This window comes from Microcystis sp. 0824 (assembly GCF_003112475.1).
Lineage (GTDB): Bacteria > Cyanobacteriota > Cyanobacteriia > Cyanobacteriales > Microcystaceae > Microcystis > Microcystis aeruginosa_C.
In genome coordinates this window covers 1-53,877 of sequence record NZ_BDSM01000042.1, presented here as the reverse complement: position 1 = coordinate 53,877, position 53,877 = coordinate 1, and the positions used below count along the sequence as shown (strand labels likewise).

General features: G+C 43.6%; 46 protein-coding genes and 1 pseudogene. 18 read left to right on the top strand and 29 right to left on the bottom strand.

The window, feature by feature from the left end:
• Positions 1-185 precede the first annotated feature (185 nt).
• Positions 186-587, top strand: coding sequence for a fasciclin domain-containing protein (locus tag N0824_RS13685; RefSeq protein WP_108937149.1), 402 nt, complete (start codon positions 186-188; stop codon positions 585-587).
• 557 nt (positions 588-1,144) lie between these two features.
• Here N0824_RS13685 and glgB read toward each other — a convergent pair.
• From glgB to psbH, 3 genes are all read right to left on the bottom strand, one after another.
• Positions 1,145-3,424 carry a 1,4-alpha-glucan branching enzyme gene (gene glgB / locus N0824_RS13680; protein WP_108937148.1) on the bottom strand — a complete coding sequence of 760 codons (2,280 nt, stop codon included), beginning with the start codon at positions 3,422-3,424 and terminating at the stop codon, positions 1,145-1,147.
• Between the two features lie 357 nt (positions 3,425-3,781).
• Positions 3,782-4,030, bottom strand: a complete 249-nt coding sequence (locus tag N0824_RS13675; RefSeq protein WP_002743526.1) for a TatA/E family twin arginine-targeting protein translocase — start codon at positions 4,028-4,030, stop codon at positions 3,782-3,784.
• A 104-nt stretch (positions 4,031-4,134) separates the two neighbouring features.
• Positions 4,135-4,329: a photosystem II reaction center phosphoprotein PsbH gene (gene psbH, locus N0824_RS13670; protein ID WP_002736544.1), complete on the bottom strand. Its 195-nt coding sequence runs from the start codon at positions 4,327-4,329 to the stop codon at positions 4,135-4,137.
• A 426-nt stretch (positions 4,330-4,755) separates the two neighbouring features.
• On the opposite strand from psbH, the gene N0824_RS13665 reads away from it, so the two are divergent.
• The 3 genes from N0824_RS13665 to N0824_RS13655 all read left to right on the top strand — a co-directional run bounded on the left by N0824_RS13665 (position 4,756) and on the right by N0824_RS13655 (position 7,204).
• Entirely contained in the window at positions 4,756-5,355 is a 600-nt protein-coding gene (locus tag N0824_RS13665; RefSeq protein ID WP_002762409.1) for a superoxide dismutase, read from the top strand.
• Positions 5,356-5,553: 198 nt separating this feature from the next.
• On the top strand, positions 5,554-6,348 hold the full coding sequence (locus N0824_RS13660; protein WP_108937147.1) for an alpha/beta fold hydrolase: 795 nt from the start codon (positions 5,554-5,556) through the stop codon (positions 6,346-6,348).
• Positions 6,308-7,204, top strand: coding sequence for a tRNA (5-methylaminomethyl-2-thiouridine)(34)-methyltransferase MnmD (locus N0824_RS13655; protein WP_108937146.1), 897 nt, complete (start codon positions 6,308-6,310; stop codon positions 7,202-7,204). The genes N0824_RS13660 and N0824_RS13655 overlap by 41 nt, the downstream gene beginning before the upstream one ends.
• A gap of 130 nt (positions 7,205-7,334) precedes the next feature.
• Here N0824_RS13655 and N0824_RS13650 read toward each other — a convergent pair whose 3' ends face one another.
• Positions 7,335-9,557, bottom strand: coding sequence for a molybdopterin oxidoreductase family protein (locus tag N0824_RS13650; protein WP_108937145.1), 2,223 nt, complete (start codon positions 9,555-9,557; stop codon positions 7,335-7,337).
• A 242-nt stretch (positions 9,558-9,799) separates the two neighbouring features.
• Between N0824_RS13650 and dnaX the strand changes: the two genes are divergently transcribed.
• The 4 genes from dnaX to N0824_RS13630 all read left to right on the top strand — a co-directional run bounded on the left by dnaX (position 9,800) and on the right by N0824_RS13630 (position 15,359).
• Complete coding sequence (gene dnaX / locus N0824_RS13645; RefSeq protein WP_108937144.1) at positions 9,800-12,208, top strand: DNA polymerase III subunit gamma/tau; 2,409 nt, start codon at positions 9,800-9,802, stop codon at positions 12,206-12,208.
• Positions 12,209-12,295: 87 nt separating this feature from the next.
• Entirely contained in the window at positions 12,296-12,619 is a 324-nt protein-coding gene (gene grxD / locus N0824_RS13640) for a Grx4 family monothiol glutaredoxin (protein ID WP_002780647.1), read from the top strand.
• A gap of 279 nt (positions 12,620-12,898) precedes the next feature.
• Positions 12,899-13,783 (top strand): lipoyl synthase, encoded by an 885-nt coding sequence (gene lipA / locus N0824_RS13635; protein WP_108937143.1) that lies wholly within the window; start codon positions 12,899-12,901, stop codon positions 13,781-13,783.
• Positions 13,784-14,231: 448 nt separating this feature from the next.
• Positions 14,232-15,359 (top strand): class I SAM-dependent methyltransferase, encoded by a 1,128-nt coding sequence (locus tag N0824_RS13630; protein WP_108937142.1) that lies wholly within the window; start codon positions 14,232-14,234, stop codon positions 15,357-15,359.
• Between the two features lie 47 nt (positions 15,360-15,406).
• Here N0824_RS13630 and bchB read toward each other — a convergent pair whose 3' ends face one another.
• Positions 15,407-16,933, bottom strand: coding sequence for a ferredoxin:protochlorophyllide reductase (ATP-dependent) subunit B (bchB, locus tag N0824_RS13625; RefSeq protein WP_108937141.1), 1,527 nt, complete (start codon positions 16,931-16,933; stop codon positions 15,407-15,409).
• A 155-nt stretch (positions 16,934-17,088) separates the two neighbouring features.
• The gene (locus tag N0824_RS13620) at positions 17,089-17,685 is read right to left on the bottom strand and encodes a ParA family protein (RefSeq protein ID WP_108937140.1); all 597 of its coding nucleotides are present in this window, start codon (positions 17,683-17,685) and stop codon (positions 17,089-17,091) included.
• A 234-nt stretch (positions 17,686-17,919) separates the two neighbouring features.
• Between N0824_RS13620 and N0824_RS13615 the strand changes: the two genes are divergently transcribed.
• Entirely contained in the window at positions 17,920-18,276 is a 357-nt protein-coding gene (locus N0824_RS13615; RefSeq protein WP_016517052.1) for a 4a-hydroxytetrahydrobiopterin dehydratase, read from the top strand.
• A gap of 13 nt (positions 18,277-18,289) precedes the next feature.
• Here N0824_RS13615 and N0824_RS13610 read toward each other — a convergent pair whose 3' ends face one another.
• From N0824_RS13610 to N0824_RS13565, 8 genes are all read right to left on the bottom strand, one after another.
• Positions 18,290-18,877: a Tfp pilus assembly protein FimT/FimU gene (locus N0824_RS13610; protein WP_108937139.1), complete on the bottom strand. Its 588-nt coding sequence runs from the start codon at positions 18,875-18,877 to the stop codon at positions 18,290-18,292.
• 247 nt (positions 18,878-19,124) lie between these two features.
• Positions 19,125-19,598, bottom strand: coding sequence for a tRNA (cytidine(34)-2'-O)-methyltransferase (locus N0824_RS13605; RefSeq protein ID WP_108937138.1), 474 nt, complete (start codon positions 19,596-19,598; stop codon positions 19,125-19,127).
• 147 nt (positions 19,599-19,745) lie between these two features.
• Positions 19,746-20,087, bottom strand: a complete 342-nt coding sequence (locus N0824_RS13600; protein ID WP_108937137.1) for a hypothetical protein — start codon at positions 20,085-20,087, stop codon at positions 19,746-19,748.
• Positions 20,088-20,465: 378 nt separating this feature from the next.
• Complete coding sequence (locus N0824_RS13595; RefSeq protein ID WP_108937136.1) at positions 20,466-21,509, bottom strand: DNA cytosine methyltransferase; 1,044 nt, start codon at positions 21,507-21,509, stop codon at positions 20,466-20,468.
• A gap of 154 nt (positions 21,510-21,663) precedes the next feature.
• The gene (locus N0824_RS13590; RefSeq protein WP_066029950.1) at positions 21,664-23,325 is read right to left on the bottom strand and encodes an NAD(P)H-quinone oxidoreductase subunit 4; all 1,662 of its coding nucleotides are present in this window, start codon (positions 23,323-23,325) and stop codon (positions 21,664-21,666) included.
• Between the two features lie 124 nt (positions 23,326-23,449).
• On the bottom strand, positions 23,450-24,151 hold the full coding sequence (locus tag N0824_RS13585; RefSeq protein ID WP_108937135.1) for an ABC transporter ATP-binding protein: 702 nt from the start codon (positions 24,149-24,151) through the stop codon (positions 23,450-23,452).
• 378 nt (positions 24,152-24,529) lie between these two features.
• Positions 24,530-25,279 (bottom strand): septal ring lytic transglycosylase RlpA family protein, encoded by a 750-nt coding sequence (locus N0824_RS13580; RefSeq protein ID WP_108937134.1) that lies wholly within the window; start codon positions 25,277-25,279, stop codon positions 24,530-24,532.
• 741 nt (positions 25,280-26,020) lie between these two features.
• Positions 26,021-26,728 carry a phosphate ABC transporter permease gene (locus N0824_RS13565; RefSeq protein WP_108937132.1) on the bottom strand — a complete coding sequence of 236 codons (708 nt, stop codon included), beginning with the start codon at positions 26,726-26,728 and terminating at the stop codon, positions 26,021-26,023.
• Between the two features lie 371 nt (positions 26,729-27,099).
• Here N0824_RS13565 and N0824_RS13560 point away from each other — a divergent pair, with 371 nt between their 5' ends.
• The 3 genes from N0824_RS13560 (at position 27,100) to N0824_RS13550 (ending at position 30,881) form a co-directional block, all read left to right on the top strand.
• On the top strand, positions 27,100-27,852 hold the full coding sequence (locus N0824_RS13560; RefSeq protein ID WP_233256442.1) for a Uma2 family endonuclease: 753 nt from the start codon (positions 27,100-27,102) through the stop codon (positions 27,850-27,852).
• Complete coding sequence (gene cobJ / locus N0824_RS13555; RefSeq protein ID WP_108937130.1) at positions 27,849-29,294, top strand: precorrin-3B C(17)-methyltransferase; 1,446 nt, start codon at positions 27,849-27,851, stop codon at positions 29,292-29,294. Before N0824_RS13560 ends, cobJ begins: the two co-directional genes overlap by 4 nt.
• Before the next feature lie 243 nt (positions 29,295-29,537).
• Complete coding sequence (locus N0824_RS13550; RefSeq protein ID WP_108937129.1) at positions 29,538-30,881, top strand: chloride channel protein; 1,344 nt, start codon at positions 29,538-29,540, stop codon at positions 30,879-30,881.
• A 149-nt stretch (positions 30,882-31,030) separates the two neighbouring features.
• Here the strand turns inward: N0824_RS13550 and N0824_RS13545 are convergent, their stop codons facing one another.
• From N0824_RS13545 to N0824_RS13530, 3 genes and pseudogenes are all read right to left on the bottom strand, one after another.
• Complete coding sequence (locus N0824_RS13545; RefSeq protein ID WP_108937128.1) at positions 31,031-31,459, bottom strand: DUF29 domain-containing protein; 429 nt, start codon at positions 31,457-31,459, stop codon at positions 31,031-31,033.
• 78 nt (positions 31,460-31,537) lie between these two features.
• A complete protein-coding gene (locus N0824_RS13540) occupies positions 31,538-33,289 on the bottom strand; it encodes a mechanosensitive ion channel family protein (RefSeq protein ID WP_199224917.1) in 1,752 nt (583 codons plus the stop codon).
• Between the two features lie 278 nt (positions 33,290-33,567).
• A pseudogene (locus N0824_RS13530) lies at positions 33,568-33,744 on the bottom strand (hypothetical protein); the annotation flags it as partial.
• 451 nt (positions 33,745-34,195) lie between these two features.
• Between N0824_RS13530 and N0824_RS13525 the strand changes: the two are divergent.
• A complete protein-coding gene (locus N0824_RS13525; RefSeq protein WP_108937124.1) occupies positions 34,196-34,750 on the top strand; it encodes a hypothetical protein in 555 nt (184 codons plus the stop codon).
• 142 nt (positions 34,751-34,892) lie between these two features.
• Here the strand turns inward: N0824_RS13525 and N0824_RS13520 are convergent, their stop codons facing one another.
• On the bottom strand, positions 34,893-36,005 hold the full coding sequence (locus N0824_RS13520; RefSeq protein WP_108937150.1) for a cell wall metabolism sensor histidine kinase WalK: 1,113 nt from the start codon (positions 36,003-36,005) through the stop codon (positions 34,893-34,895).
• Between the two features lie 423 nt (positions 36,006-36,428).
• Here N0824_RS13520 and N0824_RS13510 point away from each other — a divergent pair, with 423 nt between their 5' ends.
• Positions 36,429-36,845: a DUF1816 domain-containing protein gene (locus N0824_RS13510; protein WP_108937123.1), complete on the top strand. Its 417-nt coding sequence runs from the start codon at positions 36,429-36,431 to the stop codon at positions 36,843-36,845.
• A 26-nt stretch (positions 36,846-36,871) separates the two neighbouring features.
• On the opposite strand, the gene N0824_RS13505 is transcribed toward N0824_RS13510, so the two are convergent.
• Positions 36,872-37,066 (bottom strand): transposase, encoded by a 195-nt coding sequence (locus N0824_RS13505; RefSeq protein ID WP_108937122.1) that lies wholly within the window; start codon positions 37,064-37,066, stop codon positions 36,872-36,874.
• 323 nt (positions 37,067-37,389) lie between these two features.
• Between N0824_RS13505 and N0824_RS13500 the strand changes: the two genes are divergently transcribed.
• Both N0824_RS13500 and N0824_RS13495 read left to right on the top strand, forming a co-directional pair.
• Positions 37,390-39,657: a GspE/PulE family protein gene (locus N0824_RS13500; RefSeq protein ID WP_108937121.1), complete on the top strand. Its 2,268-nt coding sequence runs from the start codon at positions 37,390-37,392 to the stop codon at positions 39,655-39,657.
• Positions 39,658-39,745: 88 nt separating this feature from the next.
• The gene (locus N0824_RS13495) at positions 39,746-40,036 is read left to right on the top strand and encodes a DUF3082 domain-containing protein (protein WP_108937120.1); all 291 of its coding nucleotides are present in this window, start codon (positions 39,746-39,748) and stop codon (positions 40,034-40,036) included.
• Positions 40,037-40,158: 122 nt separating this feature from the next.
• Here N0824_RS13495 and N0824_RS13490 read toward each other — a convergent pair whose 3' ends face one another.
• The 7 genes from N0824_RS13490 to hslO all read right to left on the bottom strand — a co-directional run bounded on the left by N0824_RS13490 (position 40,159) and on the right by hslO (position 50,258).
• Positions 40,159-41,808, bottom strand: coding sequence for an alpha/beta hydrolase (locus N0824_RS13490; RefSeq protein ID WP_108937119.1), 1,650 nt, complete (start codon positions 41,806-41,808; stop codon positions 40,159-40,161).
• Positions 41,809-42,031: 223 nt separating this feature from the next.
• Positions 42,032-43,675 (bottom strand): Ppx/GppA phosphatase family protein, encoded by a 1,644-nt coding sequence (locus tag N0824_RS13485; RefSeq protein WP_108937118.1) that lies wholly within the window; start codon positions 43,673-43,675, stop codon positions 42,032-42,034.
• A 110-nt stretch (positions 43,676-43,785) separates the two neighbouring features.
• Positions 43,786-44,997, bottom strand: a complete 1,212-nt coding sequence (locus N0824_RS13480; protein ID WP_108937117.1) for a pentapeptide repeat-containing protein — start codon at positions 44,995-44,997, stop codon at positions 43,786-43,788.
• 360 nt (positions 44,998-45,357) lie between these two features.
• Positions 45,358-46,596 carry an RNA-guided endonuclease TnpB family protein gene (locus N0824_RS13475; protein WP_108937116.1) on the bottom strand — a complete coding sequence of 413 codons (1,239 nt, stop codon included), beginning with the start codon at positions 46,594-46,596 and terminating at the stop codon, positions 45,358-45,360.
• Entirely contained in the window at positions 46,568-47,161 is a 594-nt protein-coding gene (locus N0824_RS13470) for an IS607 family transposase (protein WP_108937115.1), read from the bottom strand. Before N0824_RS13470 ends, N0824_RS13475 begins: the two co-directional genes overlap by 29 nt.
• A 163-nt stretch (positions 47,162-47,324) precedes the next feature.
• Positions 47,325-49,280, bottom strand: coding sequence for a chromosome segregation ATPase (locus tag N0824_RS13465; protein ID WP_108937114.1), 1,956 nt, complete (start codon positions 49,278-49,280; stop codon positions 47,325-47,327).
• Between the two features lie 63 nt (positions 49,281-49,343).
• Positions 49,344-50,258 carry an Hsp33 family molecular chaperone HslO gene (gene hslO / locus N0824_RS13460; RefSeq protein WP_108937113.1) on the bottom strand — a complete coding sequence of 305 codons (915 nt, stop codon included), beginning with the start codon at positions 50,256-50,258 and terminating at the stop codon, positions 49,344-49,346.
• Between the two features lie 84 nt (positions 50,259-50,342).
• Here hslO and N0824_RS13455 point away from each other — a divergent pair, with 84 nt between their 5' ends.
• The gene (locus tag N0824_RS13455) at positions 50,343-50,726 is read left to right on the top strand and encodes a hypothetical protein (RefSeq protein WP_002804032.1); all 384 of its coding nucleotides are present in this window, start codon (positions 50,343-50,345) and stop codon (positions 50,724-50,726) included.
• A gap of 131 nt (positions 50,727-50,857) precedes the next feature.
• Here the strand turns inward: N0824_RS13455 and N0824_RS13450 are convergent, their stop codons facing one another.
• From N0824_RS13450 to N0824_RS13440, 3 genes are all read right to left on the bottom strand, one after another.
• A complete protein-coding gene (locus N0824_RS13450; protein WP_108937112.1) occupies positions 50,858-51,502 on the bottom strand; it encodes a Tfp pilus assembly protein FimT/FimU in 645 nt (214 codons plus the stop codon).
• On the bottom strand, positions 51,480-52,193 hold the full coding sequence (locus N0824_RS13445; protein WP_108937111.1) for a type 4 pilin: 714 nt from the start codon (positions 52,191-52,193) through the stop codon (positions 51,480-51,482). Before N0824_RS13445 ends, N0824_RS13450 begins: the two co-directional genes overlap by 23 nt.
• A gap of 450 nt (positions 52,194-52,643) precedes the next feature.
• Positions 52,644-53,537: a DMT family transporter gene (locus tag N0824_RS13440; protein ID WP_108937110.1), complete on the bottom strand. Its 894-nt coding sequence runs from the start codon at positions 53,535-53,537 to the stop codon at positions 52,644-52,646.
• Between the two features lie 196 nt (positions 53,538-53,733).
• Here N0824_RS13440 and N0824_RS13435 point away from each other — a divergent pair.
• On the top strand, positions 53,734-53,877 hold a 144-nt coding region (locus N0824_RS13435; protein WP_146184287.1), incomplete at its 3' end, for a DUF1823 family protein.

The following is a 53,877-nucleotide window of genomic DNA, read 5'->3' as shown; positions in this document are numbered from 1 at the left end:
CACACCCCACACCCCACACCCCACACCCCACACCCCACACCCCACACCCCACTTCCCCAATTCATAATTCATAATTCATAATTCATAATTCATAATTCCCACACCCCATCCCTAGAACGATCTTTGGGACAAGATTAAGTTTAAAATCTGAAATAGATGATTTTTTTGAGGATCGAGTCAAGTTTATGGCAGATATTGTCGATATTGCGGTCAGTGCCGATAATTTTAAAACTCTAGTGACGGCGGTACAAGCCGCTAATCTTGTGGATGCCCTAAAAAGTCCCGGCCCGTTCACGGTTTTTGCCCCCACCGATGACGCTTTTGCCAAATTGCCCCCCGGGACGATTACAACCCTAGTGCAGAATATCCCCCAATTAACCCGAATTCTCACCTATCACGTCGTTGCGGGCAAATATATGCAGGAAGATTTGGCAAAATTGGCCGTAGTGACTTCTCTAGAGGGTTCACCGATTCCCGTCGATTGTAGCGAAGGTTTTGAGGTGAAAAATGCCACGGTGGTGGCGGGTAATATCGAGGCAGATAATGGTGTGATCCACGTCATCGATACGGTGATCCTGATGGGTTAGTTTTTGACCGTCTTTTGCCCGGTCTGCATCTAGGGCAAATCTGTCTTATTTAGTAACTAAATATACAGATACTTTTGCTTGTTTATGGTTTTGATGCTCGACGGAGGAAAATGCCCACTTTCTGCACTTTCTTGTCTGTACCTGTTCAGACTAAATCCTGTTATTAAAGACTGATTATCTATTGATCCTTTTGCCTATTGCAAGAGTGCCTATTGCCTCTCCTGATATTTAGCCTATACTCAACGGATTTAGTATCAGACCATCAAATGGCTTTGCTACCATAAATATTAACGAAAAAGTAAGGAAATATTAAGGGAGATGAAAAATGGTTAACCAGTTTCTCCCCCTGATTAATTTTCGCCTTAATAGTTTCTGGAAAATTCACCCTAAAAAGAGGCCACTTTCCGGAAGATGGCCTCTAAATTTTTTCTTAGGGGTTGGGGGTTAGTCAGTGATCAGTTATCAGTGATCAGTTATCAGATGTTAGTTTTCAGTTCACTGATTACTGTTTACTGGACGGCTACGCCGTGCCTTTGGCAACACTGAAAAAACCCTACCTATTCCCCAGAAGCATTAGGACTGATTTTGAGAACTAAAACCCCTAAAGGTGGTAAACAGAGATCAATCGAGTAGGGACGGCTATGATAGGACCATTCCTCCGACCATTTACCGCCAAGGTTGCCCATATTACTACCGCCATATTTACCCGCATCGCTGTTAAAGATTTCCTGATAAAAACCGGGATGGGGTACACCAACGCGATAATGGCTGTGGGGTTGGGGAGTAAAATTACAGACCACCACCAGAAACTCCTGCCAATTTTTGCTCCAGCGCAGGAAAGAAACGACACTATGACTATTATCACTACAGTCGATCCACTCAAAGCCATCCTGACCAAAATCCTGGGTATATAAAGCAGGTTCACTCTTATAGGTGGCGTTCAAATCCGAGAAAAAGCGTTTTAGCTGTTGATGGGGTTCATGCTGCAAAAGACCCCACTCCAAATCACCCCAAACATTCCACTCACTCCACTGGCCAAATTCCATGCTCATAAACATGGTTTTCTTACCGGGGTGGGTAAACATATAACTAAATAATGCCCGGACATTGGCAAATTTTTGCCACTCATCCCCCGGCATTTTGCCAATCATATTACTTTTGCCGTGAACCACTTCATCGTGGGACAAAGCCAGCATATAATTCTCGCTGTGGTTATACCACATACTAAAAGTGACATTATTTTGATGGAATTGACGGAACCAGGGATCCATGCCGAAATAATCGAGCATATCGTGCATCCAGCCCATATTCCACTTTAAATTAAAGCCTAAACCGCCCATATAGGTGGGCCAGGACACCATCGGCCAAGCGGTGGATTCTTCGGCAATAGAGAGAATTCCGGGGAAATAGCTAAAAATTACATGATTTACTTGACGCAGGAATTCCGCTGCCTCTAAATTTTCCCGGCCACCGTACTCGTTAGCCACCCATTCCCCATCTTTACGACAATAATCGAGATAGAGCATAGAAGCCACCGCGTCCACGCGAATACCGTCAATATGGTACTTATCGAACCAAAATAGGGCATTAGCCACCAGGAAATTTCTGACTTCGTTGCGACCATAGTTAAAAATTAAGGTTCCCCATTCCTTGTGTTCCCCTTTGCGCGGGTCGCCGTGTTCATAAAGATGAGTACCATCAAAGAAGGCTAACCCGTGGCCATCTTTGGGGAAGTGACCGGGGACCCAATCCACTAGCACACCAAGGCCATTTTGGTGACATTGATCGATAAAATACATAAAATCTTCAGGATTGCCGTAGCGACTGGTGGGGGCAAAATAACCCGTCACTTGATAACCCCAAGAACCATCAAAAGGATGCTCGGCGATCGGTAATAATTCGATATGGGTGTAACCTAATTCTTTAACGTAGGGAATCAGTTTTTGGGCTAACTCGTAGTAACTCAAAAAGCGCGCCCCAGTGTTCCATTCCGACACGGGAACCGCTTCCCCTTCTCCGGAAAGTAAACGGGGGGGTTCGGCACTGGAAGTGTGCAGCCAAGAACCGAGGTGTAATTCGTAAACGGAAACCGGTTGAGTTAAAGGATCGCTATGGCGGCGTTTTTCCATCCAATCGCTATCATCCCAAGTATAGCTATCTAAATTGGCCACGATCGAGGCGGTTTTCGGGCGTACTTCTTGAGCAAAACCGTAGGGATCAGATTTTTCGTAAATATGACCTTCCCAATTTTTGATCTCGTATTTATATTTAGTGCCAACACCGATTTCCGGGATAAACAATTCCCAGACCATATTATTACGTTTCCGCATTTGGTGATCACGACCATCCCAGTTATTGAAATCACCAATAATCGAGACGTTGCGAGCATTAGGGGCCCAAACGGCAAAATAAACCCCTTTAATACCTTCGATTTCGGCTAAATGCGCCCCTAATTTTTCATAAATGCGATGATGGTTGCCCTCCCCAAACAGGTGTAAATCAAAATCGCTAAGTTTGGCAGAACGGAAGGCATAGGAATCATAGATTACCCGTTCCTGTTCCCCCTCGTGAATGCGTAATTGATAATTGTTCAGTTCACCGATATCGATAACGCACTCGAAAAAATGGGGGTGATAAGCGGTCGTCATGGGATATTCTTGTCTTTGGGACGGTAAAATAACCCAAGCGGCCGTGGTTTTCGGTAAATAGGCTCTAACAACCCATTTATTTACTTTTCCTTCTTCTTCTAGGGGATGGGCCCCCAAAACCTCAAAAGGATCGTGATGGAGGTTGTTGACGATTTGATGGACTTGTTCGGGGGATACCACTATAGACATTCAGTTAACACTCTTGACATCTACAATACTTATAGCAAGGAAATTGTCATTTTTTCCCTGCCGTCTGGGAATTCTCAAACTAATGATATATTCTGCCTACTTAGGGTCTGCTGAAAAAGTTTTTCGTGGGGGTAGGGTGTAGGGTGTGGGGTGTGGGGTGTGGGGAAGTGGGAAGAATAAATAAAATAATCTCCTGTCTCCTGACTCCTGACGACCGGCTCCTGACCCTAACAACAATTTTTGATTTTTACAAGAGGTCTATGGTAAAACTGCCAATTTAATCTCGATTTGGTCATTCTCGATGTTAATCTAGCGGATAGCCTCGAATTTGACCTACACTACATCTCTACACAGTTCTTAACTGGAACGAGTTTGATCCCTAGGAGATTGACTTTCTTCTAATTCAGCCTTGATTTTTACCGAGTCTTCAATCTGCTGGGCCTCTCGCTTAAATTCACTTTCAAATTCCTTGGATGCTTCTTGAAATCCTCGAATCGTTTTGCCTAAACTGCGACCGATTTCTGGTAATTTCTTCGGTCCGAAAACTAGCAGGGCAATCAAGAGAATTAACCCCATTTCTGGCAATCCAATCCCAAAAATATTCATTTTTCTGCTCCTAATAAAAAACTTGCGGTGGGCAATAACCCACCTGCTAAAGTCCGCGGGACAATTCTGCGGCCAAAAATGCCGACAAGATTGTTGGAATCTGTTTACTGACCCCAATCTACATTAAATCCTTCTAAAATTAGGGAGGAGTTGTAGATCTGTAAAATAATCAGCAAAAAGACTAAAAACAGAGCCATAAACACTCCCATCAGCAAGGTAGTTCCCCAACCGGGAGAAACTTTACCATATTCTGAGTTGAGGGGACGAAGGATTTCACCTAAGCGTGTACGCTGTGCCATAAGTTACCAAGAAAGATCTGTAAATGATAATTTTGTATTGATCCGTAATTTGACGAACTGCCAACCAGTCAACCCAGTGAGATAAAATCTACTGCTGTTGCCAGTGGAACTTTTTTGGTCTAATTCCTAACGGAATCGTTTTTCGCCTGCCCTGCCACGCCCACAAGAATCTGCAAGCGCCTACAGTACGCGAATTATTCTAACATTGTTTGGTGATCTTCTCAGGATTTAGGAGACGGTCGATGGAGGCTGGGGTGATTTTTCAGTTATCAGTCAGGAGTTAGGGTTGGGGTGATGGGGGAGAAGGGAGAAAAAAGCTGATCAGTGATCACTGATCAAGTCTCCTTCGGTGCTATGATCGAGGATGTAAAGTTTTATCAACACTAACTTAAACAAGCTCTCAAGAGAGGATATAAAGAACCACAGATGGCTTACACACTTCCCCCTTTACCCTACGATTACACTGCCTTAGAGCCTTGCATCACCAAAAGTACCCTAGAATTCCACCACGACAAGCACCACGCCGCTTATGTCAATAACTATAACGGTTTGGTCAAAGATACGGAACTCGATGCTCTCTCTTTAGAAGAAGTTATCGTTAAGGTTGCCGGTGATGCCTCTAAAGCTGGGGTTTTCAACAATGCCGCCCAAGCATGGAATCATAGTTTTTATTGGGACTGCATGAAACCGGGTGGTGGCGGTGCGCCTACCGGTGCTTTAGCCGATAAAATTAACGCAGATTTCGGCAGTTTCGAGAAATTTGTCGAAGCTTTCAAAACCGCCGGCGCTACTCAGTTCGGTAGTGGTTGGGCTTGGTTGGTTCTCGATAACGGTACTCTCAAAGTTACCAAAACCGGCAACGCTGACAATCCTTTAACCGCTGGACAGGTTCCCCTCTTAACTATGGATGTGTGGGAACACGCTTATTATCTCGACTACCAAAATCGTCGTCCCGATTACATCAGCGACTTTTTAACTAAGTTAGTTAATTGGGATTTCGTGGCTGCTAATTTAGCGGCAGCCTAAAAATTTGGCTTGTGTTAATCAGTTATCAGTTATCAGTTATCAGTTATCAGTTATCAGGGGTTGGGGAGCAGGGAGAAACCATCCATAGGTTGGGGGTTAATACTACTCTTAAAATTGGCAAATCTCTCTAATATTAATTATCCTTAAATATAGATAACCAGAAAAAACTTTTTTAACATCGATCGCGCTTGTTGCACAATGGAACAACCTGTCAGTTGGATTATTCCCCGTCATCCCCGTCCCGATTATCCCCTGTTTGTATTTTTACCCGGAATGGATGGCAGCGGCCAACTCTACCATCGTCAGATTAACAACCTTGCCCCTTACTTCGATCTGCGTTGTTTGGCCATTTCCCCGCAATATCTCGGTGATTGGGAGGAATTAAGCGACTGCGTGATTGCTTTATTGGCCCAGGAATTAAAGGGACAATCGAGAAAAGTCTATCTTTGCGGTGAGTCTTTTGGTGGCTGTTTAGCCTTGAAAATAGCGACAAAATCACCAAAATTAATTAAAAAACTGATTTTAATTAACCCCGCTTCTTCTTTTAATCAAAGACCTCTTTTAAGCTTGGGAATCGGTATCACCCAGATGATGCCCGATTTCATCCACAGCAGCTCAGCCCTAACTATTTTACCCTTTCTGGCCGCTCTGGGTCGAATGTCTAGGGAAGATCGCCGCTCTCTCCTCAAAGCCATGCAATACGTCCCACCGAAGACGATTAGCTGGCGTTTATCCCAGTTACAACGGTTTCAGGTTAGTGCCAGCGAGTTAAAAAGTCTGCAATTGGGGGTGTTAGTGATAGCCAGTCAAGGGGATCGACTGTTACCATCGGTAGCGGAGGCTAAACGCCTAATTCAGCAGTTACCCGCCGCAAAATTAACGATTCTGCCCAATAGTGGTCATGCTTGCCTGCTGGAAACCGATATTCATCTCAAAGACATTCTCCATCACCATGCTTGTCTCCCCCGAAGTCTACCCGCAAAAAGTCACTGAGGATGGTTCTTCTACCTTTTTTTCGACCGAATTCGGAGAATGTTATCATTCTACCTCCGGGGCAAGGGAAGAAGCCGAGAAAAAATTTATCCTCTCCAGTCGTCTGGCAGCAAAAGCAGACCAGAGCAATAATCTAAAAGTTCTTGACATTTGTTACGGCTTAGGGTACAATACCGCCGCTGCCTTGGCGGCCATTTGGCAAGTTAGGGGGGATTGTCGGGTAGAATTATTAGCTTTAGAAAGCGATCGAGTGGTTCCCCTAGCAGCTATTAGAGAAAAGCTCTTAAATAGTTGGAGTCAACCAATTCCCGAATATTTAAGTGATTTTGCCCATAATCACCGGCTAGACTTGCCTAATCTCACCGCTAAACTGTTAATCGGGGATGCGCGACAGACGATAACCAAGGTGATTGAAGCGGGTTTTCAAGCAGAGGCAATTTTTCTCGATCCCTTTTCCCCGGGTAAATGTCCGCAACTGTGGACGGTGGAGTTTTTAGCTTTAGTGGCAAAATGTCTGAGTCCGACGGGTTATTTAGTCACCTATTCCTGTGCTGCCTCGGTGCGAAGGGCTTTACAATTAGCAGGATTGCAGATTGGGGCCACCGATAGCGTCGGGCGGCGATCGCCGGGGACAATAGCCAGTTTTTTGTCCTTACCCCCATCTCTATCAGCACAGGAACGGGAACATCTGCAAACTAAAGCCGCTATTCCCTATCGAGACCCGACTTTAAGCGACCCAGCCGAAGTTATCATACAACGTCGTCGCAGCGAACAGGCTCTCTCTGATTTAGAACCGACTAGCCACTGGAAAAAACGTTGGCAAAGAGCGGTTAATTCGATCGAAATCTCGGAATGAGAATAGTGTAGTTAAATGCCTGATAATTGGGGATTTTGTTTTTGTAATAGCAATTTTCTCAACAAAAACTACCTATGATATTGTAGCCAATTGGTATAACAAAAGTAACCAAAGGGAAAGCCAAATTTGATTAGGGAGTTGCCAGAAATTGACCGGGAGATAATTCGGCATTAACTAAAGACTTGATCGGGATTAATTTGACGGCACAAGCTTTTAATTCCGGTTGCAGGGAAATCGGACAAGCGGCCGGATGGGTGAGACTATTAGCCTCAGCATTTTCTGCCCATAAAGCCCCCCAGTGCATCGGCACAAAGACACAATTAGGAGCAATTGCTTTGGTAATTAAAGCGGGAAAACGGGCAGAACCGCGACGAGAACGCACCTCCACCCATTCTCCAGCTTCTATGCCCAATTTTGCCGCATCTTGGGGATGAATTTCCAGAAAAGGTGCGGGGTGCATTTTGACAATTTTCTCGATGCGGCCGGTGCGGGTTTGGGTGTGCCAGTGACCGTACAAACGCCCCACGGTCAACACTAGGGGATATTCCTCGTCGGGGGGTTCCGCTAGACCTTTACTGTGGTAGGCGGCGAAAACAGCACGTCCATCGGCAGTATTAAATTTACCATCGGTATAAAGGCGTTTTGCGGCTGTTTTTTGGCTTTTATCGTGATCTTTAACTAAATTACCCAGTAATTCCCCAGAATTAGCGGTTTTAGGGGCGGAAATTTCATCGATGGAATCGGGCCACGGTCGGGGAGTCTCGGCCAGGCGCTCATAATTAATCGCCGTCATATCACAAGGACGTTTATATGTCAAGCGGATAAACTCGGAATATACCTCGGCCGAATCCTGAAAATTAAATTGTGCCTGAAACCCCAAACGGCGACCAACTTCGGCGAAAATTTGCCAGTCGGCCCTAGCTTGACCGACGGGAGGACGAAAAGCCTTATTTAAAGTCACCACGCGCTCAGAATTGGTCATTGTTCCCGTTTTTTCACCCCATTGGGCTGCTGGCAGTAATAAATGGGCGTAGGCACTGGTTTCTGTGGGATAGTAGGCATCCTGATGGACAGTAAAAGGTGATTTTAACAGGGCCGCCTGGGTACGTTTTAGATCAGGCATACTAACAGCCGGATTAGTGGCGGCAATCCAGAGCAATTTCACCTCTCCCGTCTCCAAACCGGTAATCATACTCCAAGCGTCGCGACCAGGGACCGGAGAAATCCGACCAGCAGGTAAACCCCAAGCTTGTTCCACTTCGGCCCGGTGTTGGGGATTTTTGACGGAACGATAACCGGGCAGAAGATGGCAGAGGCCGCCGGCTTCCCGTCCCCCCATGGCGTTAGGTTGTCCGGTTAGGGAAAAAGGACCGGCCCCCGGTTTACCGATATTAGCCGTCATTAGGTGTAAATTGATTAAAGTGCGGGCTTTGGCCGTGCCTTCGCTGGATTGATTGATACCCATCGACCAGAGAGAAAGCACTCTTTTTGATTCGGCCCAGTAGCGGGCAGCCTTTTCTAAATCGTCGATGGGGATACCGCATTTATGCGCGACGATTTCGGGGGGATAATGGCGGATAATTTCGGCGTATTTGCCGAAATCCCGGGTGCATTTATCGATAAAATCGGTATCGATCGCCCCCCAATTCAGTAACAGGTGAGCAATCCCGTTAAATAGGTCAATATCGGTCCCGGGGTTAATGGCTAGGTGGAGATTAGCGGCCTCGGCGGTTTTGGTGCTGCGGGGATCAACGACGATTAATTTCGCTTGTTGGTTGCGTTTGAGATACTTGTGCAGACGGTTAAAGATGATGGGGTGACATTCGGCCGTATTTGTCCCCACCAAAAAGGCACAATCGGTTAATTCTAGGTCATCGTAACAGCAGGGGGGACCGTCAGATCCGAAACTGTCCAGGTAAGCGGCCACGGCCGAAGACATACAGAGACGGGAATTAGCATCAAAGTTATTGACTCCCAGACAGCCCTTGACCAGTTTTTGGGCGATGTAGTAATCTTCGGTGTGAAATTGTCCCGAACCGTATAAACAGATACTTTCCTTTTCCCCCTGAGCGATTAGAGTTTGGATACGGTTAACGATGCGATCGAGGGCTTCTTCCCAGGTACAAGGACGGAATTGCTCTTGGAGAGAATCGCGGATCATCGGGGTTTTGAGGCGATTTTTATCGATTGATTCCGCTACGGTGGCCCCTTTAACACAGACCATACCTTGACTGGAGGGGTGGGACTTGTCCCCGAAGACTTTCCATGCTTGTCCGGCCGACGCGGGGGGGGTGACTGTCAAACCACAACCTACTCCACAGTAAGGACATTGGGTTTTTGTCGATTCAGTCATAAGCAGTGGGTCTGATTGGTGGCGCTGTCTTTGGGCATACTAAGATAGTCGTCAGGTTTTCTCGGCCAAATTGTAGTTATTAATACAATTTATTAGAAGCCTTAGCTAAATTGCCATTCTTGTGATGCAAATCGCGCATTACAACTGTCTAGATCAAAAGCATACACTTGTTCTCGTGTTGAAAAAGAATCGGGATAGGATAATAGTAGTCTCTAGGGTGCGGAAAAAGTTTTCAGCCAGTCATGACCTACGAACCTCTACATCATAAGTATCGTCCCCAAACCTTTGCCGATTTGGTGGGACAATCAGCGATCGCCACGACCCTGAGTAATGCCTTAATCAGTGAGCGAATCGCTCCTGCATACCTATTTACTGGACCCAGAGGCACGGGGAAAACCTCCTCGGCGCGAATTTTAGCCAAATCCCTCAACTGTCTGTCTAGTGACCATCCGACGCCGATTCCCTGCGGTAAATGTTCCGTCTGTCAAGCGATCGCCAATGGTTCGGCCCTAGACGTGATCGAAATTGATGCCGCTAGTAATACCGGTGTGGATAACATTCGGGAAATTATCGAGCGATCGCAATTTGCCCCCGTCCAATGTCGTTATAAAGTCTATGTCATCGATGAGTGCCTGACTGGGGATAGCCTTGTTTTCACCGAAACGGGATTAATCCCCATTAATCATCCTGAGATTCTCGGAAAACGAGTTCTCAGTTACAACGAGAGCAGCGGAGAGTGGGAATATAAAAAAGTCCTGCGATGGCTAAACCGAGGCGTAAAAGCAACTTTAACCATTCAAACCAGAAATCGGACGATTAATTGCACTGGTAATCATTTGATTAGAACAGAAAAAGCATGGATACAAGCAAAAAATCTCAAAATCGGCGATCATATCCTATCCCCTGTGAATGTGGCTGCGGTGCAATACAGGCCTAGTATCATAAAATCCCCTCAATGGCTGACAAATTTCGAGGAAGTGATAGGGATTCAAGAAGGTGACACAGAAAGCGTCTATGACCTAGAAGTGGAGGACAATCATAATTTTGTTGCCAATGGGTTATTAGTTCATAACTGCCATATGCTCAGTACGGCGGCCTTTAATGCTTTGCTGAAAACTCTGGAAGAACCGCCGGATCGAGTGATTTTTGTGCTTGCTACCACCGATCCTCAGCGTGTCTTGCCTACTATCATCTCCCGTTGTCAACGCTTTGATTATCGCCGTATTGCTCTCGATGCGATGGTGGCACACCTGCAAAAAATCGCCCAAATAGAAGCGATCGATATTAACCTAGAAGCATTAACCCTTGTGGCTCAGATTGCTAACGGTGGTTTACGCGATGCCGAAAGTCTCCTCGATCAATTAAGTTTACTCGCAGGAACGATTACGGCCGAGCGAGTCTGGGATTTGGTCGGTGCAGTCCCCGAAAGAGACCTCTTAACCCTACTTAAAGTCATTCATGGCAATATTCCCGATCAAGTTATCGAACAATGTCGCCATCTGATGAATCGCGGTAAGGAACCTTTAATCGTCTTGCAAAATCTAGCGGGATTCTATTTAAACCTACTTTTAGCCAAAACTGCCCCTAATCGTCCAGAAATGGTCGCTGTCACTGCTCCCACTTGGCAGGAATTATGTACGGAAGCGCGTACTTGGTCTTTAGAGGAAATTCTCCGCGGTCAACAACTGCTTAAAGACAGCGAAACGCAACTAAAAAACACCACTCAACCCCGTCTCTGGTTAGAAGTCACTCTATTAGGACTGTTACCGCAAGCACAGGTGATTCCTCTAGTTACCACGACAGTGCCTTCCCGTCCCCAAACCAGCACCGAGAGGCCTCCGGAAGTGATCACAGCGCCGGCGCCGGTTAATGAACCGATCAAACCGCCAGTTATCACCCCGACAACTAGCGTCGCAGTGCCGAAAACTGAGGTTAAAACTGTTGCTAGTGATGACAATCATGAACAAATTTGGCAGCGGGTTTTAGAAGTAATGGAACCCCCCACTACTCGCACTCTCTTGCGTCAGCACGGCAGTCTTTTTAGTATGGAAGAATCGAGTGCTTATTTAAGCATATCTTCGGAACAATTATTAAAAATGGCCCGGCTGCGCTTGACTAATATTGAGTCAGCTTTCGAGGCAGTTTTTCAGCGCCGGATTAAAGTTCATTTACAGGTAGGTTCCGCCACTGCTGCCATGGCTGCGGAAGTTTCCCAATCCCCAGCGGCCAAGATGCAACCACCACCAGAAACCGCACCAACCCCACCAATAACTCCCGAAAATAAAGTTATGACCGTGGTGGATATTCCCCCGGTCAAAGAAGCAATTATTGAGAAAAAAGAAGCAAAGATCACTGCATCGGAAACCCCAAAAACTCCTAGCACAGAACTGACCACAAAAATCTTAAATTTTGATTCATCTTTAGGGACATTAGATCAAGATGTCGATGTTAGCGAAATTTTGGCAGCCGCTCAAAAGTTAGCGAAATCTTTTGATGGTGAACTGGTCAATATGGGTTATTCAGTGCCAGAAAATTCGGACGCAGAAACTAAAGTTAATAAGTCTCTGGAAAATATGACTATCGTGCGCGGGAGACCTGATGTTAACGAAATTTTAGATAGTTTGGAGGAGGACGAAGACCTTCCTTTTTAAGGCTATCCCAACGGCTTGTGCTAAACTAATAGGATATGCCACGTCTCAGGATTGGCTATTCTTGCTCAAATTCTAGCTACTAGACCTATGACACCCGAAACTAAGGCCAGAATCGATCAATTAGTCCAGAATAACAAAGTTCTTGTGTTCATGAAGGGCAATAAATTAATGCCTCAGTGTGGTTTCTCGAATAACGTCATACAAATTCTCAATATTCTGGGGGTTTCCTACGAAACTGTCGATATTCTGCAAGATCAGGAGTTAAGACAAGGAGTTAAGGAGTATTCCAATTGGCCGACTATTCCCCAAGTCTATATCAACGGTGAGTTTATTGGCGGTTCCGACATTATGATCGAACTCTATCAAAATGGGGAACTACAACAAATAGTCGAGGTAGCCTTAGCTTCCTAAAAATTTTCTAGGTTAGGTTAGCTATCCTAACCTAGTTCCAACCTACCAAACAGTGATCAGTGATCAGTGAAAAGACGGCAATTTTCTACTTAAGACTGTCCACTAAAAACTGCTAACAAGGGCCGAATCTAAAAACTAATTTGTTAAGCTAAAAGCTTTGATGTACTTGGTTTCTAACCTTATTTTTAGGTAGGATAATTGCCAGGTTCTTTACTTTTGCCCCTTGCCTTCAGAAACTGATAACTGGAATCCCCAACCCCCAACATTAGTTAACTTCTCATGTCCAATATACCCCCACAGTGGCGCGAGGAAATCACCTCTTTACCTCCTTGGTTACGGCGTTCACTCGGCAAATCTAGCGAAATCTCCACGGTTCAGCGCATTATCAAACAAAGGAACATTCATACTATCTGCGAGGAGGGTCGCTGTCCCAATCGCGGCGAATGTTATGCCCAAGGTACGGCGACTTTTTTGTTGATGGGTCCCACCTGTACCCGGTCCTGTGCTTTTTGTCAAGTGGATAAGGGTCATGCACCCATGCCTCTTGATGTGGAGGAACCGCAAAAAGTGGCGGAAGCGGTGCAATTGTTAAATTTAAGTTACGTTGTCTTGACTTCTGTGGCCAGAGATGATATAGAAGACGGCGGGGCCAGTTGGTTTGTGCGGACGATGACAGCCATTCGCGAACTCAATCCCCACACTTTAATTGAGGTGTTAACCCCAGATTTTGCTGGAGGTAAGGGAAGTCAACAGGAACGGGTGGCGACGGTGGTGGGGGCAAAACCTGCCTGTTACAATCACAATATCGAGACGGTGCGCCGTTTGCAAAAGCCGGTTAGACGCGGGGCTAAATACGATCGCTCTTTGGCGGTTTTGCGTTATGTTAAGGAAATCGATCGATCGATTCCGACGAAATCTGGCCTAATGGTCGGTCACGGTGAGACAAAAGAGGAAATTATCGAGACTTTGGCAGATTTACGCGCGATCGACTGCGATCGAGTTACTATTGGTCAATATATGCGTCCTTCTCTGGAACATTTGCTCGTACAGAAATATTGGACTCCCGCAGAATTTAGCGAGTTGGGAGAAATCGCCCAAAAAATGGGGTTTTCTCAGGTTAGATCTGGCCCCCTAGTCCGCAGTTCCTATCATGCGGGAGAGTAAATCAGTGATCAGTGATCAGTGACCAGTTATCAGTTATCAGTGATCAGATGTAAGTTTTAAGTTAATTTTTGTAAATCTACCAAGTTGGGATTTTTACGGAGAAACTCTCGGCTAAAATTGGGCGTTACTTTCGATTTTATCACTCAATCCAAGCCTTTGGGGGGTTCTACCCCCCAAACCCCCCGTTGGGGGCGTGGCGCCGCCCCCAAACCCCCCGCGCATTAGTTTTTCGGTGGGATGCTTATACGCAGCTGCTGATAGGTCTGTAATAATTTAAGAGTCACTGATAATTGCTGATTGTCGGTATTTCTGCAAATGTTAGATGCACCCTTCCTAATTCCTAATTCCTAATTCCCACTTCCTAATTCCCACTTCCCATTTCATAATTCCTAATTCCCACTTCCCATTTCATAATTCATAATTCATAATTCATAATTCCCTGATCAAAATGAATTTAGAGACAATCATCCTAGAGGAAATTAAACAATCAGCGGCGGGTCGAATTAGCTTCGATCGCTGGATGGATTTAGCTCTCTATCACCCTGATTATGGCTATTACACCTCTGGAAAAGTAGAAATTGGCTCAAAGGGAGATTTTTTTACTTCCTCGTCCCTAGGGGCAGATTTTGGCCAATTGTTAGCAGAGCAATTTGTCGAGATGGCGGAATTTTTGGGCAATTCGCTGGGATTTACTTTAGTGGAAGTGGGAGCAGGTTCGGGAATTTTAGCGAAGGATATCCTTGATTATTTAAGTCATAGCTATACTGATTTTTATGAAAATCTCAGTTATATAATTATCGAACAATCTCAGAAACTCAGGGAAAGACAACGGGCAACTTTAGCGGGATATTCCCCGGTATCTTGGCAAAGTTGGCAGAATTTAGCCGATAATTCCCTTGTGGGTTGTGTGTTTAGTAATGAGTTAATCGATGCTTTTCCTGTCCATCGAGTTGTGATTGAGTCGGGAGAATTACGAGAAATTTATCTAGGATTGGGGGAACCTTTTCAGGAGATTATCGGAGATTTATCTACTGACAGAATCAAAGACTATTTTGATTTAGTGGGGATAAATATTTCCTCCCCACTTTATCCGGAGGGTTATCAAACCGAGGTAAACTTATTAGCTTTAGACTGGTTAGAAACGGTTAATCGGAAACTCGATCGAGGTTATATCTTAACCATAGATTACGGTTACACTGCCGAAAAATATTATCATCCCCAAAGAAGTCAAGGAACCCTACAATGTTATCGACAACATCAGCGTCATGATCATCCTTATTTGTGGGTGGGAGAACAAGATATTACCACTCATGTGGATTTTACTGCTTTACAACGTCAAGGGGAGAAATTAGGCTTAAAAAATCTCGGTTTTACTCAGCAAGGATTATTTTTAATGGCTTTGGGATTAGGGGATAGATTAAATAAACTTTCCCAAGGAAAGATCGATATATTAACTATATTTCAGCGTCGAGATGCCTTACATCAATTAATCAATCCCACGGGTTTAGGAGGATTTGGAGTGTTAATTCAGGGGAAAGGAGTAGAAGAAAGAATACTTCAGGGATTAAGCAAATAACTAAAAAAATAGGGCTGAATGCTGTTAACTTTCAGCCCTAAGAATAATTAAGCTCCTACGGATTCTTTAGCGGCATACATTACCTCTAAAGTTATTTCACCAATACCTCGCTCGCGGGCAAATTTTTCGGTATTTCGTTTGACTTTACCCCGCACAAAACCGGGGATTTTCTGTAATTCTGCCGTAGCTTCCTTATTCCAATTTAGGTCAGAATCTGCCGAAATACCTTTAGTAATTACCTCTTTGGTATCATGACCACCGAATATCTCTAATAGGTGATCTTCCATCCCCAAAGTAAAGGAATTATAGACCAAATCGGCGATCTGATTAGTGCCTTCGTAACCTAAGAAAGGTTTATAACCGAGGGGGAAATTTTGGATATGAATAGGTGCGGCAATTACTCCACAGGGAATATCTAAACGTTTGCCCACATGACGTTCCATTTGAGTACCAAATATCGCCGCTGGTTCTAATCGAGCAATAGCATCCCCTATCGCCCCATTATCATCGCTAATTAACACTTCATCGCAATATTCACTCACTTGTTCCCGGAACCAATCCGCATCATACTTACAATAAGTCCCCGCTAAAACCACATGAATTCCCATCTCCCTGGCGAGAATTTTTGTCATAGCGGCTGCGTGGGTATTATCACCAAAAACCACCGCTTTTTTGCCCGTTAAATTCTGACAGTCAATGGAACGAGAAAACCAAGCAGCTTGGGAGATATGCAGAGTTTGTTCATTGATAAAATCTTCGTAATCTACTGCCGCACCTTGGCCATTAATTACCTCTTGAATTTTGCGAATACAGCGCGCTGTTTCCACCACTCCCATGGGGGTAATATCAACGTAGGGCATGGCGAATTCACTTTCGAGATATTTGGCTGTCATTAATCCCACTTCTCGATAGGGAACTAGATTAAACCAAGCGCGGGGCAGATTCTTTAAGTTTTCCACCGAGGCAGCTTCGGGGAGAATTTCGTTAACTTCAATGTCCAAATCTGCCATTAACCGCTTTAATTCCGTGCGATCATGTTGGTTATGGAAACCGAGGGTGGTAATACCAATAATATTAACGGAAGGTTTGGGAGTTTTCTGGGAGATAATTTCCCCTTTTCTCTGGGCCTTATCGAGATAATATTTGATAATTTGATAGAGGGTTTTATCGGCCGCTTGTAGTTCATTATAGCGATAGTGGTTAACATCGGCCAGCAGCACATCCCCCTCGGCATCCTGTCGCGCTCTTTCGACAAAGTTTTGTAAATCCTCTTGGAGAATGCTGGAGGTGCAAGTAGGGGTTAAAACGATTAAATCGGGACTTTCTTCGCGATCTTTGCGAACAATATTATCGACGACTTTTTCTTGGGAACCCCGGGCTAAAACATTACGATCGACAATACTAGCAGTGACGGGGGTAAAATTACGCTCCCTTTCCAACATCGAGCGCATGACGTTAAAATAATCGTCTCCCAGAGGAGCGTGCATGATAGCATGAACATTTTTAAAGGAACTGGCGATCCTTAACGTGCCAATATGAGCGGGACCCGCATACATCCAATAGGCCAATTTCATAGAGGGTTCTCCTACAGTCAGACTTTTTTGATTGTCTCAGACTTTACGGATTTAGGAGTGAACACTTAACGGAAGATTACAAAAAGTCCCCATGCAGATTAAGTATCTTTTCGGGGAAAAATGACATAAATATTAATGTTAACTTTTTTAACAATCTATGTCATTAGGGCAAAAATTTCTTTACCGACCGCTTGGTAACAAAGCCAACCGAAATTCGACCGGGGGTCGGGATAATCTTTGACGATGACTCCCTTTTCGGCTGCTCGTTCAAAAGCGACTAAACGGGGAATTTCTCGCTTAAATACGGGTAATTTGGCCTCTTCTAGCGCTTTCCGGGCTTCTCGTCCTGTTTTTGTCCGTGAATCCACTTGGGTTAAAAGAACTCGATAATTATCGGTCATCTTGGACAGCAATTCTACCGCTTTAATGGTGACATCGATATCGAGATGATTGGGAGTGGTGGGTAAAATTAATAAATCGCTGCCCTGAGCTAAATCTTTTAACTCGTCTGGCTCCGGCCGGGCCTGGGTATCGACGATAATATGAGTGTATTGTTTCACCAGTCCCGTCGCTCCAGCTTGGGACGCTACCATAAAAGGAAGGGTATCTTCCCGGGACCAATGGAGAGCCGAACGATTTTTATCCGCATCAATCAATAGGGTGGGCGCTTTTTCTTGAAAATAGGCGGCCAGATGAATCGATGTGGTGGTTTTCCCGACCCCTCCCTTCAGTGCTACGACGGAAATAATCATGAACGGCTCGATCGAAATAAGTGAGTATTTTCTAGTTTACTCCCAGACGGACTGAAAACCGTTTAAGTTTCCCCCCAGAAAGGCTATCAGTCAGGATTCTAGATTTTTGAGCCTGGCTCTCTCGATATTTTGGTGTAATGTGTTTCTTAATGTTGGATTTTATGTTAGATTTTGGGCTTATGCTCTCCCGATCGATCACTTTTTCTGCTCACCACAACTACGGGAGCGTCTTCAATGTTGAAGCAATTCTTAGCAATAGCGATCGCTTTCATGATTGGGTTAACTGGGGAATTAGTCCTCTCTTTACCCACTACTCGTTTATCCGATCAAGAAATCTCCCAACAATTACAGACTATCCCGGGCTGGCAGTTACGAGATCAACGGATTGAAAAAACTTTTAAATTTAACAATTTTATCGAAGCGATCACTTTTGTTAATCGCTTAGTTACTCCGGCTGAATTACTAGGTCATCATCCTGATATTACCATCAATTACAATCGCGTTACTCTTTCCCTCACTACCCATGACGTGGGAGGTTTGAGTAACTTAGATTTTGATTTAGCTCAACAAATCGATCGTCTGATTCCCTAGTTTTAAATCAGCTTTAACCCACACATCTATCATCTTGACGAATATCCCAACTACCATCAACACGGAATAAAAATAAACAGCGTTTGTCGGGTGTACCGGAAGCAACTAAAGTAATTCTGCCTAACTGTCCCCAAGAACCTCCTAAACCCCCCCTTGTATCGGCCCAACTAGCGCGATAAATTGTACCTTGATTACCCACAGGTCCGTTAACTCGGCGTAGGGTAGAATTATTAGTATCGATGCTAACGCCACGGGTAACGGGAGTCCAATCGGTGACATTTTCACACTCGTCCCCCTGCACTTTTGCCACTTTAATCTGTTCGGTTTCACTTGCTGTCATGCACAAAGATAGGGGATGAGAACCCCCTCCCATGGCTTGATAACGGGTATTTTTCCAATGTTGTGATATTTCAAAGGTGGCTATATTTAAGCGAATCCAAGCCATTAAACGATGATAAACAGAAAAGGCAATGGTTAAAAGAATTGCTAATAAAACTAGGGTAACTAACATCTCGACTTGAGTTAAGCCAGAGGTGGATTTTTGGCGATTAAAAAGCTGTAAATTGCGAAAAGTATTAGAAGAAAGGTCGAAGATATTCATGAGCCTCATCTTGCCTTTTTATTTTCAATCAATTATGGGATTAGAAAGGAGCAAAAATTAATTTGCGCTAGGATAATCCACATAATTGCTTGCTGTTATTACGGACAAGATTGACGGTGATCGCTATTTTTTTCTGATACTGGCAAAAAAAGTTATTTTTAGGACAAAATCAGCTAAATAAAAGCAATTTTATAATTTTTTTGCTCAATTTAGTTTATTTGCTCTGTTTATATAGCCAAATGTCCCGCTAACGAGTAAATCCCAATTGTCGTCTGGCCTCGAATAATCCGATCGCCACACTAACGGAAAGATTTAAACTTCTCACCCCCGGTTCTGCCATGGGAATATAAACCGTGTCATCACATTGATTTAATAAATCTGCTGGAATACCGTCGGTTTCACTGCCAAAAAGTAGCCAGTCTCCGCTTTGATAGCTGTACTGCACATAACTGCTGCTGCCGCGCACGCTAAACCCGATCGCCCGTCCGCCGCTCTTTTGTTTATATGCACAGAAATCATCACTTGTCAAGTGGTACATGAGTTTTACATAGGGCCAATAATCTAAGCCGGCCCGCTTCAGATAGCGATCGCTAATTTCAAAACCCAAGGGACCAACTAAATGCAATTCTGTCCTCGTTGCGGCGCAGGTACGGGCAATATTCCCCGTATTTGGCGGAATTTGCGGATTAATTAAAACCACTCGTAAAATCGCTTCAGTCATTAGTTATCAGTTATCGGTTATCAGTTCACTGTTCACAGCAAAAAACTCCCCACCTCTCAATTCATAATTCATAATTTATAATTTATAATTCCCATCTCCCTTGGGTGAGGACTAACTATACCAGATTCTGCCCCACCCTAGTCAAACTTATTTTAAATTGGTATAACTATCGATACTCAACGGGACTAAATCGCCATGAATCGTCAAACCTAACAACATTGTTTCATTAGCGGGAATTAATTTGCCTGTGAGAGCGCAAATCTCATTTTTTCTAGCTGTAGCGTTAAATACTGCCCTTATATCGCCAGCACAAAACTGCGGTCGATAATCTCCTGATTTCTGCTGAACGAAATTCCACAGGACATCGCGAATGAGTGCTTGATAACCTTGATTGCCGGAAATCTCTTTCAGCTTGTCCTTAAGTACTCTTTCCAGACGAATGCTGGTGACTTCCATATCGGTAGTGGTGGTGCGTGTGATTGTCCGCATAATTTTTTCTCCCGAATACTAAACCTATTGGTGTTACAAGTGTAGTATAAGCAAGATACCTTTAACAAGCACAACCGGCGAAACCATCACCTCTGCTGCTCTTTTATTGTTACCTCATGGCTATTTTTCCCATTTTTGAACTCTCGAAAATTAATTATTCAAGAAGTCTACTGTTAATCCAGTTAGACTTCAGCATAAACAGCAATCGCATTGATTAAATAATTAACCATTATTATAGCAGTTATCTTAACGGTGAGATAGGAAGTTTTGGTTTTGGGGAGCCGGTCGTCGGTCGTCCATAGCAAATTAGGTTATACTTCATCTTGATAAGAAACGCTGTCCTATACCCAAACCCCTAGAAAAAATTGTTATTGTTCCTCAGATTGACAATAACTCTAATTGTCTCCCCTCTAGGTCTTTAACCCTGATATTTTCTTGAGAATTTCTGGATAAATCTAAAGTTTTAATCACCTCTTTTGCCACCGCTTCTACTACTGGAATAGCCACAGAATTGCCGAACTGTTTATAAGCTTGGACATCGCTGACAACAATCTGAAAACTATCGGGAAATCCCTGTAATCTTGCCCATTCTCTGGGGGTCATTCTGCGGACGAATAATTTATTTACCTCTCCCTTAATGCGAGTAACGGCAGTAAAATTAGTCAGTCTTTGATCGATAACTAAATTTCTTTCTTTTCCCATACCTCCCACCACAATAGCATTAGCGATACCATCGGGAGAAATAATCTCATAACCGAACCCATTACCTTTATTTTCGTGTCTGGCCCTGTGTTTAAACAAGGTTTCTAAATACTGATTAGAGAGATAATATTTAACGCTGACTTCCTTTTCTTCTAGAATATCTTTGAGACAAGTTTCTTGATGGGTTGGTTGAGGATAGGAAAAATGGTAAATATTTAAATCTTCTCGAAAACCGACGATAAAAATTCGGGGACGGTTTTGAGGAACCCCAAAATATCTGGCATTTAAAATCTGGGGACTAGGGACAAAATAATGCAAATCCTTTTCTAGTATATCTAAAATAGTTTTTAAAGTTTTACCTCGATCATGATGGACTAAACCCTGGACATTTTCTAAGATAAAAGCTTTCGGTTTCTTTTCGTGTAGGATCCGGGCAACTTCAAAAAATAAGGTTCCGCGTGCATCTTCAAAACCGTGTTTTCTGCCGGCGATACTAAACGCTTGACAGGGAAAACCGCCACAGAGTATATCATGATCGGGGACAGTTTTTGCCTCTAATTTTCTGATGTCTTGATTATCGGGTAAATGACCATAGTTAGCCAAGTAAACCTTTTGGGAGTGAGGATCGATTTCCGAAGAAAAAACGCATTGACAACCGAGATTTTCTAGGGCGATTCTAAATCCTCCTATACCGGCAAATAAATCAATAAAAGTCCACATATTTCTCTATTTTAAGCTTTTGTTTTGATCCCAGAGACGATATTAAACCAGCTATCCTAGATTTTAGTATAAATGCTCGCATCTTTTTCCTCGCCAAAAAAATCAGGAGCAGAATTTCCACTCCCGATAACCTATTCACTTTAGACTTGCCAATTTATTGGAATATACTGGCAACTTTGGCGCTTACGTCGGGTTGAGTTTCAGCGTAGATATTTTGACGAGTAGCGGCGATTTCTGTGTAAGCTTGACGCACTTCCGAGTTAACTGCCACCGTTTTCACATCGTAGATACGGGTAGCGAGTTGGGGATAAAAACCGATAGCGACAATCAAAGCGAGGAAAGAGACAGCGATAAAGATTTCTCTGGGTTTAGCGTCAATATATTCTGATTCGTCAGGAAGGACACAGCTAGTACCAAAACAAACTGCTTGTTCGTTGCTTTTGTTGGGGGTAATGTTAGTAATATCGCAGGAAGAACCATCTCCGTAGAAAACTTGACGAAGCATGGAGAGTAGATAAATCGGGGTGAGGATTAAACCAACGGAAGCGAGGAAAACAGTCACAACCCGGAAGGTTTGGCTATAAACGTCACTGCTAGTGACACCGATGAATACAGTAATTTCGCTGGCAAAACCGCTCATTCCGGGTAAAGCTAGGGAAGCCATGGCGCCGGCAGTAAAGAGAGCGAAGACTTTCGGCATCGCTTGAGCAATCCCACCCATCTCGTTTAAAGCTAAGGTATGGGTGCGGTCGTAGGTGACACCAGCAAGGAAGAATAAGACGGCGGCAATTAAACCGTGGGAGAGCATTTGTAACATAGCGCCGCTAATACCCACATCGGTAAAGGAAGCAATCCCTAAAAGGACGAATCCCATGTGTGAAACCGAGGAATAAGCGAGACGGCGTTTCATGTTTTGTTGACCGAAGGAAGCGAAAGCACCGTAGATAATATTAACGACACCGAGAATCGCTAGAATCGGGGCAAAGTAGATGTGTGCATCGGGTAGAAGCCCCATATTAAGACGGATTAAACCATAACCACCCATTTTGAGGAGAACACCAGCGAGAATCATCGATACAGGTGCAGAAGCTTCACCGTGAGCATCGGGGAGCCAAGTATGGAGGGGGAAGATGGCGAGTTTGACCCCGAAAGCGATTAATAAACCGGCGTAAAGGACTAATTCTAAAGCGAGGGGATAATCTTTAAATCCTAATTCCGCCATATCAAAGGTCATCGCACCACCACCGTAAAGGGCCATGGCTAGACCGGCAACGAGGATGAAGATAGAAGCGGCGGCGGTGTAGAGTAGGAATTTAGTGGCGGCATAACGACGTTTTTGACCACCCCAGATGGAAACGAGTAGATAAACGGGAATTAACTCGATTTCCCACATTAAGAAGAATAATAATAAATCTTGGGCGACGAAAACACCAATCTGAGCGGCGTAGAGCAACAGCATCAGGAAGTAGAATAAACGGGGTTTCCGGTCCACTTGCCATGCGGCCAAGATAGAAAGGGTTGTCACCAATCCTGCCAATAAAACTAACGGTGCCGAGATACCATCCACCGACACCGCCCAACTTAAACCAATTTGGGGAACCCAATCGATTTTTTCTACTAATTGTAGGTTGGGGTTGCTTAAATCATATTTTTGTAAAAAGACGTAACACATTAATATAAAGTCTGCTAGTCCGACTCCAAGCGCGAACCAACGAACGGTTTTTCCTTCCTTGTCGGGGATTACAGGGATTAGGAAGGAGGCAAGCAAGGGGAGCAAAATGATGGCGGTGAGCCAGGGGAAGTTAGCCGTTAGCATGGCAGTAAGAAAAAATACCTATTTCGTTATGTGTTCATTTTATGCGACTTTGTAAAATTTTGTGAATATTTTTTCTCCTACCTTTACTATAGAATTTTATCTATAGTTGCCGCATCATCATCGATTAACCCAAATAGGCTTGTTTGACCCGCTCATCCCTGAGTAAATCCCCGGCTTCTCCTGCGATGGTCAAGCGTCCCGCTTCCAAAACATAGCCGCGATTGGCAGTTTCTAGGGCTAAATTAGCGTTTTGTTCCACTAACAGGATAGTTACTCCCGATTTGTTTAATTTACGGATAATACTGAAGATTTCTCGCACTATCTGCGGCGCTAGTCCTAAACTGGGTTCGTCTAGTAACAATAACTTGGGACGACTCATTAAAGCTCTGGCGATCGCCAGCATCTGCTGTTCCCCACCGCTTAGGGTTCCCGCTAACTGCTCTCGGCGCTCCGATAGTCGGGGAAACAGTCGCCACTGCTCTTCGATATCGCTTTTTACTCCTAGGCGATCGCTTCTCGTATAGGCCCCTAACTGCAAATTTGTCAAGACTGTTTGACGCGCTAAGATTCTTCTCCCTTCCGGACTATGGGCAATTCCCCGTTTAACGATTTCATGGGGTGGTAAATGGGTAATATCTTGACCCTGATAAATTATTCGCCCAGTCTTTGCCGTTAAAAGCCGAGATATCGTCTTTAGAGTCGTCGTTTTTCCTGCTCCGTTCGCTCCAATGAGGGTGACAATTTCCCCCTTTTCTACCCTTAAGCTCACCTGCTGTAATGCCTTGATTCCGCCATAATTAACCGATAAATCGTTAATTTCTAACATAAACCCCGTCAAATCCCAATAGGATCACTATAGCAGTGATCAGTTACCAGTTATCAGTGATCAGTTACCAGTTATCAGTTACCAGTTATCAGTGATCAGTGACCAGTTATCAGTTATCAGTTATCAGTTATCAGTGATCACTGATCAGTTACCAGTTACCAGTTACCACTGATCAGATGTGAGTTTTTGGTCAGTCCCGATGAAAAAATTTTCACCCCCACAGATGAAAGAGGTTTCCTTCCCTACACCCCACACCCTACACCCTCTTTCAAGTCAGGGATAAGGAGGAAGCCTGAGCATTTGTACTAAATTTTCCCAGACGCAGATTAACAGTGCTGTCTTTTCACTGTTTACTGATTACTGATTACTGATAACTGATTATCTGCCTAAAACTTCCAAGACCACTGGGGCAACTCCCGATTGGAAGACACCGATAATCGCTGCCGCACCTCTGGAGAGGTCGATGACGCGACCACCGCTAAACGGACCGCGATCGTTAATTCTCACCACCACCGAGCGCCCATTACGCAGATTAGTTACCCTAACCCTAGTGCCGAAAGGTAGATAGCGATGAGCGGCAGTTAAACCACTAGAGTTAAAAGTCTCACCACTAGCGGTGCGACGACCGTGGAAACCAGGACCATACCAAGAGGCCATTCCCTGTTTACGGGGGCGACTGCTGGTTTTTACCGCTTGGGTTGTTTTCGGCTTCTCTGCTGGTGTGACTGAGGCAGGATTAGTAGATTGGCCATTGGCTGGGGCTGGCTTGACTTGATTGGGTTGTGATTGGGGTTGTACCGTCGAAGGAATGGCCTCTTGGGTCTGGGGTGTAACGCTTGCAGGGACGGTATTTTCTTTGTCCACTAGGGACTCCAAAGTTTTTAGAATTTCGTTACCATTATCTTGAGCCGAACGTGATATTTTAATATCTGAATCAGATGTTCGACTATTAGAAAAAGCGGGCAGAACGGTTTGAGAAGTGGACTCGATGACAGTTTGACGAGCTAGGCTAATATCCGTCAGGCTGTTACTTTGTCCTACTGTCTGGGAACAAATTATTGAGGCTGTAGTCCCCACTAAAGTGAGGGCAGTTATAGCTTGTAGTTTGTTGATCAGTTGTTTGTTCATAGACTTTCTTATTGTGCGTTAGCAAGTTCCCAATGCAAAGCTGAAGGAATTTGCTAACATTCCTTTTTGCTTGCAGAGCTAACTTGGTTGCGTTCTGTTCAACCGTATCACGGAAAATTGGTTGGTCATTACGAGAATTTATATCGTTATCGGCAAAAAGAATCAAAAATTTAAATAAAGGGTTGACTTGCGCCAAAAACCAAGTTACGATGGTGAGTTTTTAATTTTTTGTGTCCTAGGGGGGGCAAGGTTAGGAAAACTTGGGGAATTAGTGAAATTTCGAGGGGGAATAATGCTAGTATTGATAAGGGTTTCAAGGATTATCAGCCCTCCCCGATTTCCCTCTATAGCAGCAGATAACAGTTAATAAAACTGTTGTCTTCGCTACAAAAAACCAGATTTTTAAGATCAATATTCAATGAGACTAAGGGTCAGAGATTAAAAATTATAATAGGGGCTTGACAAAAAACTAAAAACAAGCTGTTATTAGCCAAACTTAACTATAGAATCAGAAATGCTGATACAGGCTAATACTAAATCCTGTTTAAAAGGGATAGGAAATTATGAATTATGAATTATGAATTGGGGAGTAGGGAGTTTTTGGCTGTGAACAGTAAACAGTGAACTGAAAACCCGCATCTGATCACTGAATACTGACTCCTAACCCCACGAAAAGCTTTTTAGCAAACCCAATATATATATGACTGGGAAACTGGTGTCTTTTCAGCGATCGCCGAAAAATTAACGGGTTTTGCGTCTTCGGATGACATTATTAGAATAACGAGAAGGTTTTGGCCGGGGTTCTTTTCCCCCTCCTAATTCGCGACTAACTTGCTGAAAAATATCCCGTCGCAGCACAGGATATTCCCCTATCCACTGGTCGAGTTGGGGAAGATGGACATCAGAAAGCTGATTGATATCCCCTAAATCGGGATCTCGAGACATTAACAAAGCTTCGGCCACCATCCCAGGACGGATCGATTTATAGATGCGTTTGAGGGGAGCGCGAACGATCGCCGAAAAGCCAGTTTGATCACCGATTTCTAGATTAATACAGCGTTGGCGATTTTCGATAATCTCTAATTCCCCGCGTTTATTGACCCTTTCTTCTTCCCCGATTAATTCCTCGGTTACAAAAGCATCGAAAACGCGACCGCGCCAAAATCCCCCGTAGGGAAGACGACGATAGGTATTATTGCGAACACTGGCCCAATAAACCGGACCCCAGAGCCAATATAAACCGGCGATAATGTCGAAAATCAGTTTAATTGTTAAACCACCGGGACCGAATAAATTACCGATTAACCAAGCTGCGGTGAGAGCGATGATAGAAATAAATAAACGGCGCAGAAAATCGGACCATTTACCCCAATAGTGAGCGTACTGGGGACCTGTGGCGATAATCGGGACAATTTGCTCGATCGATTGACGGGTAAGGGGAACCAACATTATCAGTTATCGGTTATCGGTTATCAGTTATAGTGTGCCTAATTGATTCGTGAACGGGTAGGCTCGAGAAGAGGACGTTTACCTTTCATTTAGGCTCGCTGTATCGGTTATGACAGCGTTTCTCATAACTAGATGAAGTGTAACCTAATTTGGTATCGACGACCGACTTCCCAAAAGGAAAACTTTGTACCTCACCACTAAGATAAATGTTATAGTTTTGAGTAATTGTCTATCTGTTGGTCGCCATTCATACCATCGCTAAAAGCGCAGGAATTCTGGCGAAACTTCAGTTAAAAATTAAATCCCGCAAGAAGTCCGATGAAACAATCTATAATAAAATCAATGCTGTTTTGTTCCCAAAGACTGCCACCATGACTTCTTCCCCGGTTAAATCCTTAAATTCTCAGGCTGTAACCACGCAACATTTACCCCCGTTAGAAAATGGGGATCGCTTAATTCGTCCCGAATTCGAGCGCCGTTATCAAGCTATGCCAGGATTAAAAAAAGCCGAACTTATCGAAGGAGTTGTGTATATGGCATCCCCATTAAGGTTTAAATTTCATGCTGAACCCCACGGACGTTTAATCACTTGGTTGGGAGTTTATCAAGCTGCTACCCCCCAAGTAAAAATGGGTATTGAGCCAACCGTTCGCTTGGATATCGACAACGAACTACAGCCGGATGGGGTGTTATTAATTAGTCAAGAAAGCGGGGGAAAATCAACCCTAAGTGTAGAGGGATACCTAGAAGGATCGCCGGAATTAGTGGTAGAAATTGCCGCTAGTAGTGCCGCCATAGATTTAGGGGATAAAAAACGTGCTTATCGACGCAGTGGTATTCAAGAATACCTTGTTTGGCAAGTATTTGACCAAAAAATTGATTGGTTTAATTTAGAAAATGGCGATTATATTTCTTTTTTACCCAACCAAGAAGGGGTGATTTGCTCTCTAGTATTTCCGGGTTTGTGGTTAGATATTTCAGCTTGCAGTGAGCTTGTCGAATCTGCCATGCTCAACGGCAATATGTCACGGGTGTTAGACATCTTAAAAGCTGGAATTAACTCGGTAGAACATCAAGAATTTGTCCAAAAGTTAACCACAGCGCAGTCGGGGGAAGCTAAATGAAACCTCCAGCTATTCTCATTTTAGGAGAAACCAGTATCACCGTTGCTCGTCAAGTGCAAATGGCCTTACCTGAAGCAGTGGTTTATGGGTTAATAGATCGTACCCATTCGGCTGATTTTACCTATACTAATTTTGGCGAAACGGTGCGAGAATTTTTCCAGACGGGAACGCCAATTATTGGCATTTGTGCGGCGGGTATTTTAATTCGCACTTTAGCACCTTTATTAACTAATAAATGGCAAGAACCGCCTGTATTAGCAATCGCAGAAGATGGCAGCGCCGTAGTGCCTTTGTTGGGGGGTTTACAAGGGGTTAATGATCTCGCTCGTCAAATTGCCTCGGTTTTGCAAATTTCCCCCGCAATTACCACCACTGGTGATATTAGATTTAAAACGACCTTATTATCGCCACCACAGGGTTATCAGTTAGTTAATCCCGATGATGCTAAGAAGTTTCTGTCCGATTTATTGGCTGGTGAAAAAGTAAAATTAATCGGTGAAGCGGACTGGTTAAAAAATAGTAATTTACCGATTTCATCGGCGGCAAAACTGAGCATTGAGATTACCGATAAAAATAACTTAAACTTGGCAAAACCTAGCAGTGACTGTTTAGTTTATCTCTGGGAAGAAAGCCCGCAAATTAAGGAAAAATCTGGTTTACTACTGGGAGATTTAGACCAGGAAAGTCAAGGTAAATTAGCCATAGTTGGAACTGGACCGGGGGCGCTAAATTGGATGTCGCCAGAAGTTCGAGAAGTGTTGGAAAAAGCCACGGATTGGCTGGGTTATAAAACTTATTTGGATTTGGTAGAATCCCTGCGAACACCAGAAATTGTCCGCCATGAATCGGATAATCGGGTGGAACTCGATCGCGCGGAAATGGCCTTAGATTTAGCGGCTAAGGGGCGATCGGTTGTCTTAGTTTCTTCCGGAGATCCTGGAATTTATGCCATGGCCGCGGCCGTGTTTGAGGTATTAGAAAAAAAAGCAAAACCGGCATGGGATGCGATCGCCATTCAGGTCTGTCCGGGGATTTCGGCCATGCAGGCGGCGGCTGCGAGGGTTGGCGCACCTTTAGGCCATGATTTTTGTGCGATTTCCCTATCAGATATTCTCAAATCTTGGCAGGTGATTTCTCAGCGTATTGAGTTAGCGGCCCGGGCAGACTTAGCGATCGCATTTTATAATCCTGTGTCTCAAGAGCGCACTTGGCAATTAGAGAAGGCAAAAGAGATTTTATTACAATGGCGATCGCCGCAAACTCCCGTGGTATTAGCGCGTAATTTAGGACGAAAAGGGGAAACAGTGACAGTGAAATTCCTAGGGGATATGACTATTAACGATGCGGATATGCGAACCATAATTTTGATCGGATCTAGTAAAACTCGCCTGATTGAGCAGGGTAAAACCAAGCAATGGGTTTATACTCCACGTCACTATTAAGTAGTCGTGTAAAATTAATTTCTTGGTTGGGATAGGCAATAGGCAATAGGTAGTTACAGATAATATATAGCGGTGTGCAGTCGTATGAGGTACAGTGTCACGAGCTATAAACCATGCTAGGCAAAGCTTGGTCTGTATCTCACTCAAGCGCTTACCGCTATAGTAAAGACTTTCAGGGTGTTTTGCTTGACGACTCAAATGGACTTGCTATCGGAACGATAAAAGCTTAACTTTCTTTGCGCGATGCTAAATAACAAACTACAACTTCTCTTAACCAAGGTAGGCCCATGGGCTGTTGCTGGCCTGCTCGGCGGTTTGATCGGCTCTCTGGCTGCGGTACTGCTGACTGAGGCAATTAAGCAAACCCTGAGGATTGCCTCTGGCCTAGGCAACGTCTGGCTACTGCTGCTGCCTCTGGTGGGCGTTACCTTAGCAGTGCTAGTCCTGTTTGGACTGGGTAGGGGCCAACCCGTGCAGACCTTAGCTCCCCGGGATGCCACTGCCTCTGGCCGCTGGGGTTCTCTCATGGCCTGGTACTCCTTCCCCCATGACATTGCTCGCGCCGACCTGACCGGTGACGTGGTGAACGCATCTGGGGCCGAAGAGCGCTTCCCCTGGAATCTAGCACCGTTGCGGGCTTTGGCTATCCTCTCCACTGTTGGACTGGGTGCGCCCATGGGAACAGAATCACCGGCGGCTCATATTGGCGTGGCAACGGGGACCTGGTTGGGTAGCATAAATCCAGCCCTGCGTCAACTGGTGCGGCCCTTGGCCATCGGTGGCGGTGCGGCCAGTGTTTCGGCTCTGATGGGAATCCCGCTGGTGGGCAGCTTTTTTATGTTTGAGTTGAGTCAGCGACGTCAGGTTCCGATCACCCCGGAGCGAGTGGCGGCGATGTTAGCCGGGGGACTGGTGGGATGGGGGGTCAACGCTGCCTTTAAGCTGCAACTGATCCGGCTGGTGGTGCCGCAGGTTGCCCCGACTGACTTCGGGGATGCGGTGGCTGCCACTTTGTTGATCGGAGCGATCGCTGGCACGATTACAGCCCTCACCGGTGAGGCGATCTACTGGGCCAGAGGCTTGCGGGACAGGCCTGGCACTCGTCTCCTCATTGGTGGCCTGATGATGCTGTTCTTGGCGATCGTGATCGGACAGGTGGCGACTCCGGCAGCGGCTTTTGGACCAGGGGTGGGCGCTATCCTCTGGGCCGAAAACACTGAAACAACTCCTTACCACCTGTTGGCGGTAGCTCTGCTCCGGGCCGCGGCCACCACCGCTGCGGTTTTAGCCGGGGGCTGTGGCGGCGTGTTTGTCCCTTTTCTGGCGATCGGCGACCTCACTGGCCGGGTATTCGCCACCACCTTTGAAATTTCGGGGGATCTGGCGGGTGCGGCGGGGGCAGCGGCCGGTATTGCTGGCGGCTATCGCCTACCTTTGACCGCCGTGGCGATGGTGCTGGGGGTGGGGGGTCCGGGGGCAGCCCAGCTAACCTGCCTTGCTACAGTGGTGGTTGCTGCCCTTTCGGGATTGGTGGCCGCACGGGTAGCCAATCAACTCTCTAGTTTCCTCCGGGTAATGATCCGCTAGAGGCTACCGTCAGATCTCCACTGACCAGAAAATTTAGGTGTTCAGGGTTGTTAGTTGGTGAAGAATTGGGAGGGTAATTACCTCCTTTAATCTCATACCCCTAAAAACGATCGCCCTTAGCTCTAGCGGCAAACTGCGATCGCCTTTTATCATTCCGACAAATGAAGAGAACGATTTAAAATATCCTCAATACCGTAGGGACAAACGGGGGGAAACTCTAATCCCGTCTCTCTAAAAGCATCGCAACAAGCAACAGCATAGAGTTTAAATAGGCTTTCATCGGTTAAATATCGCCTTAAACTGGGGCTATCGTCCAAATAAAGCCTAATATTAGCTCTTTCTCGCTGAATAGTTCCCAACCAACCCCTGGATCGCCGTTGAGGTTGATAGTCCCACTTTAATAAATGATGCAAAATTAATCTGAGACTAGCAAGTAAGCGATCGCGCTCCCGTTTCGACAAATCTCGCACCTCTTCGACTAAATTCTCAATATCTAACTCGGAAAACCGACCAGAAGCTAATAAATCGGCCATTTGTTCGGCCCAAAGTCCAAAGTCTTGCTCATAGGATGCCGTCATCGATTTATCTCCTTCTAAGCTCAATTAACATTATATTAATAATCCGCCCAAAGTGAGGGCTTAAAAACGGATTTACTATCATAATGTGTTGTTTTCTTGATTGTCTGAAGATTGAACACGAAAGGGAGGCGCGACATAATCGGAGGGTAAATAATTTTCGGGGATAGTTGTTGTATTTCCATCTCGTAGGGAAGTGTAACTGGGAGAGAGAATCTCAATCCCGGCTTCATTACACTTGTCTTGAATATTCTGATGGAGTTCTGAATAAATTATTACCATCAAATTGGGTTGGTTAGTGTAAGCATTTAATTGATAACTGATGTAAAAATTATCTAGGCTAGTTTGCAGGACAAAAGGTGCGGGTTCTTTGAGAATATGCACAGTTTCTAGAGCAGCTTCAATTAAGGTTTTGTGGGCTTTTCGCCAAGGCAGATCGTATCCTAGGGTGATCGTTGTCTGAATAATTAGATTTCTGTTTAATTCCCGCGAGGAAATACTAAAGTTAATCACATTACTACTTAATAAAGATGAGTTAGGAATAGTAATGATTTTATTAGTGGGAGTGCAAATGCGAATTACTAAGAAGTTTTTTTCAATTAGATCGCCAATTACCTCTCCTACCTGAATGTGATCTCCGATGCGAAAGGCACGGGTATAGATAAGAATAATTCCCCCGATAACATTGGCAATAGCCGAAGTAGAACCAAGGGATAAAAGAAGACCGAGAAAAACAGAAACACCTCGGAAAGCAGGGGAATCAAAACCGGGTAAATAGGGAAAAGCCACTATTGCTGCTAAGGCAATAATTATGACTAATAGGAGATTGTAAGTAGGTTTAGCCCAATCAGTGTAAAAACCCGGAATAATCAAACTTCCTCTTTCTATTGCCGTAAAAAAGGGCTTGATAAGCCGGATTAAGTAGTAGGTTATAAAAATGATTATGGCAATAATAAAGGCATTGGGAAGATATTGGCCAATGGATGATAAAACCAGTTCTAATGATTGAGAAAAATAACCTAAAATACTCTCGCCAAAAACTCTTGTCCAAGGAAATAAACGAAGTACAAATGCAGTATAATTAAATAATAATAAAAATAGAACAAATAAGCGAATTATCCGAAGAAATCGCAGCCAAAAAAAGCTGATTTTAGAGGAAGATACGATCTCAACATTCCCGATTTGAATGCCCGGTGTCAAGGATTCAATCAAACGTCTAATAAAGGGAAATAGCTTCCCTGAAATTTTGATAACTGCAAAGCTAATAATCAGGAAAGCAAAGCTGGCTATAACCGTATAAATTATGTTTTTAAGTAGTTGTTCTGGTTTTCGATCTTGGCGATATTGAGCGATAGCAAGCTGAATTTTTTGTAAAGCTTGTTGAGCTAAAACCTCCGGGGTTGAACGATAGGCTTTTGCGTCTCCATCAGTCACCGTTAGAATTACTTCTTGATCTACACTTAAATAAAGTGAGTTATCATCAGGAATCTGCTTAATTGTCAGGTTCTCAACGGGAATAGAATCATTTTGAGCAATTCTTTCAATTCTCCGGGTAACAGCGTTAGCTCTCTCCTCTGCCGAAAATGAAGAAACTCCCCGTCGGACAAAAAAGAGGGGTTTTCCATCTAACATAACTGGAAAACCGTCAATTTTGTTTTCTGGTTGTGTCGGGTTTTGAGCTATTCCCAAAAGAGGAGAGGTGAGAGTCAGTAGTAAAACTACAACAAATATTATCAAAATATGACCAATTTTTTTCATCCATCCTCTAGCTCTAGATGGTGTAGTTAGCATTAAATATCTTTGATTAATATCGACAACTGGTACAAATTTCATAGGATTAAGTCAGATTTGTCTGTGTGTAGTTGGGTAATATTTAGACATTAATTTCCCAGGGTGAGGTGCAGAGAACCTAGACTGAGACAGGAGAGGGAATTAAGTCAGAAGTGCTAGATTTAATTTCATTGCTATGGCGTTGACGAAAGCTCTTATGATACTAAATCCGTTGAGCATAGGCTACATATCAGGAGAGGCAAGAGGCAGAAGGCAAGAGGCAAAAGGGGGAATAAATAATCAGTTTTTAATAACCGAATTTAGTATGAACCATAACTTTCTTAATAGAATATCTTTTTTGCTGAGAGTAAATTACCAATCATTCCCAAAATAATAGCAATAATCGAGACGGATAAAAAAGAGAAAAGCATCCCGTGGGTTGCTACCAGCCGCCGCCTTGCCGTACTATTAATACTTGTATCGGAGGTTTGATAACAAGCCGCCATACAAAAACCTTGATAGAGAAATTCCCTTCAATTAGGTCGATCGCAATCGGGAAAAACTAGGCCTTTACCATCATGATAGTAGCGCACTGCATATTCTTGGCTGTAGATCAATTGACCAAATGTCAGCAAAAGTTAGTAAAATCATCTAGTCACACCAGTCAATAAAACGCCGTAGCAATTCTATCCTAGTACAATTGCTCAGTAGCGATGATCGATTAACCTAGAAGAGTTAGCCAATAACCAAATTCAGGCGTTGACAAGTTTATGTCACTTTTCTCATCAACCCCTGGCAAAAGTCAAAAAGTAATCAATAATAATATGCAGGGGTTAATTATTGCTACTATGGCAAGAGTGCCTTTTGCCTGACTGGCATTAGGAGTCTGTTCATAGCTTCGGGAATTGTCAAAACCGAGATGTAGTTAGTCCTTGAGCATCACAAAGGCCAAAATATGGAGCGTTATTTATGGGCCATTTATCCCTATCCGAACAGATTACCTCGGAACTTCTGGCAATCCTGATCGAAGAAGAAGTCACCTATCCCTGGGATGTAACCGCTGTTGAGAGTAATGATCCCTTAGACGTCACGGAAACGCCTTTTTCTCTGTGTGAAGGACTAGAAGCGACGGCGATCGAGGCACAAGCTCATAGATTCTTTAGCAGTTTACACCAAAAATTCCCGATAGTTTCCGTTTCATCCCGGTCTAATATCTTTGATAAATTTGCCTCTTTACTGCCAGCCGAATATTTAAATCGTCTAGTAGAAAGTGCTGAAAATCTAGTTAATAGTCAATTAGATAACTTTGATCGCCTTGTTGTTTGTCTTAGCGAGCTTTTTCCCCAATGGTCTCCAGAAGATTTAGAGGTTTTTGCCCGTCCCTACGCCTATACTATGCGTAATGGCCAGAGCGAAACCACTATAGAAACCGAAGATTGGCAAAGTCTTTCCGAAATTGAACAAATTCGCCGGAGTGCAGCCATCGCCAGCCAAATTTTCCGCGACTTGTCTTCCCCTGAATAGTCATCTCGTTATCAGCTGCACTGCATTTAAACTGCCCATTAGATATTTTAGTACAAATGCTCAAACCCTTTCTCCCAAGTCCGGCACTCCCTTCTCCCCTATGCCCTTACCGATTACTATTTACTGATCACTGAAAAAACCCCTACTCCCAATTCGGAGATATTGCTAGGGAAAAGCGAAAAGTGCTGCCTTTACCTAATTCACTTTCTACCTCCATTTGACTTTGGTGTAATTCCACTAAACGACGGGTAATCGCTAAACCGATACCACTACCCCCAGAATAACGGGAACGAGAACGATCGGCCCGCCAAAAGCGCTCGAAAATAAAGGGTAAATCTTCTGCTGCGATACCGATTCCCGTGTCGATAACGGCAATTTGTAGGTGATTTTTGTCCCTTGTCACTTGCAGGGTAATTGCACCCTGATCGGTGTAACGAATGGCATTACCCAGCAGATTAACTAAAATTTGTTCGAGGCGATCTGGATCGGCCATGACCGATGGTAAATTGGGGGGACAATCTAACTGTAAAGTCGGTCCATCTTCTAATAATTGATCGGCAAATTTTTCGATAAGAGAATTTAACAAAGTTAATAAATTAACAGGTTGTAGTTTAATCGAGAGATAACCAGATTCCGCTCGCGATAGCTCCTGTAGATCGTGGGTTAAACGTTCTAACCGGCGGGTTTCTTTCACTAATTTCTGATAAAGTTCTGGATTAGGTTCGATCGCACCATCGGCTAATTCTTCCAGATATCCCCGTACCACAGTTAAAGGGGTGCGTAATTCGTGGGTAAGATCACCGATTAATTCCTGGCGACGTTTTTCCACATCAGCTAAACTAATCGCCATTTGATTAAAACTGATGGCTAATTGATTTAATTCTGGGATTTCGCTTTCTGGAACTCGCGCCGATAAATCCCCTTCGGCAAAATTTTTAGTGATTTGTTTCATTTGTTTTACTGGTTTCATAATGCGTTGAGAAACTAAAAAACTCAGATAACCAGCCGTACTTCCTCCCGCAATAAATGACCAAATAGCACTACTATCCCAAGCCGTCTCAAAACCCCTAACCAAGAAAGTTCTCGCCGAGCGCACGGTAAAAAATCCCTGCCTTTCTAACTGTTCCAAACGTAAAACAAACATTCGCGGAGAAGATAATTTAGCAATGATAATAAAGCTACTTAATCCCACCACCATAACGAGGAGATGGGATAAAAATAATCTGGTTCCTAAGCTTAATTTTGGTGGCTGCATATTTGTTAAAAAACTCCATTTGTTGTCAATATTATTAACAGTATTTCTCATAAAAATGAAGTATAACAGGATTTGGCATCAACGACCGACAACCGAATCCAAAAAACGAAAACTTCCTACCTGACCATTAAGATAACTGCTATATATTCGGCTACAGCATCTTGAATAAACTGACGGGAGAAAAAATCCTCATAGATATCTTCAGGGATGGCTGAATTAAAGAACTCTATCGGGTTCTTCCTGTGGAAGAATCTCCCGTTAAGCTATGCTGTGAGGGGAGAGTAGGTGGAAACTTAACTTTTTGCCGCTCTATGCTATGGTATCAAGAGGCGCTACTCTGTTAGGAGATGATTTTGCTTGGGTCATCTGCTCAAAGTAGCGTCTGTTTTTTAACCCTTACCCCAAAAAGAGAATCTTTTCTGTATGCTAGAGGCTAATAATCAGGGAGAGAATCAAATATTTCTCTATGAAGTTGTTTTTTCGGGTTCTTCTGGCTCTTTGCCTCAACGCTTCTCCCGAACAGTCCTGCGAATACCTAAAAGCCGCATGAGTCAAGAAACACAGCGCCTGCTGCGCCAAGGTGCCAAGATTCTCAGTATTAAGCCTCTTGACCCAGAAACTGTCTCGATCAAGCCTATTTCACCCCCTCAACCCTGGTGGGTAGAGATCACTACCAGTCAGCCGAAATGTCTCTATTATTTCGGTCCGTTTGAGAGTTTTTCGGAAGCTTTGTCCCATCAATCCGGTTATATCGAAGACCTACAATCAGAATCCGCCCTGGGGATTAATAGCAAAATTAAACAATGTCAGCCCGAGGTTTTAACTCAAGAAGATTTTTAATTTATGGTATCTAATTATACAGATTTTTAGGGATAGTTAGTTTCCTCATGTTTTCGTTTAATGATGCCTTGACCTTCACAGAATTTACAGGGGACGGATTCATTCTCTGTCTCTAGATAGATTCTTCCTTTGCCTTGGCAGTGGGGACAAATAACTTTTTCTTCCCACCAATAATTCTCTAAAAAAGCCTCATCGGTAATATAGCTAAAATCTTCAAACATTGCCTTGTCCTCTTATCGTTCAGATAGCTTAATCTGGGTTCATCTTTCCACCTGAGAAATTGAAAATCAGTTTTACCCCCATCCTAAAAAAGATCAGGTTCATTCTTCTTGAAACTTAAATTACTTCATATTTATTTATATTTATTAATATATAATGAGTGTTCACTATCAATCTTTGCTAAGTAGCCGACGATAAATTTTCTTTCTCCTGCCTATTGCCCGTTGGCCCTTGCCTCCAAAAAATAGCCTGTCTGTTAGCTACAGTGAGAAAATGGGCATAATAGAAATGTAGTAGGCTGTACAATCTTAACTGGCTCTATTCCATGTCATCAGCAAACGAGAACCCCCAGACCAAGCTGCCTTCCTTTGCTCAAAAGTTAGTGCAATCGGGTTATATCACTATCGGGCAACTAGAAAAGGCAATAATCCAGAAGCAGAAAAGTCATCTATCTCTACTGGCAATTTTACCCCTGATCACTGGTCGTCCTTTACCCAAAGAGGCACTGGCATACTACCGACTCGAACAACTGTCAAAACTAAAAGCCAAGTATGGGTTAGAATATCTTGACCCTGAGAGTGAGACGATCGACTGGACAGAAATCGAAAATCTGTTTCGGACAGTCCTTCCCTTTGAAATTTGCCGTCGTTATCAGATCCTGCCCCTACAAAAACAAGAATCCGATCCCAAGGTCCTTCACCTAGCCATGGTGGATCCCGCTAATCAGGAAATTCTCGATGATTTACGTCGTATCCTCCGGGATAAAGAATTGCAGTTTGAGCGTCGTGTCATCGCTCGGGCAGATTACCAGAAATTGGTCGAAATCTATCGTTCTCGTCAAGAAGAAGCCCTATCTGGTCATCGTCTTCCCCAAGAACAAGATCTAAAGACCATAGTTGACATAACCGATATTTTTGAAGATGGCCAATCTCTCCCCCATCTCAACCGCGAATTGGCCGACGAGGATCTCGGTCTGATTCAACAGGCCAATCAAGGGCCGATCATCAGTGCCGTTAATAATATCCTTGTTCAAGCCATCGAAAGCAAAGCGACGGAAATTCACCTAGAACCCCAAGAAAATCAATTAACCGTCCGTTTTCGCCAAGATGGTCTCCTGCGTTCTGCCCGGGAACCGATTTCTCGGGCAGCGACCCCAGCGATTATCTCACGGTTAAAAATTCTGGCTAACCTCGATGTCAGCGAGAAATCGCGACCCCAACAGGGAAAAATGACCAAAACTTTTTCCGGTCGCAAAATAGATTTTCGTCTCCACACCCTACCCAGTCAACACGGGGAAAAAATTCTCCTGCGCGTTTTTGATTCTCGATCCCCTCTTTGGCCCCTCGATGAGTTGATTACTAGCCAAGAAACCTGTAAACTGGTACGCACCATGATCGAGCGCCAAGCGGGGTTGATTCTGCTCACCGCACCGGCCGGAGGCGGTTGTTCCACCAGTTTCTATTCTCTACTAGCCCATCGAAACCAGGGCGAGGTTAATATCGCCACCGTGGAAACCTCGATCGAACGCGGCCTTAACGGTATTACCCAAGTGGAAATCGCTGATGGTCAAGGTCAAGATTATGGCTCGATTTTGCCCTCTTTCCGGAATCAAGATGTGGATATCATCGGCATCGATCATCTGGCGGATTCTTCCACCCTTACCCATGCCCTAGAAGCGGCTTTGACAGGACATTTAGTTATTTCTAGTTTACCCCTCAATAGTGCCTTTGCAGCGATCGCTCGCCTCAATCAATTAGCGGAGCCGGCCCTAGTCGCCGATACCCTAGTTGGAGTGATCAATCAAAGACTGGTGCGACGGGTTTGTCAGGTTTGTCGGCTGAAACATCAACCAAAAAGGGAGGAATTAGCTAAATTTGGTCTTTCTCCCGCCCAAGCTGCTCAATACAGCTTTTATAAAGCTAATTCCCTCACTGCCGAAGAAATCATCCAAGCGCGGGAAAAAGGGAAATTATGCCGTCATTGTCACGGCATCGGTTATCAGTCCCAGATTGGGGTCTTTGAAGTGATTACGATTACCCCTGACCTCAAAACTTGCATCGCTGAGAATAAACCCGCCGATATGCTCAAAAAAGTGGCAACACAGGCAGGATTCAAGTCTCTCCTCGCCTACGGTTTGGAATTAGTCCGCCAAGGTTATACCACCCTAGAGGAAATCGACCGCGTCATGGCCGATAAATTAACTTTACCCTCCCTCTTTCCTGTCAATAATCCTGAGATTCCCCCGGATGTTTTCGGAAGAATCGAGGCGATTGAGCAGTTATTAAAAGCTCTCAATGGTGAATTACAGTCATTAAAGCAAGAAATTAGCCTAAATTTCCCCAAAAATTCGCCTAAGAGCGCAAATCAGACTATTTTCGACCAGGAGCTGCCTGATTTGACTAATTCAGTTCTTCCTTCCCGAAACTGGTCATCGGACAAGGAAAAGATCATTTCCGCTGCCCCTGTTTATGAGGAGTTAACCGACCCCGGCGATTGGGAACAGTTAAAACGGGAAATAGAAACAAATCAGGATCTGATCGTCTCCTCGCAAGTCAATACTTCTTTTCCTTCCGCCCTCGATCCTTGGTCCTAGTCGGGTAAAATGCTGGGAAAAGAAGTAAACTACTCTCAACCACCTTGAGAGTAGTTCACCCTAGACAATATTTGAGAACTAAAAAGTAATGACCACAGAATTAGAAACCAAACAAGTTACTCCTACTCGCTGTTTAGTTGGTGCGGCAATTTCGGCAGCACTGGGGACAATTCTCTATTATCTTACAGCAGCGATCGGTCATTCTTTTTACTCAAAACCGATGGTTGCTCACAGTCCGATCGCCTTGAGAATTGGCAGCGCTGTCCGGACTTTAGTTTTTGGTTTAGCTTCTCTAGGAACCTTTATTTTTATTTTTGTCACCATTGGTTTAATTCTTTTGGCTATCCAATTACTACTTAAACGCCCTCAACAAACATAAATTATGAATTATGAATTATGAATTATCAATTGGGACTAGGAGGTGGTAATTTTTTCAGTTATCAGTTAACTGATAACTGATGACTGAACACTGATAACTGATAACTGATAACTGATAACTGATTAACGGACATTTTGAGCAACAAAATCTTTGATCAGTTGTTCTAAAGCAGCCGAGGAAGCGCGGGTAATCAGAAAACATCTAAACTCCTGGCCTTGACTGAGATATTGGGAATAGGCCGCCTGTAAAAAAGGTTTATAGCTGGGGTTTTTGCGAATATACACCTCAAAAAAGGCCAAAGATAGGGAATGGGCGTAACTATCGATCAGATATGGTGCCGGCAGGGTAAGATCGGCTACGGATTCGATCGCTTCGTTAATTCCCGCATCTAGTACCGAAAAATCGACGTGAGCTTGACCTTCAATCAGAGCTAAATATTTATTTTCGGTATTGAGCAGGGGAAAAGAGCGCACCTGTTCAAAAATAGCAGGGGTAGCGGGATCGTAGGTTCCTGCTGCCACAAAAGTGGGAATTTCGATCTTAGCCAGTCCTTTAGCCCCAAAAATACTCCAATTAAACGGATTAACCGCAAAAATCGCTTTTATTCTCGGATCGCGAAAGTTGTATTCTTCTCGGGGTAAATCCAAAGCACGACACTGCAGCAAGAGGGAGACATTGAGAAAAGCTAATCTTCTTTGGCAGTCCCGTTGTAAATTCTCGAAATCGATCGTCGCTCCACCTACAGCTAAGGCTGTATAACCGCCGAAGGAATGCCCAGCAACTCCCACATTATCTACATCTAATTTCCCCTGAAATTCCCCCGCGTTGCGTCTTTGCAATTCATCGATCACAAAAGATATATCCAATGGACGATTGACAAATTCGTTGGTATAAAAAACCGTCCGCGATAAACCGGCGAGTAGATTCTGTACCTGTAGGGTATCGCTGCCGGGGTGTTGGGGCATGGCCACGAGATAACCGTAACTAGCCAAATGTTCTGCTTGTCGGACAAAATCTTCGGGACGGGAAGCTAAACCGTGGGAAAAGACGATAACGGGGGTTTTCTGGGTTAATTGCCCCTTGGGTTTCACAATGATCAGATAAAGTTCCCTCTGACGACGGCTATCGGTTAAATCCAGCCGCATCTGTTCCACTTGTTGGGCTCCTGGTTGTCGGGGGTCGGTCATGGCCGTAAAATTAATTTCACCAGCCTTTTTAGCTTCTTCTAAGGACAATTGCGCCACCTTTTCCGTAAACACTCTGGTGGCTTTCAGGACAACATCGATCGCCCGGGCTAATCTTTGCACTTTTGTCACATCAATCTGCATATTAGTGGGCAGATTACGCAGCAGATTAAGAATAGTTACCCCTCCCGGTTCAAAAGCTGATTTAACTAGGGCAGAACGCAGGGCAAATTTACCATTAATACCCCCTTGAATCATGATCAGTTCCCCTAAAAGGGTTAGTATATCTTCCCCCATTCTGGTGTTAAAAAAGCGCGAGATCAGGACTGGATTAACTTCTTTGCTTGTGGTTAAAGCTTGCCGAAATTCTTTTTGTTGTTCGGCGGTTGTATTACCTAAATATTGTCTTATATTAGCGTCAATTCTGCCAGTTTTGGCAAAGTTTTCTAGGGAACTAATTTCTAGGGTACGACTAAAGGGCGCTAAGATAAAAGTGATTCTCTCGGCCGAGAGAACAGGAAAGCTAGTTAGTATTGTTCCCAAGCAACCCAGAGCGATTGAGCGGCTAATTTTGGCTAATTGCAACAAGTTTTTCTGCTCCTTTTCTTCCTGCGATCCTATTCCTTCTGGATTATAACAGTAACTTCGCAGTTTTTAACGTTTTTTTTGCTTGACTATCAACAAAAATTATCAATTTACCTCGTTCGATAATCTTGACCTAGAATAATAGGTAAAAAGTCTCGAAAATTCCCATCTTGCCGATTTCAAGCTACCATCGGTAGTCAACAATAACCGATCACCGCTCATGATTTCAGGGTAAAAATGCTAAAGTTGCCACTACTTTCACCCCAAATTCTTCCTCAAAAACAGGTTTTTTATAGTCTAAACTCCACAATTCTAAAGCACAATCATCTTCAGCATTATTGGGGAAAAGATGCAGATGTAGGGTTCTATATTCAGGGTCGTACTTACATTCAATTTTTTTAATCGCTCCTATTTGTCGCCGATCTAAAGCCACAGCCAAGCGCAGTATAGCACTTAAATGTCTGACCATATACTGATAGTATTCCGTTAATTTCATAAAATCATCGTGCCTTTTCTTCGGTTTACTTTTGCGGTGATAACGAGCGATATTAGCGATAACTTCTAACTCTATTTCCGTATAGCCCAACAGTTCACCATTACGAATTAAATAATAGGAATGTTTATGATGGGCAGCATGACTAACATATAAACCACTATTATGCAGTATAGCCGCCGCCCATAATAAATCTTTAGCCTCCTGATTCCAAGAATGTAATTGTCCTTGAATTTGCTCGAACAAAGACAGGGAAAATGTCGCTATTCTCTCAGCAGATTCTAAATTAACTTGATACTTTTTCGCTATTTTCAAGACACTGCGCTGACGGATTTCACTCTGATAAAGTAACCGATTATCAATTAAACCGTGCGTCAGCATCCAATCGACGATCACCCCTTCTCGCAGGGCCCTTTCACAGAGAACTAACCTATCAACATCTAACATGGTCATCGCTTCCAAAAGCACGATCGAACCAGCTAGAATTATCTCGGCCCGTTTATCGGACATCCCCAGAATTGCCAGCCTTTGATGGTAGTCCAAAGTTGCGAAACGTTTGACCAATTCTTTGACATCTTTGCGGGTTAATTGATAACCATTTAAAGGATTGGGAATTTCACCCAATTTCTCCAAAGCATGGATAGTCATCAAAGTTTCGATCGTGCCAGAAGTTCCCACTAAACGCGGCACTTCTCCCACCTGTAAATGATGTTTAATTTCCTCCACTGCTCGCTCTAACATTCCGCGGGTGTATGCCCTTAAATAGGCTAATTCTGTGGGACTAATGGGATCGGTAGTGATGAAATCTTGGCTCAAACGCACCGCGCCGATTTTGGTACTACTAAGAAAGCGAATTTCTTGACTATCAGCTAAGATTAATTCCGTGGAACCACCACCGATATCGATAATAATATGGGCTTGATTTTGGAAATCCATTCCCGAGACGACACCGAGATAAATCCGGCGAGCTTCCTCCTGTCCGGAGATGAGATTTACAGAAATACCGACTTCTTTCTCGATTAAAGCCAAAAACTCGTCGCCGTTGGCCGCTTCCCGGGTGGCGCTGGTGGCAACGGCAATAATCTGATCCACCTGGAGACTAATAGCTAGATCGTGACAGCGTTTTAAAGCGGCGATCGCTCTTTCCATGGCCCCTAGGGTTAATTTACCAGTTTTTCTATCTCGATCGCCCAGACGGACTGTATCCTTTTCTCTGGCAATAATCGTAAAAGCAGGTAAAGACGGTTCAATTTTCACTACTACCATGTGAACCGAATTCGTACCAATATCGATCGCCGCTAGGATTTGGACATCGGAGGCTTTTGCCTGGGGCGCTAGTCCCCGATTGGGTATAACTTGATTAGAAATATTCACCATCGCTTATCAGTGATCAGTTACCAGTCGGGGGATAGGTGTTAGGGCTGGTCTTATTATCCCTCTAATTGTCCGCCTCGGCGCCGCAATTTTAGCTTTGTCTAGCAGTTATCCTATTCGTCAATATACAATTTTCGCTGCTCCAGGGCCAATTGTCGGAATTCCCCTTCGCCAAATTCTCCCTCCCTGGGACGACGCTCTCCCTCGGACTCGACTAAATAGATATAATCACAATCAACCCCTTCTAAATTGGTATTTTCGGCGATTTTCCAAGCTTCGATACAAGCACCCGTCAGGGTGGCTGCCTGTAAATTGGCTCTCATCACGTTACTATGGGCTAAATTTGCCCCTTCTAGATTAGCGTAGGCTAAATTCGCCTCGCTGAAATTTGCCCTAGTGAGATTGGCATTTTTGAAGTTAACCCCGGAAAGATTTAGTCTGCGAAAATTATAGCCAATATAAGCTTTATTTTCCCCTTGACCAGTAACCAGAAGATTTCTAATCGCAACTTCGTCCAGAATTGTCTTTTCCCAACGCGCTCGCTCGATGCCCGATACCAGATAAAATCGAGTTCTAGTTAAATCTTTTGCCCTTAAATCAGTGGCTTTTAACTGCGCTCCCGTGAAATCGGCTTCTTGGAGATTTGCCCCGCAAAAATTTGTACCTTTACTGGCTAAAAAAGCAATTGCCATGGATTTCGTGATCGTTTCTCCCGATTCTTCTAGGGATAACCAGGCCAGATAAGCGGTGAATAAAGTACCACAAACCCCAACCATCAAAGCTATAGAAAAAGTTCCATTCATCACGGCTATCCCTGCTAATGCTCCTTGAAAAGCTAGTATAATTCCTGTTAATAAAGTGAAAACTAAGCTGATAAAAATTGCTAGAATAAAACTTATTGCTTGGCCAAAAATTAAGGATAAAACTAAGGGCAATCCCCCAACTCGTTGACGATAAAATATTCCGTAAATTAGAGATAAAATCGTAATTATCACCGCACCAATGATTTTAAATAGGGTGACATTTGTGACCAGCATTAAAGCTAGATAATAACCGGCTAATCCCCACATATAGCCACAGACAACCGCTATTAACCAAGAAATTAAGATTAATTGTAGCCGACCGCGCTTTAGTAATCCTGCCCTAGCCTCGGTAAATTTAGTTTTCTCTAAAATAGCCCCTTGAAAATTAGTGCCACGGATATCCGCTTTACTAAAATTAGCCCCCGATAAATTCTTTCCGTGAAAACACTGTCCTTTTAATTTTACTCCTGTAAAATCGCGTTTCCCTTTGGCATATAAATCCAGTACCTCACTTGCTCTCATAGAAATTACGGAGATATGTTTTTTGCTTGATTGATTAATTTAATTCATAACACCTAAGTAAGTGGTTATAATTAAATTGAAGATTTATCCCCCCTTCATCCCCCCTTCATCCCTAGGGTTAATTCATAGTAGGGTTGATTCATGAATCAACCCTACCCTTAATCCACCCTTGATAAGGGGGGTGTTTGATAATTTTTAACGCCTACCTACTTATTATCTTTTAAAAATTGGCTTGGGTATTTTTTGGCAATTTATACTAAGTCGGTTTTTAATAGTGCGATGAACTCCCAAGTTATGGATTGTTTCTCCCCGCTCCCCCGCCCTCCTATACCTTGTAAACAGGATTTAGTATAATAGTTACTAATTCTGTACGCAAATATTGCATCTAGAATTAGCTTTGTACGCTTTGACCCGTACTGGGTTAACTACGAACCTCTCTATCGGATTCCCGCTAAAGGCGGCCTCTCCGACTACCTTTCTTCCAATATTTAAGGAACCATTAATATCTGCTCCATAGAAATAACCCGACGAGCTTCTGAATAGTCCTCTTTTAATTCTCTTGCCTAAATAGCTTTTTTGCTTTTGAATAGACTCTAAGTCCAAGAAACTACATTTAGAGGTATAGCTTTCATTAGTTGTTTTGACCTCTATTCCTACTAAATTTGCTTTATAGGTAAGTTGTTCGATCAACCTTGAATGAGGAATATTTACGAATGACTGGTTATTTCTATCTCCAATATTAATGTTTTGTTTCCAGCCTTGATTATGACCAATAACTAAAAGGTTAATTTGATGAGCTAGTAATTTATCAATAATATATTTACTAGCGGTGTGGAGGTAATAATCCACCTGGCAATTACGCTTTAAAGTTAAACCTTGTATTCTTTTACTGGTCTTCTGTAGACTGGGTAATTCCGATTTGAGTTTAGCTAGTGTCTTGTTGTACTTTTGATTGCAGGATTTTAAGGCTTTTCCACATACTAAAGTTGGCTGAAATTCGGGAATATTAGAGGTAACAGCAGCTAGGTTATTTAAGCCTAAATCGATAAAAGCATATCTTTCTCCCTCTTGACTTGATGAGGATGGTTGTTCATAGACAATCTCTAAACAATAAGCACCCAATTTAGGAATAATCCTGACCTCTAAGACTTCCTTTAAATTAGTTTTAAATTCTAAATTAGTCCCTGATAGCTTGATTAAACCTTGCTTCAACGCTTTTTTAGAAATGGCTTGATAGTTATAAGTTAAAACGTTTCTACCTTTTTCCTTGTCTTTGTATTTTGGCAACTTAGGCTCTCCTGTAAATTTATCTGGCGATTTTTTGTATTGTTCTTTCGCTTTTTGGTAGGATTTAAAGGTTTTTTCTACTTGCTTTAATACTAACTGACTTACTTTGGCGGGTAAGGCTTGATAATCTGGACTCATTTTTAAGGCATGATGTAACTCAGTCATTGTTAAAAATGGTTGATGTGAAAAGAAAACTTGACGGTTTAAATAAACAGCACAATTATACAGATTCTTCGATAAAAATCCTAATTTATCAATGACTGAATAATTTTTGTGATTAAATTTAATTAGATGTTTTTGAACTAATTTCATCATTCTCCTCAAGGCATTTAATTAAACATTCTGTCTTTCTATTTCGTTGTCTTAATGAGTATAATCGAGCGCAAAATGAGGTAATTATGCTCACGAAGTCTTGCATTAAATCGTCTTTTCTTTCTTCTGCTAGATTAACGACCTCTATATCTCTATTTGTTTGAGTTAAAAGAACTTTCAGATAATTAAACCCTACTCTGCTTAAACGATCTTTATGTTCTACGACAATCAAATTATAATCAGTTTGTTCTAGAAGTTTTAATAATAGCTTTCGATGATCATTGACTCCACTTCCTACTTCTTTAACTACTCGAACAATTTGATAGCCTTTCGCAATACAATAAGCTTCCAATCTTTTTGCCTGAGTCTCTAAGTTAGATTTATTTTCTGAACTAGAAACTCGCGCATAAATAGCTACTTTATTTTCACCGCAAAAACGGTCATCTTCAAAAATAATAATTGTTCCTGTAGGAAGACGTTCTCCTTGTAACTGCCCTCGATTCCACATTCTCCAAGCAGTGTCATAACTGATCCCTTTTTTCTTAGCATAATCTGATAGTTTCATGTGAACTGCAATGTAAACTTGTACTAACCATATTAGCAGTTGTTTGCAGTTATTTGCATATATTTTTTATAAAACTTTACAATACAGATTTAACTGGACAGACCAATAGGGATGAGGGACTTTTTTAGGGGTAATACACCGCAAAAACAGCCTCTAAAACTGATTATTGACCCGGACTTGGTGTTTCTATCGGGGACTCTGGGGAAAGGGGAGTCGATTCAACTATTGGCGGTGGGGCCGGGGGTTGGAGAATATTGCGCCAGCCTTGCATTTGGGAGCGAGCCGAACTGTAGGCGGTACTTTCCCGGGATACGGATTCAGCAAGGCGAATAGCTTCCAGATAACGACCATTATTAGCTTGGTCTGTGGCTAAAGACAAAAGCTGATAACTCCAACGTTCCAGCAATTCAGTCCGTTGCACACCCGCATCGGTTTTAGTGGAAATATTGGTAACTAAAGCAATCGCCCGGGTTAAACCTTCTGGGGTTCCCGTCGCCGCTAATTGATTAGCCTGCTGGAGATTTTGACGGGCCCGCAACTCTCGGCGCCAACGACGGATATTTTGGGACGCTTCCGAGGAAAGAGCGCGACCGGGGGGAATTTGATTGGCAGTTTCGATGGCTGTGCTATAGTCTTCGAGATTGGCCAAAGCTTGAGCCTGATCTAAAATGGGTTGATCCTCCATGCGTTCAATCCGCACTTGCCAGCCGCGAATTTCCCGTTGAGCATCCCGGTATAAGGCCCGATTTTTACCAATGGCCCGGGCCTGAATAATAGCGCTACTGAGGGAATTAATATCGCCGGGGAGAGCAATTTCTTGGGCGCGTTCTAAAATCGGCCGGTCTTCAATCACTTGTATTTGACGATTCCAAGAGCCAATTTCCTGCTGTGCTTGCGACCAGAGGGGATTATTCGGGGGAACCTCGCCCGCTTTCGCGATAGCGGCGCTATACTGTTCGATCGTACCTGCTTGTGCTAAATCTCTAGCCTCAGACAGTATTTTTACATCCTGTACCTGTAACTGCCAGCGCTCCCTCATCGCCAGGGCCGTTTGATGGAGGGGTCGAGAAGGGTCGATTTTTTCTAGTCCCAGTATGCCAGCTTCCAATCCGTCCACCGTGCCAGTTTCCGCATCTAAGGCCGCTTCGGACAAGACAGACCAATCGCTGACATCTGCTTTAATTTTGAGGTCTTTGGGGCTTTCGTTAGCCAAATCCCTGAGAGCTTGCCATTGCTTCCGCTCAATTAATCTTTCGGCGTATTCTTTCAGTTTATCCTCGGTTTTCCCGATTAATTTTTGTGCCTCCTGATAGGCATAACTGCTGGCTTGAATTTTTCTAGCTTCTTCGATGACTTTGAACCAATTGTCGAGACCGCCCCGGGCAAAGAGATTAAAGGCATTATCTAATTTACTGCTATCTTCCCGGGCGACGGTAATTTTAGCGAGCGCTTCATTATATTTAACCGTTGCCCAATATTCGTTATTTAAGTTTAATAAATCCACTGCTAGACGGAAAGATTGATTCCAGTTGGAAGCGCGGAGATTTTCCTCTAGTTTGCTTAATATCTCGTTGCCTTCCGTCCAAGTTCCTTGCCACTTAGCGATTCTTTCTTCAATAATTGCCGCTACTGCCATATTATTGGGGATTTGACGAGCTTTAGCGATTGCCTGCTTTAAATTTCCCGCTTGATAGTCTTTTTCCGCCAAATTCAGGATATCTCGCGCCCATTCTTCCACCTGTTGATTAACTTGCGATCGCAAAGTATGGTCTTCGGGTAAAGCTTCCACTAGGGCAATTGCTTCGAGTAAACCTGCCACGGTGCGACTATCGGCGGAAAGTTGAGCGCAGTAGAGACGCAGGGAGGCAGAAGCAATGGGCCAGAAGATTTTGGGGCAATTGGGCGACTTCTGCATATTGAATAACTGCCAAGTGGCGAGAAAGCCAACACCGCCAAAGACCACCACAAATAAAGCCGCCCAAACTTTCCAGGTGAAACGATGCTGGTATCGGTACCAAAAGAGAAAAAGAAAAGATTTAGTTTTCTCTGGCCAACGAGTCAGGGAGTCAATCGATTCTCGTTTGACTAGATTTTTGGTTAATTCTTTTCCTTTAAACATTCACGACTCCCCGACAGGTATTTTAGATAGATTTTACCCTAATGGCGCTCATTGCCCGACTTCTCAGCAAGATTCAGCCTGTAGAGACTGGACTAATTCGATTAATTGTGTCTCGTTGGCATTATACACTTCCCGACAAAACTCACAGATGGCTTCCGCTTGTTTATCTTTTTCGATAATGTCTTTTAATTCATCGACCCCGAGGAATTTTAAAGCTCCTAGGGCCCGTTCAAAAGAACAATCACAATCAAAACGCAGCAGCTGCACAGCCGGAAAAATTTCTAGACCCATATCTCCGAGAAGTTCCTGAAAAATATCTTCTAGTCCTTTTCCTGCGCGTAAAAGGGGCGTAAATCCCGTTAATTTTCGCAATCTCGACTCTAAACGAGCCACCAAGACCTCATCCCGGGCTGCTTCTTTGGAGAGAACTTGTAATAAAATTCCCCCAGCTGCCGTTACTCCTGTGGTCGTACCGACAAAAACCCCCACTTGCAAAGCGGAGGGAATTTGTTCCGATTGGTCTAGATAGTAGGCGATATCTTCCCCCACTTCCCCAGAAACTATCTCGACGATGCTTTCTTGAAGTTCATTTCTCCCCTCGCCTTTTTCTTCGCGTAAGACTCGCACATAACCCTTGTTACCCACTGCGCGACCCACATCTAATTTACCCTTCGCATTGGGGAGTAATTCCACCTGGGGATAGTCCACATAACCCCGCACCGTGCCATCGAGTCCGGCATCAACCAAAACACCCCCCAGGGGTCCGTCGCCTTTAATGCGAATATTGACCCTAGAACCGGGTTTTTTTAAACTGGAAGCCAGGAGTAAAGCCGATGCCATCGTGCGACCGAGAGCGGCGGTGGCTACGTTAGATAATTGATGTCTTTGGCGAGCTTCTTCGGTTAAACGGGTGGTAATCACTCCTACTACTCTAATTCCCCCATCGGCGGCCGTGGCGCGGATTAATTTATCTGCCATACTACTTACTGTTATCCTTGGAAAACGCTGTCCCGATTTTTGGTTATTCTTTAACTAACTTAACAAAAATTATCAGACAATAATATGTTCGGCAATTTTCAACAAAGTCAGCTGCGTATCGAAATCTCGGCCAGTGAACAGGCTATCCGGGATAGTTTGCTCAAAACTGCTCATCTCCGTCAATGGCTGTGGCCGCAAATGCTCTCGCCTAATCTACCCGATAAATTAGAGGAAGGTTTGACTTTTACCTCTTGGTTAGGTTTAATTCCCGTACAACATCAGGTTTTATCGGCCGATGACCAGTGTTTACGCTTGCTTTTGAGTCAAGGTATCGATGGCTATCACGAATGGTATTGGGGCGATGGTTGGTTACAATCCCGTTTAGAAGGCATTTCTCTCCTTCCCCTCAATCTCGGTCAAACTCTCAGTTTATTGAAATTACGACTATTTTTGAGCAATCAAAAGTAATCGGTAATCAGTAATCAGTAATCAGTAAACAGTAATCAGTAAACTAAAAACTCACATCTGGTAACTCACATCTGATAACTCACATCTGGTAACTGATAACTCACACCTGATAACTGATAACTGATAACTGATTAAGGTTGGGTTCCATCGAGACGGATTTCACATTGACGAGCATCGAGGTTAGTTAGAGAAGTTCCAGTATAAGTACCTTGTTTAACTATTCCTAACATAGAAGCGATAACTAGACATTTTTTTTCTTGGTTGGGATAGGGATCGGCGGTGGCATTGGCGGCGGGATATAATACGATTATCGCTTGGTTTTGCGGCGGAACAAAGGTTAAATCTGGCACATGACCCCGAAAGGAAAAGCGAATCCCCGGACTGCTGCCCAGGGTGGGAAAATTATTCACCACCATAAATATTTCCTGCGGCAGACTGAGGCGACCCTCTTCCATCAACATTTCCTCTGGCAAAATTAGGGAACCCTCTTTTAAACAATCCTCTTCACTGGCGGTTATTTGCGAGTAAACCGTGGGATTAGTACCAGTCGGGTTAGTAAAATTAATCGTGCAACTTCTCCCTCGACGCATAGCTTGTCCTTGGGTATTCTCTAGGGCTAATTGTATAGAATCGGTGGCTTCTTGGACTTTATTGCTATTTAACCAAGCTGATAAATTAGGTCCAGTTAAGGCGGCAAGAATTCCCGTAATTGCCAAAGCTACCAAAATTTCTAACAGGGTAAAACCCTGATTTTTATGGACATTTAAACGACGCATCGGGAATCACCTCGACAGAACTTTTAGCAAGAAATTTTCCTTCTTCTTCGTTTCTTTCGTCTCTTTCTTGAGTTTGATAGTCATTAGCTATTTCACCATCAGCTAACTTCACCTTATACTCTATACGGAGACGATGGGGATTATCTATCTGGGCTGTGCTTATGATAGAAGGATCAGGATGATTATCTTCTTCAAAATCATCAGGAAAAGTTCGATAGAGAGAATAGTTTTTACCTACAATTTCTCGTGTTGCAACTAATGTTTCTGCTAATGGTGGTAATGGTCTTGATTCTCGTGATAATGGTAGTTGAGGTAAATCAAAATCACTAGCGGGAATAGCATAATCATCAGGATCAGGAGGAGGTTCAGGATCTCTAAAATTTGGATCCTGGGAGGGTAAACGCCTTCTGAGTTCTCTGGCATAACCTTGATTTATATCTGAGCAAACATTAGGATATATTTCACTAAAACGATCGAGATCATGATTATCTGCATTGACGCTATCATCATTGTCATTAACATCTAAAGTCGAAGCTAAATATTTGACATCCTCAAAATCTTCTTGAATCCAAAAGTTAGCTTGAGCCTGTCTTTCTGACCGAACTTTATATAAGGCAGTGAACGCCATTAACTGTAGGGTTCCTGTTAAGAAAGCGGTAATAGTAAAAATGGCAATCATCACTTCTAACATCGAGAAACCCGACTCGGATGATGACAGTTTTGACTGTATCCCCTTCCCTTTTGATTTCACTTTTCAACCCCCCCCCAGTTTTTCCTGAAAACTACTGGCTTTTTTATATCTCAACTACAGAGTACCCAGATAATCGAATATTTCTAACTTTAGTCAGGGAATTAATTCCCAAAAAACCCTATTTTTCAATTGAGTCAGATTGTCTAAGTAGCTGATTATAATTAAATTGAAGATGGATTTTGGTGCCGATCCCCCCTTAATCCCCCCTTGATAAGGGGGGTGCTGATCCCCCCTTAATCCCCCCTTGATAAGGGGGGCATCCGCAAGTTTTTAAGATCTACCTACTTAAACTCCCATGCTGTTAGCATTGTACACTAATCTAGCTTTTGTCTGTGATCACAATTGGCGATCGAGATTACATTTAACCAGTAATTTAGATACACTAACAGCTTATCCGCCTAAAATAGCAATTCCTACGCCGATTAACAGAATTAATCCGCCATAAATGACTTCTTGGGCTGGTATTTCACCAAAAATGAACACTCCTAACAGACTAGCGGCGATTGGCTCTAATAAAATTACCATGGTTACTATTGTCGGTGCTACCCATCGCAAAGCCCAGTTAAAGCTCGTATGACCGATTAATTGCGGAAAAATCGCCATCATTAACACATAAACATACACGGATAGGGGATAGCTTTCGTAACCTTGACCAAATAAAAAAATAGCAGGTAATAAAGCTAATCCTGCGGTAGTGTAGGCTACAGTTATATAATTCTTAATATTTAAGCCCTTTCTTTGTGCTTCCCGTCCGAGGAGAATATAACCACTGACAAGAATTGCCCCAATTAAAGCCAAGCTATTGCCCAATAAAGGGTTAGGATAAGAACTACTGACATCTCGATCGGCTAAAACAATCAATAATCCCCCCGTTAGAGCCACAAAAATGCCGATAAAGGTTAATTTAGTCGGTTTTTCTCGAAACCACCACCAACCCAACAGGGAAACCCAGAGGGGATTAGTGGTGACTAAAGTGGTAGAAGCGGCGATCGATGTGTAGGATAGAGAAGTAATCCAAGTAGCAAAATGGAGAGCTAAACAAAATCCTGCCCCCACTGCGTAATAATAGGCTTGAACAGGGACTTTTTGGCGTGATAAGGTCAACCAGTTCGGAATTAGGACAACAGAAGCCAATATCAGACGAGAAGTTGCTAAAAATAAACTAAATGCGATCGTAGCATTACCTACCGCTTCGATCGCTAACCGGATAAAAATTGCCGATGCAGAAACCGACACCACACCGATAGTTAAAATAAAAATAATTTTGGCGTTAGAAGGAGGCAAAATAGGCTAGGTTAGGCGCAAAGATAAATGATGTTGTTTACCAGTTATTTTAGCCGTTAACCTTGTCAGTTATCAGGAGTCAGGAGATAGGAGATTATTTTATTTATTCTCCCCACACCCCACACCCCACACCCCACACCCCACACCCCACACCCCACACCCCACACCCCACACCCCATCACCCATTCACTTGATTATGGAACTACCAGAATTAAATATAGAGACAATTTGGGCGATTATTAACGATGAAATTGACGACGAAACCGTTAATAAATTGCTCTGGCAAACTTTAGGTTATCGCTACGATGAAAGTCAAGGAAAATGGGATAATAGTCAAGTA

Bases quoted from the DNA above. Each gene is read 5' to 3' on its own strand.
- N0824_RS13685 (WP_108937149.1), top strand. From the start codon at position 186: ATGGCAGATATTGTCGATATTGCGGTCAGTGCCGATAATTTTAAAACT.
- glgB (WP_108937148.1), bottom strand. From the start codon at position 3,424: ATGTCTATAGTGGTATCCCCCGAACAAGTCCATCAAATCGTCAACAAC.
- N0824_RS13675 (WP_002743526.1), bottom strand. From the start codon at position 4,030: ATGAATATTTTTGGGATTGGATTGCCAGAAATGGGGTTAATTCTCTTG.
- psbH (WP_002736544.1), bottom strand. From the start codon at position 4,329: ATGGCACAGCGTACACGCTTAGGTGAAATCCTTCGTCCCCTCAACTCA.
- N0824_RS13665 (WP_002762409.1), top strand. From the start codon at position 4,756: ATGGCTTACACACTTCCCCCTTTACCCTACGATTACACTGCCTTAGAG.
- N0824_RS13660 (WP_108937147.1), top strand. From the start codon at position 5,554: ATGGAACAACCTGTCAGTTGGATTATTCCCCGTCATCCCCGTCCCGAT.
- N0824_RS13655 (WP_108937146.1), top strand. From the start codon at position 6,308: ATGCTTGTCTCCCCCGAAGTCTACCCGCAAAAAGTCACTGAGGATGGT.
- N0824_RS13650 (WP_108937145.1), bottom strand. From the start codon at position 9,557: ATGACTGAATCGACAAAAACCCAATGTCCTTACTGTGGAGTAGGTTGT.
- dnaX (WP_108937144.1), top strand. From the start codon at position 9,800: ATGACCTACGAACCTCTACATCATAAGTATCGTCCCCAAACCTTTGCC.
- grxD (WP_002780647.1), top strand. From the start codon at position 12,296: ATGACACCCGAAACTAAGGCCAGAATCGATCAATTAGTCCAGAATAAC.
- lipA (WP_108937143.1), top strand. From the start codon at position 12,899: ATGTCCAATATACCCCCACAGTGGCGCGAGGAAATCACCTCTTTACCT.
- N0824_RS13630 (WP_108937142.1), top strand. From the start codon at position 14,232: ATGAATTTAGAGACAATCATCCTAGAGGAAATTAAACAATCAGCGGCG.
- bchB (WP_108937141.1), bottom strand. From the start codon at position 16,933: ATGAAATTGGCCTATTGGATGTATGCGGGTCCCGCTCATATTGGCACG.
- N0824_RS13620 (WP_108937140.1), bottom strand. From the start codon at position 17,685: ATGATTATTTCCGTCGTAGCACTGAAGGGAGGGGTCGGGAAAACCACC.
- N0824_RS13615 (WP_016517052.1), top strand. From the start codon at position 17,920: ATGTTGAAGCAATTCTTAGCAATAGCGATCGCTTTCATGATTGGGTTA.
- N0824_RS13610 (WP_108937139.1), bottom strand. From the start codon at position 18,877: ATGAATATCTTCGACCTTTCTTCTAATACTTTTCGCAATTTACAGCTT.
- N0824_RS13605 (WP_108937138.1), bottom strand. From the start codon at position 19,598: ATGACTGAAGCGATTTTACGAGTGGTTTTAATTAATCCGCAAATTCCG.
- N0824_RS13600 (WP_108937137.1), bottom strand. From the start codon at position 20,087: ATGCGGACAATCACACGCACCACCACTACCGATATGGAAGTCACCAGC.
- N0824_RS13595 (WP_108937136.1), bottom strand. From the start codon at position 21,509: ATGTGGACTTTTATTGATTTATTTGCCGGTATAGGAGGATTTAGAATC.
- N0824_RS13590 (WP_066029950.1), bottom strand. From the start codon at position 23,325: ATGCTAACGGCTAACTTCCCCTGGCTCACCGCCATCATTTTGCTCCCC.
- N0824_RS13585 (WP_108937135.1), bottom strand. From the start codon at position 24,151: ATGTTAGAAATTAACGATTTATCGGTTAATTATGGCGGAATCAAGGCA.
- N0824_RS13580 (WP_108937134.1), bottom strand. From the start codon at position 25,279: ATGAACAAACAACTGATCAACAAACTACAAGCTATAACTGCCCTCACT.
- N0824_RS13565 (WP_108937132.1), bottom strand. From the start codon at position 26,728: ATGTTGGTTCCCCTTACCCGTCAATCGATCGAGCAAATTGTCCCGATT.
- N0824_RS13560 (WP_233256442.1), top strand. From the start codon at position 27,100: ATGACTTCTTCCCCGGTTAAATCCTTAAATTCTCAGGCTGTAACCACG.
- cobJ (WP_108937130.1), top strand. From the start codon at position 27,849: ATGAAACCTCCAGCTATTCTCATTTTAGGAGAAACCAGTATCACCGTT.
- N0824_RS13550 (WP_108937129.1), top strand. From the start codon at position 29,538: ATGCTAAATAACAAACTACAACTTCTCTTAACCAAGGTAGGCCCATGG.
- N0824_RS13545 (WP_108937128.1), bottom strand. From the start codon at position 31,459: ATGACGGCATCCTATGAGCAAGACTTTGGACTTTGGGCCGAACAAATG.
- N0824_RS13540 (WP_199224917.1), bottom strand. From the start codon at position 33,289: ATGAAATTTGTACCAGTTGTCGATATTAATCAAAGATATTTAATGCTA.
- N0824_RS13525 (WP_108937124.1), top strand. From the start codon at position 34,196: ATGGGCCATTTATCCCTATCCGAACAGATTACCTCGGAACTTCTGGCA.
- N0824_RS13520 (WP_108937150.1), bottom strand. From the start codon at position 36,005: ATGCAGCCACCAAAATTAAGCTTAGGAACCAGATTATTTTTATCCCAT.
- N0824_RS13510 (WP_108937123.1), top strand. From the start codon at position 36,429: ATGCTAGAGGCTAATAATCAGGGAGAGAATCAAATATTTCTCTATGAA.
- N0824_RS13505 (WP_108937122.1), bottom strand. From the start codon at position 37,066: ATGTTTGAAGATTTTAGCTATATTACCGATGAGGCTTTTTTAGAGAAT.
- N0824_RS13500 (WP_108937121.1), top strand. From the start codon at position 37,390: ATGTCATCAGCAAACGAGAACCCCCAGACCAAGCTGCCTTCCTTTGCT.
- N0824_RS13495 (WP_108937120.1), top strand. From the start codon at position 39,746: ATGACCACAGAATTAGAAACCAAACAAGTTACTCCTACTCGCTGTTTA.
- N0824_RS13485 (WP_108937118.1), bottom strand. From the start codon at position 43,675: ATGGTGAATATTTCTAATCAAGTTATACCCAATCGGGGACTAGCGCCC.
- N0824_RS13480 (WP_108937117.1), bottom strand. From the start codon at position 44,997: ATGAGAGCAAGTGAGGTACTGGATTTATATGCCAAAGGGAAACGCGAT.
- N0824_RS13475 (WP_108937116.1), bottom strand. From the start codon at position 46,596: ATGAAATTAGTTCAAAAACATCTAATTAAATTTAATCACAAAAATTAT.
- N0824_RS13470 (WP_108937115.1), bottom strand. From the start codon at position 47,161: ATGAAACTATCAGATTATGCTAAGAAAAAAGGGATCAGTTATGACACT.
- N0824_RS13465 (WP_108937114.1), bottom strand. From the start codon at position 49,280: ATGTTTAAAGGAAAAGAATTAACCAAAAATCTAGTCAAACGAGAATCG.
- hslO (WP_108937113.1), bottom strand. From the start codon at position 50,258: ATGGCAGATAAATTAATCCGCGCCACGGCCGCCGATGGGGGAATTAGA.
- N0824_RS13455 (WP_002804032.1), top strand. From the start codon at position 50,343: ATGTTCGGCAATTTTCAACAAAGTCAGCTGCGTATCGAAATCTCGGCC.
- N0824_RS13450 (WP_108937112.1), bottom strand. From the start codon at position 51,502: ATGCGTCGTTTAAATGTCCATAAAAATCAGGGTTTTACCCTGTTAGAA.
- N0824_RS13445 (WP_108937111.1), bottom strand. From the start codon at position 52,193: ATGTTAGAAGTGATGATTGCCATTTTTACTATTACCGCTTTCTTAACA.